The organism is Halopseudomonas oceani (genome assembly GCF_002903165.1).
Taxonomy (GTDB): Bacteria; Pseudomonadota; Gammaproteobacteria; order Pseudomonadales; family Pseudomonadaceae; genus Halopseudomonas; species Halopseudomonas oceani.
In genome coordinates, this window is the sequence record NZ_PPSK01000010.1 from 109,261 (window position 1) to 152,801 (window position 43,541).

Annotated in this window: 36 protein-coding genes, 1 tRNA gene, 1 pseudogene and 1 riboswitch (1 of these 39 running past the window's edge); of the genes and pseudogenes, 31 read left to right on the top strand and 7 right to left on the bottom strand. The window is 61.3% G+C overall.

Annotation, left to right across the window (positions count from 1 at the left end; all coding sequences use genetic code 11):
* Positions 1–150 carry the 3' portion of a Na+/H+ antiporter family protein gene (locus C1949_RS11795; protein ID WP_104738664.1) on the top strand. 1,170 nt of this gene lie to the left of the window's left edge, so the window shows 150 of its 1,320 coding nt (coding positions 1,171–1,320); its start codon lies beyond the left edge, outside the window; its stop codon occupies positions 148–150.
* A 470-nt stretch (positions 151–620) separates the two neighbouring features.
* On the opposite strand, the gene C1949_RS19430 is transcribed toward C1949_RS11795, so the two are convergent.
* Positions 621–2,255 (bottom strand): methyl-accepting chemotaxis protein, encoded by a 1,635-nt coding sequence (locus C1949_RS19430; protein WP_104738665.1) that lies wholly within the window; start codon positions 2,253–2,255, stop codon positions 621–623.
* A 269-nt stretch (positions 2,256–2,524) separates the two neighbouring features.
* Here C1949_RS19430 and rloA3 point away from each other — a divergent pair, with 269 nt between their 5' ends.
* Entirely contained in the window at positions 2,525–3,151 is a 627-nt protein-coding gene (gene rloA3 / locus C1949_RS11805) for a retropepsin-like aspartic peptidase RloA3 (RefSeq protein WP_104738666.1), read from the top strand.
* A gap of 50 nt (positions 3,152–3,201) precedes the next feature.
* Here rloA3 and C1949_RS11810 read toward each other — a convergent pair whose 3' ends face one another.
* From C1949_RS11810 to C1949_RS11820, 3 genes are all read right to left on the bottom strand, one after another.
* Positions 3,202–3,729 carry a DUF2058 domain-containing protein gene (locus C1949_RS11810; protein WP_104738667.1) on the bottom strand — a complete coding sequence of 176 codons (528 nt, stop codon included), beginning with the start codon at positions 3,727–3,729 and terminating at the stop codon, positions 3,202–3,204.
* 88 nt (positions 3,730–3,817) lie between these two features.
* Positions 3,818–4,024 (bottom strand): DUF2897 family protein, encoded by a 207-nt coding sequence (locus C1949_RS11815; protein ID WP_244908253.1) that lies wholly within the window; start codon positions 4,022–4,024, stop codon positions 3,818–3,820.
* Between the two features lie 33 nt (positions 4,025–4,057).
* A complete protein-coding gene (locus tag C1949_RS11820) occupies positions 4,058–4,690 on the bottom strand; it encodes a TetR/AcrR family transcriptional regulator (RefSeq protein ID WP_104738669.1) in 633 nt (210 codons plus the stop codon).
* Between the two features lie 103 nt (positions 4,691–4,793).
* On the opposite strand from C1949_RS11820, the gene C1949_RS11825 reads away from it, so the two are divergent.
* From C1949_RS11825 to C1949_RS11835, 3 genes are all read left to right on the top strand, one after another.
* Positions 4,794–5,885: an efflux RND transporter periplasmic adaptor subunit gene (locus tag C1949_RS11825; protein ID WP_104738713.1), complete on the top strand. Its 1,092-nt coding sequence runs from the start codon at positions 4,794–4,796 to the stop codon at positions 5,883–5,885.
* Positions 5,882–8,917 (top strand): efflux RND transporter permease subunit, encoded by a 3,036-nt coding sequence (locus tag C1949_RS11830; RefSeq protein ID WP_104738670.1) that lies wholly within the window; start codon positions 5,882–5,884, stop codon positions 8,915–8,917. The genes C1949_RS11825 and C1949_RS11830 overlap by 4 nt, the downstream gene beginning before the upstream one ends.
* A 145-nt stretch (positions 8,918–9,062) precedes the next feature.
* Positions 9,063–9,139, top strand: a tRNA-Asp gene (locus C1949_RS11835).
* Between the two features lie 68 nt (positions 9,140–9,207).
* On the opposite strand, the gene C1949_RS11840 is transcribed toward C1949_RS11835, so the two are convergent.
* A complete protein-coding gene (locus tag C1949_RS11840; RefSeq protein WP_104738671.1) occupies positions 9,208–9,555 on the bottom strand; it encodes a DUF5064 family protein in 348 nt (115 codons plus the stop codon).
* Positions 9,556–9,681: 126 nt separating this feature from the next.
* On the opposite strand from C1949_RS11840, the gene C1949_RS11845 reads away from it, so the two are divergent.
* The 14 genes and pseudogenes from C1949_RS11845 to C1949_RS11910 all read left to right on the top strand — a co-directional run bounded on the left by C1949_RS11845 (position 9,682) and on the right by C1949_RS11910 (position 23,442).
* Complete coding sequence (locus C1949_RS11845; RefSeq protein ID WP_104738672.1) at positions 9,682–10,965, top strand: nitrate regulatory protein; 1,284 nt, start codon at positions 9,682–9,684, stop codon at positions 10,963–10,965.
* Positions 10,966–11,062: 97 nt separating this feature from the next.
* Positions 11,063–11,292: riboswitch (cobalamin riboswitch) on the top strand.
* Positions 11,293–11,412: 120 nt separating this feature from the next.
* Positions 11,413–13,215 carry a TonB-dependent vitamin B12 receptor gene (btuB, locus tag C1949_RS11850; RefSeq protein ID WP_104738673.1) on the top strand — a complete coding sequence of 601 codons (1,803 nt, stop codon included), beginning with the start codon at positions 11,413–11,415 and terminating at the stop codon, positions 13,213–13,215.
* A gap of 102 nt (positions 13,216–13,317) precedes the next feature.
* A complete protein-coding gene (locus C1949_RS11855; protein ID WP_104738674.1) occupies positions 13,318–13,893 on the top strand; it encodes a hypothetical protein in 576 nt (191 codons plus the stop codon).
* A complete protein-coding gene (cobO, locus tag C1949_RS11860) occupies positions 13,890–14,501 on the top strand; it encodes a cob(I)yrinic acid a,c-diamide adenosyltransferase (RefSeq protein WP_088274036.1) in 612 nt (203 codons plus the stop codon). The genes C1949_RS11855 and cobO overlap by 4 nt, the downstream gene beginning before the upstream one ends.
* Complete coding sequence (locus C1949_RS11865; protein ID WP_104738675.1) at positions 14,498–15,790, top strand: cobyrinic acid a,c-diamide synthase CobB; 1,293 nt, start codon at positions 14,498–14,500, stop codon at positions 15,788–15,790. The genes cobO and C1949_RS11865 overlap by 4 nt, the downstream gene beginning before the upstream one ends.
* Positions 15,787–16,423: pseudogene (gene bluB / locus C1949_RS11870) on the top strand (5,6-dimethylbenzimidazole synthase). Before C1949_RS11865 ends, bluB begins: the two are co-directional and overlap by 4 nt.
* Complete coding sequence (locus tag C1949_RS11875) at positions 16,423–17,220, top strand: cobalamin-binding protein (protein WP_104738676.1); 798 nt, start codon at positions 16,423–16,425, stop codon at positions 17,218–17,220. The pseudogene bluB and the gene C1949_RS11875 overlap by 1 nt, the downstream one beginning before the upstream one ends.
* A complete protein-coding gene (gene cbiB / locus C1949_RS11880; protein WP_104738677.1) occupies positions 17,217–18,131 on the top strand; it encodes an adenosylcobinamide-phosphate synthase CbiB in 915 nt (304 codons plus the stop codon). The genes C1949_RS11875 and cbiB overlap by 4 nt, the downstream gene beginning before the upstream one ends.
* Positions 18,124–19,116: a threonine-phosphate decarboxylase CobD gene (gene cobD, locus C1949_RS11885; RefSeq protein ID WP_104738678.1), complete on the top strand. Its 993-nt coding sequence runs from the start codon at positions 18,124–18,126 to the stop codon at positions 19,114–19,116. The genes cbiB and cobD overlap by 8 nt, the downstream gene beginning before the upstream one ends.
* On the top strand, positions 19,113–20,573 hold the full coding sequence (locus tag C1949_RS11890) for a cobyric acid synthase (protein WP_104738679.1): 1,461 nt from the start codon (positions 19,113–19,115) through the stop codon (positions 20,571–20,573). Before cobD ends, C1949_RS11890 begins: the two co-directional genes overlap by 4 nt.
* Positions 20,566–21,087, top strand: coding sequence for a bifunctional adenosylcobinamide kinase/adenosylcobinamide-phosphate guanylyltransferase (gene cobU, locus C1949_RS11895; RefSeq protein WP_104738680.1), 522 nt, complete (start codon positions 20,566–20,568; stop codon positions 21,085–21,087). The genes C1949_RS11890 and cobU overlap by 8 nt, the downstream gene beginning before the upstream one ends.
* A complete protein-coding gene (cobT, locus tag C1949_RS11900; RefSeq protein WP_104738681.1) occupies positions 21,084–22,139 on the top strand; it encodes a nicotinate-nucleotide--dimethylbenzimidazole phosphoribosyltransferase in 1,056 nt (351 codons plus the stop codon). The genes cobU and cobT overlap by 4 nt, the downstream gene beginning before the upstream one ends.
* Complete coding sequence (cobC, locus tag C1949_RS11905) at positions 22,136–22,711, top strand: alpha-ribazole phosphatase family protein (RefSeq protein WP_104738682.1); 576 nt, start codon at positions 22,136–22,138, stop codon at positions 22,709–22,711. Before cobT ends, cobC begins: the two co-directional genes overlap by 4 nt.
* Positions 22,708–23,442 carry an adenosylcobinamide-GDP ribazoletransferase gene (locus tag C1949_RS11910; RefSeq protein ID WP_104738683.1) on the top strand — a complete coding sequence of 245 codons (735 nt, stop codon included), beginning with the start codon at positions 22,708–22,710 and terminating at the stop codon, positions 23,440–23,442. Before cobC ends, C1949_RS11910 begins: the two co-directional genes overlap by 4 nt.
* A 241-nt stretch (positions 23,443–23,683) precedes the next feature.
* Here C1949_RS11910 and C1949_RS11915 read toward each other — a convergent pair whose 3' ends face one another.
* Positions 23,684–24,706 carry an AraC family transcriptional regulator gene (locus C1949_RS11915; protein WP_104738684.1) on the bottom strand — a complete coding sequence of 341 codons (1,023 nt, stop codon included), beginning with the start codon at positions 24,704–24,706 and terminating at the stop codon, positions 23,684–23,686.
* Between the two features lie 167 nt (positions 24,707–24,873).
* Between C1949_RS11915 and C1949_RS11920 the strand changes: the two genes are divergently transcribed.
* Complete coding sequence (locus tag C1949_RS11920) at positions 24,874–26,910, top strand: NADPH-dependent 2,4-dienoyl-CoA reductase (RefSeq protein WP_104738685.1); 2,037 nt, start codon at positions 24,874–24,876, stop codon at positions 26,908–26,910.
* A 232-nt stretch (positions 26,911–27,142) separates the two neighbouring features.
* Entirely contained in the window at positions 27,143–28,015 is an 873-nt protein-coding gene (locus tag C1949_RS11925; protein ID WP_104738686.1) for a hypothetical protein, read from the top strand.
* Positions 28,016–28,027: 12 nt separating this feature from the next.
* Here the strand turns inward: C1949_RS11925 and C1949_RS11930 are convergent, their stop codons facing one another.
* Positions 28,028–28,933: a DUF1853 family protein gene (locus C1949_RS11930; RefSeq protein WP_104738687.1), complete on the bottom strand. Its 906-nt coding sequence runs from the start codon at positions 28,931–28,933 to the stop codon at positions 28,028–28,030.
* A gap of 97 nt (positions 28,934–29,030) precedes the next feature.
* On the opposite strand from C1949_RS11930, the gene C1949_RS11935 reads away from it, so the two are divergent.
* From C1949_RS11935 to C1949_RS11980, 10 genes are all read left to right on the top strand, one after another.
* Positions 29,031–29,915 (top strand): NAD(+) kinase, encoded by an 885-nt coding sequence (locus tag C1949_RS11935; RefSeq protein WP_104738688.1) that lies wholly within the window; start codon positions 29,031–29,033, stop codon positions 29,913–29,915.
* Positions 29,916–29,922: 7 nt separating this feature from the next.
* Entirely contained in the window at positions 29,923–30,882 is a 960-nt protein-coding gene (locus tag C1949_RS11940; protein ID WP_104738689.1) for a metallophosphoesterase, read from the top strand.
* 8 nt (positions 30,883–30,890) lie between these two features.
* Positions 30,891–31,727, top strand: a complete 837-nt coding sequence (locus C1949_RS11945) for a rhomboid family intramembrane serine protease (RefSeq protein ID WP_104738690.1) — start codon at positions 30,891–30,893, stop codon at positions 31,725–31,727.
* Positions 31,728–31,770: 43 nt separating this feature from the next.
* A complete protein-coding gene (locus C1949_RS11950; protein WP_104738691.1) occupies positions 31,771–32,037 on the top strand; it encodes a YeaC family protein in 267 nt (88 codons plus the stop codon).
* Positions 32,038–32,069: 32 nt separating this feature from the next.
* Positions 32,070–32,876: a DUF2797 domain-containing protein gene (locus C1949_RS11955; RefSeq protein WP_104738714.1), complete on the top strand. Its 807-nt coding sequence runs from the start codon at positions 32,070–32,072 to the stop codon at positions 32,874–32,876.
* An 84-nt stretch (positions 32,877–32,960) separates the two neighbouring features.
* Positions 32,961–35,615 carry an aminopeptidase N gene (gene pepN / locus C1949_RS11960; RefSeq protein WP_104738692.1) on the top strand — a complete coding sequence of 885 codons (2,655 nt, stop codon included), beginning with the start codon at positions 32,961–32,963 and terminating at the stop codon, positions 35,613–35,615.
* Positions 35,616–35,926: 311 nt separating this feature from the next.
* Entirely contained in the window at positions 35,927–37,006 is a 1,080-nt protein-coding gene (locus C1949_RS11965; RefSeq protein ID WP_104738693.1) for a WD40/YVTN/BNR-like repeat-containing protein, read from the top strand.
* Between the two features lie 27 nt (positions 37,007–37,033).
* On the top strand, positions 37,034–39,409 hold the full coding sequence (locus C1949_RS11970; protein WP_104738694.1) for an efflux RND transporter permease subunit: 2,376 nt from the start codon (positions 37,034–37,036) through the stop codon (positions 39,407–39,409).
* A 293-nt stretch (positions 39,410–39,702) separates the two neighbouring features.
* Positions 39,703–40,836: a YCF48-related protein gene (locus C1949_RS11975; protein WP_104738695.1), complete on the top strand. Its 1,134-nt coding sequence runs from the start codon at positions 39,703–39,705 to the stop codon at positions 40,834–40,836.
* A 24-nt stretch (positions 40,837–40,860) separates the two neighbouring features.
* Entirely contained in the window at positions 40,861–43,215 is a 2,355-nt protein-coding gene (locus tag C1949_RS11980; protein ID WP_104738696.1) for an efflux RND transporter permease subunit, read from the top strand.
* The last annotated feature ends 326 nt before the right edge of the window (positions 43,216–43,541 follow it).

Here is a 43,541-nt window from a genome sequence, read left to right on the forward strand (position 1 = left end):
TCTCCTGCCTCCGACTCGACCCTCGGCCCGACTGCGGGTCTGAACGTGGACGGCCAGCACAACCACATCTGGGATACTGTGGTGCCGACCTTCATCCACTACAACCTGCCGCTGATTATTTTTGGCTGGATTGCGGTGATGGTGCTGTAACGCATTCAGGCACAAAAAAGCCCTGCTCGGGAAACCGGGCAGGGCTTTTTTGTGGTTCTTTGCGAAGTTTGGGCCAGTGCGACAAGGGGGCGAGGCAGTTAACCGAATGCGCGAATGGTTGGGTGTGCACCGGGGTTGGCCCCGTTTACGCGGGCGAGTAGCGCAGGGCTGGCGGGAAAAAGGACGGCAGCCTGTTTGAGGAGCGCAGCGACGAGTTCTGCCGGCCCCCGCTAGACCGAGCAACGCAGCGAACCCGAAGGGCCGCGTAGCCGGGTGCCCGGGGGGATCGCCAAGGGGGGCCGGGCAAGCGGTCCCCTTTGGCTCGCCGTGAAGGCGAAAGACTGACACAACAACCGCGCATGCATTAAACGGTAAGCTGCAAGTGGAGGCTCGCACTGACCCTCCGCGATGAATCACAAAAAAACCGAGCCCGGGAATCCGGGCTGGGCTTTTTTGCTGTGGCAGGCCGATCAGACTTTGAAGCGGCGTACCAGTTCGTCGATCTGACGACCCAGGCCAGCCAGGTGCTGACCTGCCTGCGCTGTTTCGCGGGCACCATCGGTAGTTTCGCGAGCCAGCTCGGCCGCTTCGGTGACGTTGCGGTTTACGTCTTCAACCACGGTTGATTGCTGGGTAGTGGCGCTGGCAATCGAGGCGTTGAGCGCAACTAGTTGCTCCATCGATTGAGCAATCTGTTCCAATGCGGTGCCGGCCTCATTGACCTGATCCACGCTGGCCTGGGAGTGGCGGCTACTTTCATTGATCACACCGACAACCGTTTGGGTGTTGGTCTGCAGCTTGCTGATCATGTTGTGGATTTCTTCGGTCGACTGCTGGGTGCGCTGAGCCAGATTGCGTACCTCGTCGGCAACCACTGCAAAACCACGTCCCATCTCACCGGCACGCGCTGCCTCAATGGCGGCGTTCAGCGCCAGCAGGTTGGTCTGCTCGGCGATGTTGCGGATGACGTCCAGCACGGAGGTGATTTCGTTCGCATCGGTGGACAGGGTTTCCATGTGCTGAACAGCGGTGTTAACGCTGTCGGACAGCAGACGTATCTCGTGGATGGTCTGCTCGACCTGCTGGCGACCGTTGGCGGCACCCTGGTTGGCGTTCTCGACCTCTTGAGCGGCGGCGTTGGCGTTCTGAGCCACGTCCTGCACACCGTAGGTGATCTCGTTGATAGCGGTGGCCATCAATTCCATGCGCTCAGACTGGCGGCTCATGTCGCGCAGACTGTTGTTGCTGATCTGATCCAGTTGCTGGCTGGAGCTGATCAACTGACGGGCGCTGTCACCCAATTGACCTATGATGTCGGCCAGGTTGCGATTGAAACGGTTAAAGTAGCTGGCGATCTGGGACAGCTCGTCACGGGCATCGTCATCCAGGCGACGGGTCAGGTCGGCTTCGCCACTCGCGATGCCGCGCATGGCGTTGACCACCTTGTCCAGCGGTTGCGAAATGCTGCGCCCGATGATGAAGAGCAGGGCGAACATTACCAGCGTGATGATCAGGGCCGTGATCAGCGAGGTGTACAGTGCTTGCTGGAATTTGGCTTGCAGGGCATCGATGTAGATGCCGGTACCGATCATGTAACCCCAGGGTTTGAACAGCTTGAACGCGGCGATCTTTTGCGATGGTTCCTTCTCACCCGGCTTTGGCCAGTTGTACTGGAAGCTGGCGGTGCCTTTGTCTCTGGCCAGTGCTACCATTTCGCGGATAACGCTCACGCCGTCGGTGTTCTTGGCTTCGGACAGGTCCGTGCCGACGGTCTGTGGCGCCAGCGGATGCATGATCATGATGTTGTCGAGGTCGTTGACCCAGAAGTATTCGTTGCCGTCGTAGCGCAACGCCGAGAGTGCTTCCAGGGCCTGTTGGCGAGCCTGCTCACCGGTGAGTTCTCCACTGACTTCCTTCTTGTGGTAGTACTCCATCAAGTCGTGCGCAACCTCGACGAGATGTGTTGCCTTGGTGACCTCGTCCTGCTTCATTTCGGTATGGAGGTGGGAGAGGGAGAGCCCCTCGGAAATGATAGTACTGCCCAGGGCAATAATCAGGATCAGCCAGATCCTCTGACTGATTCGAATGTTGCGCAACAGCTTCATGTAACCTCCACACGCCTAGTGGTGATGTCTATTATTTTTTTATGCCTGCAACGAATCCTGTTCGCAGTGGCGTTGTATCTCAGTGTCGGCCGAATCCGTCAAAACCTGAGCGGTATTTTCCCGTCATCCGTGCTGGCGATTTGACTGCATGCGCGCCGGGGTTGCAAGAGGTTATCTGTTTTTGTGATCTTTACTCATAAGGCGCGTGGCACTGCGCGCTCTGTCTCGCCGGCAAAAAGGCCGGTGGTTAATCAATGTAAGGGTGTCTCATGCGGTCAGTATTGAAGTTGGCGGGTCTGTCGGTTGGTCTGTTGTGTGCTGCGTTGGGCGCAGGCGTCGCGCATGCGGCGGATGAGGCTGTGCAGTTCGGTCCGCGGGTGGTCGGCTGGATCGAGAAAGGGTTGATTCTGCCGGAGTACACGGCGGTCAAGATCAAGGTGGACTCAGGTGCTCTGACCTCGTCCATGCATGCAGTCAACCTGGAAGAATTTGAGCATCACGGCAAGGAGTGGGTTCGCTACGATGTGCCGGTACGCGATGCCGATACTGACGAGATGGTCACCATGCACTTTGAGCGGCCGGTCTTTCGGCGGATTCTGGTACGCGGTGCTGGGGGGGCGGATCGCCGGCCGGTGGTGAAGATGTCGATCTGTATGGGAGATCGGGTCTACGAGGAGCAGTTCTCGCTGCGCGATCGCGGCGACATGAACTATCCGGTATTGATCGGTCGTCGCACGATTGAACACGTCGGCCTGATCGACGTATCCAGAACGTTCATGCATAAGCCGAACTGCTCCGAGGATGACTATGATCAGGAGCGCCAGCGTCAGCATGATCGCGAGGAAAATGGCGCGGGCAACCAACCGGTTGAATCCGCTACTGAAGCAGACGCCTGATGAACGAATCGGTCGCGCCAGGACGGGGTGCCTGGCGCGGCCGATTCGCCTTACCACATGAGATCGTCAGGAATCTCGTAGCCGGCGTAGGGATCATCCTCGGCGGCGCTTTCTTTCTTGACCTCGGCCACATGCACCGGCCAGTGCGGTACGCGCTCGCGGACCTTTTCGGCGATGTCGAGCGGAATCAGTACAAATCCGCCTGACAGGCGGGTAATTCCGAGCCGGCCTCGGCTGAGCAGAGCAAACTGCTCTTCGGTGACATGGATCTTCTTGATCTTGTTCTTGCTGACGAACTGATAGGGTGTTTCGCCGCCAGCGCGATCGACCACGTTCTGCTCGATCATCTGCTTGGCCTGCGCTTCGGCTGCCTTGCGCGCGGCCTCTGCCTGGCGCTGTTGATTCAGTTCGCGGTCACGTTCGGCCTTTTGTTCGCGGGCTTTCTGCGCGGCGCTTGGGGTTTTCTCGCCGGCTGGTTGAGCCTTGGCTTCTTTCTTTTTGGCGCGCTGCGCCTGCTTGAGTTTCTTCTCGTCGACCAGTCCGGCCTTGAGCAGTTGAGCTTGCAGTGAATTGACCATGGTTTGTCAGCGTCGTAATGATGACGGCATCGCGAAAGCGACGCCTGGTTGAAGTCTGGCGTTACAGGCGCCTAGTCTACCGCGTTGTTCAGCGCTTTTCTTCCTCGGCTTCCTCTGCCTTGAGCTGTGCTTCGCGTGCCTTGACCTTGGCCAGGGTTTCCGGGCTGACGCGGTTGCTGCCGGCGTTGTCACGCAACAGCAGCAGGCTGCCCAGCACGCTGCCGAAGGCCAGTGCCATGAATAGCCATCCATACCAGGGCATGGGGTACTCCTCAAGTGTATGAGTAGTCATCATGGGCGCTGATCCCGGGGATGGCAAGCAACTGCCTCAGGCGCGCAGTGACTGGTTTAGCATCTGCAGGGTGAAGTCGATCATCTGCTCCGGTGACGGCTGATTGTCTTGGCAGGGATCGTGCTGGCGGGTCTGCAGGATGACCCCGTGCAGCGCGCCGCGCAGAAAGTTGGCTGTCAGCAGGGGCTCTGCGGCCAGCTCAGGGTTGAGGCTGCCATCGGTAATGCCATCGTGGATCGATTGCAGCATGCAGGCCATTGACTGCTCGTAGCAGTGCGCCAGTTCGGCGCTTTGCTCGTCGCTGTCGACCAGGTGTGCAAAGGTGCTGGCGTCGGTCAATACATCAAAATAATCCGGGCACTCGATGCTGAATTGATAGTAGCTCCGGCCGATCCGCTTGAGTTGCTCCAGGCCGCTACCGCCCGCTGCCTGTGCGCTGTGGAAGCGCTCCAGCAGGCGTTGCCCGGCGCGCAGCATCAGGCCGCGCATGATTGCCGCTTTGTCCTTGAAGTACACGTAAAGCAGCGCCCGGCTGAGTGTGGCTCCGTGCGCTATCTCGTTCATTGAGGTGCGCTCGTACCCTTTGCTGAAGAAGCACTGTTCGGCACTGTCCAGGATGCTGTCCCGGCGTTCCTGTTTTTCCCGTTCTCTGCGTTCGATAGCGCTCATCGGTTTTCTCGATTGCGGTGATGAAAAACATTCTGCCAGTTGTTGACAATATGTCAATGTCTGACAAAGTGTTAATGAGATTTATCTTTCCGGGAGCAGGATGATGGTCAGAGCATCGGGTTGGCAAGGGCGGCGCTGCCGCTTGTGGGTCCTGGCGGCAGTCGCTGGCTTGGCGGTTGTCGGTTGTCGTGGCGAGGGCGGGGAATCTCCGGGTGCTGCTGCACCGGTGGCTGTTCCGGTCAGGGTGGCAGAGGTTGCGGCCGGTGCAGGGCAGCAAGCATTACGCTTTGCCGGTAGCGCGCGGGCTCGGCAACGCGCGAGCCTGACCTTTCAGGTCGGAGGGACCTTGGCAACGCGGCCTGTAGAGATCGGTCAGGCGGTCAAAGCAGGGGACGTGCTGGCAACGCTCTACAACCCGCAGCTCGGACCGGCACGTGATGCGGCGCGTGCCCGGCTGGCCGAATTGCAGGCCCAGGCCGCACAGGCACGTCGGGATTTGCGAAGAGCCGAGCAACTGTTCCAGCGCGGCGTGCTTTCGCAGGCTGATCAGGAGCAGCAACAGGCGCGTCTTGCTGCCCTGGAGGCCGGTGTGCGCAGCGCCCGCGCCAGCCTGCAGCAGAGTGAGCAACTGAACGGTGAGACCCGTCTGCGAGCACCCTTTGACGGCAGTATCGAGACCTTGATGGTCGAGCCGGGTGAGTTTGTTGCTGCCGGTCAACCGGTCTTGCAGATGGCTGCTGGCGACGGCATGGAGGTTGAGGTGCTGGTGCCCGCAGCGCTGCTGAACGGTTTGGTAGTTGGATCTCCGGTGCCGGTCTGGTCGGTGCTGGCAGATCAGCCGCTATCGGGGCGGGTGGCCGAGCTTGGGCGCGGCGCCTCGCTGGGGTCGGTGCTGTATCCGCTGGTTGTCGGTCTGGACGGGCCGGTACAGGCTGGCGATGCGCTTGAGGTCGGTCTGCAGCCGGCTGATGCGGAAGCCCTGAGCGTGCCGTTGGCCGCTGTGATGCGCTCTGCAGCCGGTTTGTCAGTATTTCGCCTGACTGATCAGCGTGTGGAGCGGGTCGCCATTGATGTCGACGGCTTTGAGGGTGAGCGTGCCCTGCTGCGAGACGGGCCCCTCAGCGCTGGTGATCAGGTGGTGTATGCCGGTATCAGTCGGTTGGCTGACGGTGACACCGTGGAGCTGCTGCCATGAACCTGCAACGGCTGATGCGCCCACGGCTGCTGGGCATGGTGGTCGTCATGCTGGCGGTGCTCGGGATTGCGTCCTACCTGACGATGGCGCGGCAGGAAGACCCCAGCTTTCCATACCGCGCAGGCCTGATCACAGTGGTCTATCCGGGAGCCGTGGCAGAGTCGGTGGAGCGGCTGCTGCTGGAGCCGCTGTCGGATGAGTTGTCGCAAGTCTCCGAGGTCGATTTCATCCGCGCTACTGCGCGCACCGGCGTGGCACTGGTCTCGGTCATGCTGGATGACACGATCTACGACACCGATGCGGCCTGGGATCGCGTGCGCCAGGCCATGACCCGGGCGCAGCTCTCGTTCCCTGACGGGGTGCGGAGTATGGAGCTGGATGACCGACTGCTGGACATTCCGGCGGTTGTGCTGGCGGTGCGTGGCGATGCCTCGGTGGTGCGCCTGAGTGATGAGGCCGAGCGCCTCAAGCGGCAGTTGATGGATCTCCCCGGGTTGGCGCGGGTCGAGCTGTATGGTGACACCGATGAGCAGATCACCATCGCGCTCCGCGATGCGGAGTTGAGCAGGTTGGGTCTGTCGCCGCAGATGCTGTCAGGCCTGCTGGCTCAGCGCAATCAGGTCATTCCAGGTGGTTTCGTGGTGGTTGGCTCCCAGCGCCTGGGCGTGCTGCCGAACAGTGAGTTCGTTGATCTGGCCGCGCTGAAGGCAACCCAGATCCCGTTGCCGCAGGGTGGCAGCGTGCCCTTGGCCGCGATTGCTGATATCTGGCGCGGTCCGGTCGAGCCGATTGGTGAACGGGCCTGGTTTGACGGCGATCAGAGTGTTCTGGTCGGACTGATTCTGGAGCGGGGCCAGGTGGACGCGATTCGTTTTGGCGAACAGCTGCGTACGCGGCTGGATACGCTGCGCCCCGAGTTCGCACCGCTGCGGATCGATGAAATGTTCTTTCAGCCCGATCAGGTCAAGGAGCGGCTGGATGGCCTGGAGCAGAACCTGCTCAGCAGTGTGTTGATCATTGTCGCTGTGGTGTTGCTGGGGATGGGCTGGCGGATGGGGGTTCTGGTGGCGGCGATGCTGCCATTGGTCGCGCTGATCAGTCTCGGTCTGTACGACCTTGGCGGTGGCATTCTGCACCAGATCGCGGTGATCGGTATGGTGATTTCGCTGGGTATTCTGATCGACAACGCCATTGTGATGGTCGAGAACATCCAGGACCGCCTGAACGCTGGCGAATCCCGCTGGCAGGCTGCGTTCAATGCTGTGCGCGAGTTGGCGGGGCCGCTGGGCGCCTCTACTGCGACGACACTGGCGGCTTTCACTCCCATGCTGCTATCCAAGGGGGGCACGGCAGACTTCACGCGTGGTATCCCGGTCATGATCATGTTGACGCTCTTGGTGAGTTATCTACTCGCGATCAGCGTGGCGCCGATGCTGGCCGGGTACTTTCTGCGGCCTGCGCCAGTACGCATGAATACCCGAATGGAAAGTTTTTCAGCGGGATTGGCAAGGCTCAGTGAGCGTGCACCGAAGGGGATGCTGCTGCTTGGCGCCGCAGTGGTTGCGGTTAGTCTGGCGCTGGTTCCGCTGGTCAAACTGCAGTTCTTCCCCAATGCTGATCGTGCGCAGGTCGTGGTCGAGCTGTTCATGCCGGAAGGAACCGACCAGCATTACACCACCGAGGTCGCCGCAGCGCTGGAGGCTCAGCTCATGAGGCAAGCCGGAGTGCTCTCGGTGCACCGTTTCACTGGCGCCACCGGCCCCAGTTTTTACTACAACCTCAACCGGTATCCGAAGGCCCCCAATCGGGCACGCCTGGTGGTCAATACCCGATCACTCGCTGACACCAGGCCGCTGATCCATTGGGTGCGCGATAGGGTAGCAGAGCAATGGCCCGAGCTGGATGTAGTGGCGACAACCCTGGGGCAGGGGCCGCCGCGCGAGGCACCGGTCGAGTTACGGGTTTACCATCCGGACGACCGTCAGCGTATTGCCGCTGCGGAGCAGTTGTTCGCGCTGCTCAAGCAGGTGCCGGGCGCGGTGGATGTGCGCCACGATATCGACCTCGGGGTGCCGACCGTCAGGATCGAGGTGGACGATGCGCAGGCGCAGCGCTTCGGGTTGAACCGGGCCGATGTGGCGCAGGCGCTGTTCCGCCAGAGTCTCGGAACGACGGTTGAGCAATATCGCCAGGAGCTGGACCCGATTCCGATCTTGTTACGCACCCACGAGGGCAGTCAGCAATCCCTGCAGCGACTGCTGTCTGCCAACGTGTTTAATGCACAGGGGCAGGCCGTGCCGCTGACTGCCGTGGCGAGAGTGGTGCCCGCCTGGCAGCCAGCGAGTATCCGCCAGCGTGATGGCGTGCGCGTGCTGACGGTGACTGCCGGCCTGGAGCAGGGCTACAGCTTCAGTCAGGTTCTGCAGGCGCTGCAGGAAAGGCTCACCCAGGCGGCATTGCCGGTCGGTACACGGCTGGAAATAGGCGGCGACAGTGAGGGCTCTGGCGATGCCAACCGTGCGCTGTTTACCACGGCACCCATCGGTATTCTGTTGTTGCTGTTCTTCCTGCTGCTGCAGTTCAATTCGTTCAAGCGCCTCGGCATCGTGCTGCTGACGGTGCCGCTTGCCAGCGCGGGCGTGCTGCCCGGATTGGTGTTTTCCGGTGTGCCGTTTGGCTTCCAGTCGCTGCTTGGGGTTATCGCGCTTGTTGGTATCGTGGTCAATAACGCGATTGTGCTGATCGACGTGGTGGATCAGGGCTTGGCGCAGGGCAGAACGATTGATCAGTCGGTGTCTGATGCGGTGGTGCGTCGAACCCGGCCGATTCTGTTGACGACGGCCACTACCATCGCCGGACTGCTGCCGCTGGCATTTTCCAGTTCGACACTATGGCCGCCAATGGCCTGGGCGATTATTTCCGGCCTGCTGGCATCCACGGTACTCACCTTGTTGGTGGTGCCAGCGGTCTGTCGGCTGTGGTTACGGCCGACCGTGTCAGCGACCGAAAGGGAGGCGGTGCAGATGAACTGAGGGCTGCACGGGAGTGCTGAAGATATTTTCAATAAATCTTCTGCAAGTGCTTGACTCGGTTGATGGAATCTATAAAATGCGCGCCAGTTCAGACGGACAAGGTGAGCGACTTGAGGTCGATTTCCAGCAGCCGGAAGAACGATGCGCAGCGGTAGTTCAGTTGGTTAGAATACCGGCCTGTCACGCCGGGGGTCGCGGGTTCGAGTCCCGTCCGCTGCGCCATTATTCAAGAAGCCCCAGTTCGCAAGAACTGGGGTTTTTTTGTGTCTTTTTTTCGGGTTGACTCGGCGCTACTTCAGATGGCTCGGGTCAATCGGCTCGCCGTTCCAAGCGTGCAGTCGACCGCGAATGTCCTCAAACATGGCGTCGTATTCATGATGCGCTGTCAGCGACATGAATTCCGGCGTCAATACGCCGTGGCGACGCAGAATATGGTCGACATTGCTGGCGAAGTTGAAAGCGGTATCACGCGGCAGCGAAAAGCGCTCGTGAATTTCGTTGTCGTTTACTGTGCCATCGACGGTGAAGTCCACGCCTTTGCGCTGATCTTCGATGCTGTAGCGGATGTCGAGGCTGAACCCGGTGTCGGATGGCAGCAGGCGGATACGGCTGATATGCAGATGGCCCGGTTCGAACATGTATCCCTCCGGTAAAAGGTTCGAGCAGTGTTCGTGGTTATAGAACGATTTCTCTGTGATGTGAACCGCCCGGCTGGCATAGGTCTTGCTCAATGTGGGTAGATCAACCGTGGCGGGGAAACATTCATGTCATCAGCGCTGGACTTCATGCTGGCAGCGCGGCGCAGCGAAATGCAAGGTTTGCAGGCCCTGTCGCTGACCTGTGCGCTGGTTACCGAGGTAAGCCGCCTGGTGCATGCGCTGCAGCGTGAACGAGGTTACTCCAATTTCTGCCTGGGCGGTGAGGCTGATAGCCATCGCGAGTCCCTTGATGCACTCAGTGAGGCGGCCGCCGAGCAGGAAATTGTTGTGCGCAGGGCCTTCGAGCAGATCCACCCGGAAAGCAGCGTCGGCGCCGACAAGGCCCGTCTGTTCACGCGTATTGCTTATGTATTGCATAGTCTGGACGGTCTGCCCAGGCTGCGTGAGCGCGTGCGCGCCGAGTCGCTGTCGGCCGCTGAAGCCACGCGGCTGTTTTCCCGGCAGATCGCGGGATTGCTGGCCGTGGTGTTCGATGCGGCTGATACGGCGGTCGATCCGCGGGTAACGCGTGCTTTGGTTGCGCTGTTCAATTTCATGCAGGGCAAGGAGCTGGCCGGGCAGGAGCGGGCGACAGGGGTCGCGGGGTTTATGGCCGGTTACTTCGATCCGGCGGTGCAGGGCAAGCTGCGTTTTCTGCAGGATGGTCAGGCGCGCTGCTTTGAGAGCTTTCAGCAGGCGGCAGACGCGCCGTCACTGGCATTGTGGCAGACGCTCTGTGCTGACGAGTTGCTTGAGCAGATTGCGCGCCTGCGGCAGATGGCCGAGCGCACCAGTACCGAACAACGGGTGCAGGGCTCATTGGGCGATGTCTGGTTTGAGCTGACCACCCAGCGCATTGATGCGATGAAGCAGATCGAGGATCAGTTGGCTGTCCATCTGCAGAAGTTGTGTGCAGAGAAGATCGCGCAGGCGCAGGCCGATCTGGATAACCAGCGAAGATTGATGCGCCAGTTGGACAAGCTGGATCACGGCAGTGCCGATCCGGCGGTCAAACTCTATAACGTGCAGGCGACCGACTTTCAGAGTCTGCCCAGCGAGGCGCCTGGCGGGCAGGTCAATGGTTCGCTGCTGGATCTGCTGCACGAGCAGACGGCGCGCCTGCAGCAGTTGCAGGATGAACTGGAGGACGCCCGCCAGACGCTTAACGAGCGCAAGGTGATTGAGCGTGCCAAGGGGCTGCTGATGAAGCAGCATGGCCTCAATGAGCAAGACGCCTACCGCGCCCTGCAGAATGCAGCGATGGAGCGCAATCAGCGTCTGGCCGAGGTTGCCCGTACGGTGCTGAGCTACAACGACATGCTCAAGGGCACCAGCAGCACGGCCGGTTGAATCAGTGTGACCTGCACCGCGGTAGTGCGAGTTGCGTGCCATGGTGGTGCAATCTGATTCGGCAGTAAGGCAGTTGACATGGCCTAGGCCGGTCACTACTCTCTGCCTCGCTTCAGGTTCCCTCCAATTCGAGGAGGGTGAAACTGGGAAGCCGGTGCGTCTGCCAGAGCAGACAATTCCGGCGCTGCCCCCGCAACGGTAAGCGACGTCCGCCAGCAAGGCGAGGCACCTGAAATACGCCACTGTGCTGAATGCATGGGAAGGCTCAGGTAGTCGGACTCACGTCCAGTCGCAAGCCCGGAGACCGGCCTGATGCCTTTCACGACAGTGCGGTGGGCGCTGTAGGTGTACGGCGTCCTCCCCGTGTTCATGCCGTGTTCCTGCCGCTCCAGCCTGTCCCGATCAGACAATGTCGTACGGGTCGGTACGACGGAGCAGCCAAGCAGCATGACAATCCTTGCACGCGCCCCTCTGGCGCTGGGCCTTATTGGCCTGTCCTCCCTTTCTTTCGCCAGCACTGTGGATCTCGGTCGCGATGTCGTGACCGCCACCCGGACCAGTCACGCCAGCAATATTGCCGCCACTACGGTTTTCGAGCGGACCGATATCGAGCGCCTGCAGGTCAATACGGCCGAAGAGCTGCTGCGCCGTGCAACCGGGGTTAACCTCATCAACAATGGCGGCCCGGGCAAGAGCACCTCGCTGCAGATTCGCGGTAGCAGCGACAAGCACGTGTTGGTGATGATCGACGGCGTGCGTGTCGGCTCGGCGACTTCGGGCGTTGCTGCACTGCAGAACCTGCCAGTTGAGCAGATCGAACGGATCGAGATCGTCCGCGGCCCACGCTCAAGCCTGTATGGCTCCGAGGCCCTTGGCGGTGTAGTGCAGATCTTTACCCGCAAAGGCGGTGATGGTCTGACGCCGTATTTCTCGACCACTGTTGGCAGTCGCCAGCATCGCGCCGGTACCGCCGGTGTCTCCGGTGGCGATGACAATGCCTGGTTCAACCTGGGTATCAGCAGTCTGGATACCGAGGGCTACGATGCGCGGCCATCCCGCGAGAAGGACCACGACGGCTACCGTGAACTGTCGGCCAGCCTGTCCGGCGGCTACCGTTTCGCCAACGGCTTGCTGCTGGATGCCAATCTGCTGCAGGTTGAGTCGCACAACGATTACGACTCCGGCAACAAGGCCAACGCCGACAGTGTGCTGAGGGCCTATGGCGCGCGCGCACGATTTGCGCCGTCGTCGTTCTGGGATGTCACTCTGCAGGTTGGCCGCAGCGAGGACAAGAACGAAAACTACAAGGGTAGTATTTTCGATACCCGCTACGACACGCGCCGTGACAGTGCAAGCTGGCAGAACGACCTGGCGCTGAGCGCCAATCAGCTGCTGACCGTCGGTTATGACTGGCAGCAGGACAGCATCAGCAGCAGCGTCGATTACCCGGAAGACAGCCGTTACAACCACGGTCTGTTTGCCCAATACCTGTTGCAGGCAGGTCGCCATGAGTGGCAGCTGGGGCTGCGTCATGACGATAACGAAGCATACGGTGAGCACACCACCGGCAGTGTCGGTTACGGCTATGCGCTAACCGACAGCATCAGCCTGACCACCAGCTACGGTACGGCCTTCAGGGCACCGACCTTCAACGAGCTGTATTACCCCGGATATGGCAACCCGGCTATCGAGGCGGAGACCTCACGTAACCTGGAAGTCGGGCTGCGTGGCCAGCACCGTTGGGGCAGTTGGTCGGCCAACGCCTTCCGCAATGACATCGACGACATGATTGCCAGCGTCCGTGTAGGCGGAGTGTCGATGGCCGAGAACGTCGATAAGGCGCGTATCACCGGTCTGGAACTGGAAGTGCTGACTCAGCAACTGGGCTGGAGCTGGCAGGCGAACCTGACCCTGCAGGACCCGGAGAACCGCTCCAGCAGCGCTGATGACGACCTGCTGCTGCGTCGGGTGCCGGAGCAGATCTTCAACCTGGATGTCGACCGCCGCTTTGGCCGTATCGGTCTGGGTGCGAGCGTCCACGCCGAGGGCCGCCGCTGGGATAACGCCACCAACACCAGCGACCTGCATGGCTACAACACCGTTGAGCTGCGGGCCGAGTACTGGCTGAGTGATGCCTGGCGGGTGCAGGCACGGGTCAGCAACCTGTTCGACAACGAGTATGAAACCGCCGCGACCTATACGCAGCCGGGCCGTGCAGGGTATCTGACCCTGCGTTACCAGCCGCTGTAATCGCGTCGTTTGACTGGCGCCGCCGTTCGCGGTGGCGCCCTGAATAAAAAGCCGGGCAATGCCCGGCACTGACGTTTGGAAAAACCGCAAAGGAGAAAGGCTGTGCTGAAGACCTCGAAACATACCCAACTGGTGGTTGGCGCGCTGCTGCTGGCGCTGATGATCATGACGCGCGGTAGCCACTTCCCGCAGCTCAACCTGCCAAGCGCCTCCTGGGCGGTGTTCTTCCTGGTCGGCGTGCTGCTGCGCCCGGTCTGGGCGTATCCGCTGTTTTTTGCCGCTGCTGTGGCGGTGGACGTGCTGACCGTTGGCTGGGCCAATGTGGGGCACCATTGCATGACCATCGCCTACTGGGCGCTGCTGCCCGGCTACGCGGCGCTGTGGTTCGGCGGTCGTCTGTACGCTGGCTGGCACCGTGAACAGGCCTCGTCGCTGCTGGTTCTGGTACCGACCATGATGGTCAGCGCGCTGGTCTGTCAGGTGTTTACCAGTGGTGGCTTTTACTGGTTCTCCGGCCGCTACGCCGAGCCGACTTTTGTTGGCATGATCGAGCGTCTGGCTCATTACTACCCGTCCTATCTGAGCACCATGGCGGCCTACGTTGCCGTGGCGGTCGTGCTGTACGTGGGTGCGCGCAGTGCGGCAGCGCTGTTCGGTAACGCGAGCCAGCGCGCATGAGCGAGTCTGCCGAGCGCGATCAGCGCCACCGCGAGCGCATGCAGCGCAAGAAGCAGGTGGTTGATGAGAAAATCGCCCAGGCACCTGACGAGCGCGGCGTCCTGCTGGTGCTGACCGGCAATGGCAAGGGCAAGAGCAGCTCCGGTTTCGGCATGGCCGCCCGCGCGCTGGGGCATGGACTGCGCGTGGGCATCGTGCAGTTCATCAAGGGCGCGCGCAGTACCGGTGAGGAAACCTTCTTCCGGCGCTTTCCCGACGAGGTGCGCTATCACGTCATGGGCGCTGGCTTTACCTGGGAAACCCAGGACCGCCAGGACGACATTGCCAAGGCCGAAGCCGCCTGGGCCGTAGCGGTCGAGCTGATGCGCGATCCTCAGGTCGCGCTGGTGCTGCTGGATGAGCTGAATATCGCGCTGAAATACGGCTACCTGCAGCTCGATCAGGTTATCGCCGATATTCAGGCGCGGCCGGCCCATCAGCACGTGGTCGTCACCGGCCGCGGTGCGCCGCCGGCGCTGGTTGAGGCTGCGGACACCGTGACCGATATGGGCATGACCAAGCACGCGTTCAAGGCGGGCATCAAGGCGCAGAAGGGGGTGGAGTTTTGACCGCGCGTAGCTGTCCGGCGATGTTGATCGCCGCGCCGGCCTCGGGGCAGGGCAAGACCACGGTAACCGCCGCGCTTGCTCGTCTGCACAGCCGCAAGGGCCGCAAGGTGCGGGTGTTCAAATGTGGCCCGGACTTTCTTGATCCGATGATTCTGCAGGCCGCCAGTGGTGCGCCGGTGTATCAGCTGGACTTGTGGATGGTTGGCCTGGAGCAGTCCCGCCGGTTGCTCTGGGAAGCGGCGGCCGAAGCCGATCTGATTCTGATTGAGGGCGTCATGGGGTTGTTCGACGGTACGCCGTCTGCAGCTGATCTTGCCCGTGAGTTTGGCGTGCCGGTACTGGGTGTTATCGATGGCTCCGGTATGGCGCAAACCTTTGCGGCGGTGGCCTGGGGGCTGGCGAACTTCCAGCCGGATCTGGGCTTTGCCGGGGTGCTGGGCAACAAGCTTGGCAGTGTTCGTCACGGCGAGATTCTGCGCGACAGTCTGCCGGACAGCCTGCACTGGTATGGCGGCCTGCCCAGAGCCGCTGACCTCGAACTGCCGAGCCGACACCTTGGGTTGGTACAGGCCGCCGAGCTGGCGGATCTGCTGGCGCGGCTGGATGCCGCGGCCGATGCCTTGGAGCAGAGCAGCGGTGCCCCTTTGCCGGAACCGGTAAGCTTCCCGGCACCGAGTGCCGAGGCGCTGCAGCCGTTGTTGGCGGGTGTGCGTATCGGTGTGGCGCGAGATCAGGCCTTTGCCTTTGTCTATCAGGCCAATCTGGCGCTGCTGCAGGCGATGGGCGCTGAACTCAGCTTCTTCTCGCCGCTTGCCGACGAGGCGCTGCCGGAAGTCGACAGTGTGTATCTGCCCGGCGGCTATCCCGAGTTGCACGGCGAGACCCTGGCCGCGAATGCGGCGATGGCGCAGGCGCTGCAAGCCCATCACGCCGCTGGCAAGCCACTGGTCGCCGAGTGCGGCGGGATGCTGTATCTGCTGGATACCCTGACCGACCGTGATGGCGTGCAGCACCGCATGGCCGGATTGCTGCCGGGCAAGGCGGTGATGCAGTTACGCCTGGCGGCACTGGCGCTGCAGGAGGTGCGCTTGCCCGAGGGCACGCTGCGCGGTCACACCTTCCATCACTCGTTGCTGGATACCCGACTGGAAGCGCTGGCACAGGGCGAATGTCCGAACTACCGGCGCACCAGCGAAGCGGTGTTTCGTGACGGCCGGCTGACGGCGTCCTACATCCATTTCTACCTGCCGAGCAATCCGCAGGCTGCGGCGGCGCTGTTCCGGCCATGACCCGGCACGCCTTTGACCCGCAGGAGCGTGACGCGGTGTACCGCGCCATTCGTGAGCGCCGCGACATGCGCCACTTTGCTGCGGGCAAGGTGCCGCAAGAGCAGTTGCAACGGTTGCTGCAGGCCGCGCATCAGGCCCCGAGTGTCGGCCTGATGCAGCCGTGGCGCTTTGTGCGTATTACCCGTCAGACGCTGCGCGAGTCGATCCATCAGTTGGTCGAGCAGGAACGGCTGGAGACGGCGCGTGCCCTGGGCGAGCGGGAGGACGAGTTCATGCGGCTCAAGGTCGAAGGGGTGCTGAGCTGCGCTGAACTGCTGGTCGCAGCCTTGCCACCGGGGCGCGAGGCCCACGTGTTTGATGCCAGATATGGATCTGGCCTCGGTTGCCTGCGCCATCCAGAACTTATGGCTGGCGGCGCGGGCAGAGGGGCTGGGGCTGGGCTGGGTCTCGCTGTTTGATCCGCAGGCGCTGGCCGACCTGCTGGCGTTGCCAGCGGGTGCGCGCCCGGTCGCGGTGCTCTGTCTGGGCCCGGTCGACGCGTTCTACAGCCGGCCGATGCTGGAGCAGGAGCACTGGACCGAGGCCCGACCGCTGGATGACATGCTGTTTACCGATCAATGGGAGGAGCGCTGATGAGCGCGTTCGGACCGCAACGTATTATTTGCCTGTCGACTGAAACCTGCGAAGTGCTCTATGCGCTCGGTGAACAGCAGCGCATTGTCGGCATTTCCGGATTTACCGTGCGCCCGCCGCAGGCGCGCAAGGAAAAACCCAAGATCGGCGCGTTCACCAGCGCAAAGCACGACGAGGTTCTCGCTCTGCAGCCGGATCTGGTGCTGGGTTACTGCGACCTGCAGGCAGACATAGTTGCCGACCTGGCGCGGGCAGGGCTGGAAGTTCACCTGTTCAACCAGCGCAGTATTGCCGGCATTTTGGCAATGATCAGCACGCTCGGGGCGCTGGTGGGCGCGGCAGATCGCGCCGCGGCGCTGGTTCAGGAACTGGAAGGGCGCATGGCGGCGGTCGCCGCGCAGGCAGCGGCACTGCCACGCCGCCCGCGTATCTATTTCGAGGAGTGGAATGAGCCGCTGATCAGTGGCATCGGCTGGGTCAGCGAGTTGATCACCCTGGCTGGCGGCGACGATTGCTTCAGTGATCTGGCCGCACTGCCGCGGGCGAAGCAGCGCATCATCACCGACCCGCTTGAAGTGGTGCGGCGCGCGCCCGATATCATCATCGGCTCCTGGTGCGGCAAGCGCTTTCGCCCGGAACAGGTGGTCGAGCGTGACGGCTGGAATCAGGTTCCGGCGGTGGCGCAGGCGCAGCTGTTCGAGATCAAGTCGGCCGACATTCTGCAGCCGGGGATCGGCGCACTGACCGACGGGCTGGATCAGCTCGCTGCGCTGATTCGCCAGTGGGCGCTTTCATGAGTCTGCTCGGGCCGCTGGTGGTGGCTGGGGTGACGCTGGATGCGCTGCTGGGTGAACCGCGTCGGCATCATCCGCTGGTGGGCTTTGGCAATCTCGCCGCCGGGCTGGAGCAGCGTCTGAATACCGCGGCTGGCGGCAGCATCGCCCGCGGCGCGCTGGCCTGGGTGCTGGCAGTAGTGCCGCCGGTGGCACTGGTCTGGTGGCTGGCGGCGCAGCCAGTGATCGGCTGGCTGGTATCACTGCTGTGTCTGTACGCGGCCATCGGCTGGGAAAGCCTTGGCGCCCATGCCCGGCCCGTTGCACAGGCGCTGGAGCGCGGGGATCTGCCCCGTGCACGCGAGCTGGTCGGACGCATGGTCAGCCGCGACACCCGTGCGCTGGACGAGGAGGGCGTCGCCCGCGCCACCGTCGAATCGGTGCTGGAGAATGGCAGTGACGCGGTGTTTGCGGCGCTGTTCTGGTTTGCTGTGGCCGGCGCCCCCGGTGTTGTTCTGTACCGACTGGCCAACACGCTGGATGCGATGTGGGGTTACCGCTCGCCGCGTTTTCTGCTGTTCGGCCGCGTCGCGGCGCGGCTGGACGATGTGCTCAATTTTATTCCTGCCCGGCTGGTGGCGGTGAGCTACGCACTGTGCGGCAACGCGCGGCTGGCCTGGCGTTGCTGGCGCAGTCAGGCTCGGCTGTGGGACAGCCCCAACGCCGGACCGGTGATGGCCGCAGGTGCCGGTGCGCTGGAGCGCGCGCTGGGTGGCCCGGCGATGTATCACGGCCGAGTCGAACAGCGCCCGCTGCTTGGCGAAGGGCCGCGTGCGGTGGCCGCCGATATTGACCGTGCGCTGCTGCTGGTGCGTCGCAGCGTGCTGCTGTGGGTGCTGGTGATCGTACTGATCTGGGGAGTTAGCCATGCTTGAACACGGAGGGCGTTTGCGTGAAGCCGCCCGGCGCTTCAACCGGCCGGTAGAGCAGTGGCTTGACCTGTCGACCGGCATCTCGCCCTTTGCCTGGCCGATACCGGCGCTGCCGCAATCCATCTGGCAGCGCCTGCCCGAAACCGACGATAACCTGTCAGGCGTGGCCGGTGACTATTACGGCGCCCCTGCCGCGCTGCCGGTGGCCGGCTCGCAGGCGGCCATTCAGGCGTTGCCGCTGTTGCGCGCCCCAAGTCGGGTCGGGGTACTGGAGCCGACCTACGCCGAGCATGCCGACGCGTGGCGCCGGGCCGGGCACGCGGTGCGCAGCGTGCAGCTGGATGACGTTGCCGACGTGCTGCCGCAGCTGGATGTGCTGCTCGCAGTGAATCCGAACAACCCCACCGCTCAACTGCTTACAACCGAGCAACTGCTGAAGTGGCACGCCGAGCTGGCGAGCCGGGGTGGCTGGCTGCTGGTTGATGAAGCCTTTATGGATGTTACACCCGAGCACAGCCTTGCCAGCTTCACCGACCGGGAAGGGCTAATCGTGCTGCGCTCGCTGGGTAAGTTCTTTGGTCTGGCCGGTCTGCGTTTGGGATTTGTGCTGGCGGCTCCTGCCTTGCTGGGCCAGCTGGAGAAGGCTCTGGGCCCCTGGGCCGTGAGCGGTCCGGCCCGGGCGGTCGGCCTTGCCGCGCTGCTGGATGCCAGCACCCAGCAGCTCTGGCGCTATCGGCTGAAGACCGCCAGTGAGCGGCTCGATGCGCTGCTGATACAGGCGGGTCTGAGCGGCGGGGCGGGTTGTGGCTTGTTCCAGTGGCGTGAGTCGGAACGCGCCGAGCGGCTGTACCTCAATCTGGCTGGGCAGGGCGTACTCGTGCGCCTGTTCCCGGCCCTCAACGGACTGCGTTTTGGTCTGCCCCATCACCAGCGCGACTGGGAACGGGTTGAGCAGGCCCTGAACACGAGTATGAGAGCACCACAATGACAACGCTGATGGTGCAGGGCACCACCTCTGATGCCGGCAAGAGTACGCTGGTCAGCGCCTTGTGCCGCTGGCTGGTCCGTCAGAACGTCGTGGTGGCGCCGTTCAAGCCGCAGAACATGGCGCTGAACGCGGCGGTCACCGCCAATGGCGGCGAGATCGGCCGGGCGCAGGCGGTGCAGGCGCAGGCCGCGCGCGTGCCGACCCACACCGACCTCAATCCGATTCTGCTTAAGCCCAATACCGACGTGGGGGCGCAGGTAATCATCAACGGCCACCCGATCGGCACCATGGATGCGGTGAGCTACCACGCCTACAAGCCGACCGCGATGCAGGCGGTGCTGGCGGCTCATGGTCGTCTTTGCGAGTGGGCGCAGGTCGTGATGGTGGAAGGCGCCGGTTCGCCCGCCGAGATCAATCTGCGCGAAGGTGATATTGCCAATATGGGCTTTGCCGAGGCGGTCGATTGTCCGGTGATCATCATTGCCGATATCGACAAGGGTGGCGTATTCGCGCATCTGGCCGGGACGCTGGCGCTGCTGTCGGCGTCCGAGCAGGCGCGGGTGAAGGGCTTTGTCATCAACCGTTTCCGTGGCGACATCGCGCTGCTGGAGCCGGGGTTGCGGTGGCTGGAGGAGTACACCGGCAAGCCGGTGCTAGGCGTTCTGCCGTATCTGCAGGATCTGCATCTGGAGGCGGAAGATGCGGTCGAGACGCGGCAGGTCGGCGGCGCTGCCGACGCGCTGCGGGTCGTGGTGCCGGTGTTGCCGCGGATCAGCAATCACACCGACTTTGATCCGTTGCGCCTGCATCCGCAGGTTGACCTGCAGTTCATTCCGGCCGGGCAGGCGTTGCCGCCGGCTGACCTCATTATTCTGCCCGGCTCCAAGAGCGTACGGGCGGATCTGGAGCATCTGCGCGCACAGGGCTGGGATCAGGATATCGCTCGTCATCTGCGCTACGGCGGCCGGCTGCTGGGCATTTGCGGCGGCTTTCAGATGCTGGGTAACTGTGTTGATGATCCGCTCGGACTTGAAGGGCCGGCTGGTACAGAGCGGGGCCTGGGATTGTTGGACATGGTCACCGAGTTGCGTGTCGATAAGCAGCTGCGCAATGTTCGCGGACGGCTGAGCCTCGGCCACGCGGAGGTCAGCGGCTATGAAATTCACGCCGGCACCAGCGAGGGGGACGCGCTCGAGAACCCCTTGGTGTTGCTCGATGACGACCGCGCCGATGGTGTTCTGAGTGATGACGGGCAGGTAGCCGGTACCTACCTGCACGGCCTGTTCGAGTCGCCTGCAGCGCAGCAGGCACTGCTTGGCTGGGCCGGTTTGCAGCAGGCGCAGGGCGTCGACTACGCCGCCTTGCGCGAGCGCGATCTGGATCGGCTCGCCGACCTGGTTGAGCAACATTTGGATACCGCAGCGTTGCGCGAGCTGTGCGGGGTGGCTCATGGCTGAGTTGATTCTCGGTGGTGCGCGTTCCGGTAAGAGTCGATACGCCGAGCAGCGGGCAACTGAAAGCGGGTTGGACGTGGTGTATATCGCGACCTGCCAGCCACGCGATGAGGAGATGCGCGAGCGGGTTGAACGCCACCGTCATCAGCGACCGGCAGATTGGGCGCTGGTCGAGGAGCCGTTGGCACTGGCGCGGGCACTTGCTGAGCAGGCGCGGGCTGACCGCTGCCTGCTGGTCGATTGCCTGACGCTGTGGCTGAGCAACCTGCTGCTGACTGACGACCCGCAAGCATGGGCGCGCGAGCGCAGCGCGTTGCTGGACGTGCTTACCACCTTGCCCGGGCGCATTCTGCTGGTCAGCAACGAAACCGGCCTGGGCGTCGTGCCGATGGGCGAGTTGACCCGCCGTTTTGTCGATGAGGCCGGCTGGCTGCATCAGGCGCTGGCGGCAACTTGTGAACGTGTGGTGTTCTGCGTTGCCGGTCTGCCGCAAGTGTTGAAAGGAGAAAAGCTGTGACAACACCGTGGTGGCAACAGCCGGTCGTACCTTTGGATGCGGGCCGCCTGGCTCAGGCGTTGGCGCGAGAGGCACAACTCACCAAGCCTGCCGGTTCCCTGGGGCGCCTGGAACAGGTCGCGGTAACCCTGGCCAGCCTGCAGCGCCGCGGCGCGCCCAGCCTGGAGCGCATCTGGATCAGCGTTTTTGCCGCCGATCACGGTATCGCGGTTGAAGGGGTGTCGGCCTTTCCGCAGGAAGTCACCGGACAGATGCTGGCCAATTTTGCCCAGGGTGGCGCTGCGATCAGTGTACTGGCGCGGCATCTTGGCGCACCGCTGGAACTGATCGACCTGGGGTTGGCGCACGAGATTGCGCCGCTACCGGGGGTGCGCCATCTCAATATTGCCGCGGGTACAGCGAGTTTCCTGCACGGTGCGGCAATGACCGCAGCACAATGCGATGCCGCGCTGCGCGTCGGTCAGGAGGCTGTTCAGCGGGCTGTCGAGGATGGTGCCGAGCTATTTATCGGTGGTGAGATGGGGATCGGCAATACCAGCAGCGCCTGTGCGCTGTCGGCCTTGCTGCTGGACCAGCCAGTGAGCGAGCTGGTGGGCCTTGGCACCGGACTCACGGCGCTTGGATTACGGCACAAGAGCAGGATCATCGAGCGGGCTGTGGCCCATCATCGCCCGCATGCCAATGACGCGTTTGAGACGCTGCGTCGGGTTGGTGGGCTGGAGGTGGCGGCGCTTGCCGGGGCCTACGTCGCAGCTGCGCAGAACGGCCTGCCGGTGCTGGTGGACGGTTACATCAGTACGGCCGCCGCGTTATGCGCCGTACGTATGAACTCAGACGTTCGTCGCTGGTTGCTCTACAGCCACCGTGGCGCTGAGCCGGGGCATCGTTTTCTGCTACAGGAGCTGGATGCTGAACCTTTGCTGTCTCTGGATCTGCGCCTGGGGGAGGCGAGCGGCGCGGCCCTGGCGGTACCGCTGCTGCAGGCCGCCTGCAGGCTACACAATGAAATGGCGACCTTCGCAGAGGCGGCAGTCTCGGGGAGCCTGGTATGAGTCTGCGGTTGCTGCTGCTGCGCCATGGCGAGACACAGCAAGGCGGTGGTCTGCGTGGCAGTATCGATGATGATCTCACCGACCTGGGATGGCAGCAGATGTGGGGGGCACTGCCGGCATTACCTGACTGGCAGCGTATTGTCAGTTCCCCGCTACGCAGGTGCGGTCTGTTTGCGCTACAGCTGAGCCTGCGCGACGGGCTCCCTTTGAGTTACGCCGACGGCCTGCGCGAACTGCATTTCGGCCAATGGGAAGGCCGGCACCCCAGCGATCTTATGCACGACCAGGCTGACGCGCTGGGCGCCTTCTGGTCTGACCCTTATGGTTTCACGCCGCCGGATGGTGAACCTGTGGCCCGGTTTGCCGAGCGAGTCTGGGCGGCGCTGGCGCAGCTGGAGCGCGAGCACCCTGACCAGACGTTGCTGCTGGTCACTCACGGCGGCGTGATGCGCTTGTTGCTTGCCGCAGCACGGGGTTTGCCCGCCGCGCAGTTACTGCAGGTTGAGGTGGCCCACGGCGCGCTGTATCGCCTGACCTACCGGAACGGTCGCGTTGAGGGGCTCCCGGCATGATTCCCTTTGGCCTCGCCCTGCAACTGCTGAGCCGCATACCTGTGCGACTGTGGCGTGAGCCGACCGGTCAGGAGCTCGGCCGCTCACTGTTGTGGTATCCGGCTGTTGGGCTGTTGCTCGGCTTTGCGCTGCTGCTTCTGAGCTGGCTGCTTGGCGGTGTTGCTACGCCGCTGGCTGCCGCGCTGTTGCTGGTGTTCTGGGTCTGGTTTAGCGGCGGCCTGCACCTCGACGGGCTGGCCGATACGGCGGATGCCTGGGTCGGCGGCATGGGGAGTGCCGAACGGACTTTGAAGATCATGAAGGATCCGGCCTGCGGACCGGTCGGGGTGACCGTGCTGGTCTTGCTGCTGCTGGTGAAGTGGGCGGCACTGGTCAGCCTGCTTGAAACTGCGGCTTGGCCGGCATTGCTGCTGGCGCCCTGGCTGGCGCGCGGCGCGCTGGCCGGGCTGCTGCTGAGTACGCCCTATGTTCGGCCTCAAGGGATGGGCTCGCTGCTGGTGGCGCAGATGCCCCGTGAGCGTCTGAAGCTAACGTTGCTACTGCACACCGGTCTGACCTTGTGCCTTGGCTGGGTTGGCCTGTTGGCGCTGGTCGTGACCATCAGCCTGCTGGCGTTGTGGCGACGTTCGCTGCTCGATCGGCTGGGCGGTACAACGGGTGATACCGCCGGGGCCCTGGTTGAAGTGATCGAGGCGGCGGTGCTGGCAGTGGTTGCCGTGCAGCTGGTCTGATCTGGATCAAACGCGGGCGGAACCTATGTGGGTTATTTTCATCTCAGTGTCATCTGATGTGACTAAGGTCAGGTCGAGACCAGAACATTGAAACGAAGAAGGAACCTCACATGAGTGACTACATTGAAGAATTGATCGAACTGCAATCCCAACAGTGGGATGACGAAGTGGAAGACGCCGAAGAGCTATGATGCTCTTCGCGCAATTTCTTTATTTTATTTTTAACTGCCTGTTTTAAATACTATTCTTTTATTCCCTCCGCAATAACTGTCTTTCTGTAGCTACCGGGGGCTGTGCCGGTCCAGCGTTTGAATGCGCGCTGAAATGCCTCAGGTGCCGAGAAGCCCAGCAGGAACGCAATCTCCCCCAATGCCATTTCTGTGTCGCGGATATAGGTGATCGCGAGGTTTCTCCGCATCTCGTCAATAATCTGCTGATAGCTCGTACCCGCCTCATGGTACAAGCGGCGACGCAGGGTCCAGGCAGGTAACCCCAGTTCATAAGCCGCCTGCGCCAGAGACGGCGGCTGACTGTCCAGTTGCGGAGCAATCAGCGCTTCTACCCGTTCACGCAGGCCCCGGTGACGAGTCAGCTCGTTCAACCGCTGTGCACACAGCTCGCGCAGGTGTGCGTGGGTCGGCGCGGCGCTTTGCGCCAGCGGCAGGTCAAGGCTGCGCGGCTCCCAGACCAGCTGGTTGTGTGGCTGCTCGAAATGCACCGGGCAGCCGAAGAACGGTTCATAGCGCGCTGCATAGGGCGGTGCCGGAAATTCGATGTGTACTTCACGCAGCTGGGCTTTGCCGCCGGTCAGGTCCCGGCCTACCTGGGCACGTGCAGCCAACGCGGAATCGACCACAAACAGGTTGAACATGTTGTATGGGCTGATCGAATAGAAGCGCAGGGCGGGTGGCTCAAAGCTTGAGTGGCCGCGATAGTTCTGGCTGCCGAGCAGCTCGAACTCGATCATGGTGCTGAACGCTGCGCCGAGGTTCGGCGCGCACTGCGCCGCCATGCCACTCAGGCCAAGATGGCTGATGCGACTGCACTGACCCATCAGCAGGCCGATGGCGGGCTCGCGAGTGTAGCGAATCGCCGCGTTACCCAGACGCATGAATCGCGGAATGCTGATACGGGCGTGGGGCTGCGCCAACAGGGCGTCGGTGATACGAAACCGGCCAAATAACGGCGCCGGGTCCAGTCCCATGCGCAGGATGGCGTCGCGCAGGCTGAGCAGGTAGCCGACGGACAGGTCACCGAGTTTCATTGTGGACGTTGCTCCGGGGCTGGTAGGTACCGAAGGAGTGTAATTCAAGGTTATTAAAGTGTCATTTAAGGTTATTGAGTAAGCCGGTTACCGGGCCTATTGTTGGGGCCATAACGAGGCGCCGGACAGGTATCCGCTGCGCCATCCTGATGATGCTGGAGTATCCGATGAGCGAACAATCTTTGTATCCGCACCTGCTGGCCCCGCTGGACCTGGGCTTTACCACGCTGCGCAACCGTACCCTGATGGGCTCGATGCATACCGGTCTGGAAGAACGCCCGAACGGTTTCAACCGCCAGGCGGCCTACTTTGCCGAGCGTGCCCGCGGTGGTGCGGGGCTTATTGTCACCGGTGGTATCGGACCGAACGAGGAAGGCTGTGTTGCCCAGGGCGCGGCCAAGATGACCACGCCTGAAGAGGCTGCCCAGCACAAGGTGATCACCGACGCGGTACATGCCGAGGGCGGCAAAATCTGCATGCAAATCCTGCACGCAGGCCGTTACGCCTACAGCCCCAAACAGGTTTCCGCCAGTGCGGTTCAGGCGCCGATCAATCCGTTCACCCCCAAGGAACTGGACGAGGAAGGGATAGAAAAGCAGATCTCTGACTTTGCCCGTTGCGCCACATTGGCCAAGGAGGCGGGTTACGACGGTGTTGAAGTCATGGGCTCGGAAGGGTACTTCATCAACCAGTTTCTGGTTTCCCACGTCAACAAGCGGACCGACCGCTGGGGCGGTAGCTACGAGAATCGCATGCGCCTGCCGGTTGAGATTGTCCGCCGGGTCCGTGAAGCGGTCGGCCCTGAGTTCATCATCATCTATCGGCTGTCGATGCTCGACCTGGTCGAAGGTGGCAGCACCTGGGATGAAGTGGTCATGCTGGCCAAGGCCATCGAGCAGGCTGGTGCGACCATCATCAATACCGGTATCGGCTGGCACGAAGCGCGGATTCCGACCATCGCCACCAAAGTGCCGCGTGGCGCTTTCGCCAAGGTGACCGCCAAGCTCAAGGGCGAGGTGTCGATCCCGCTGGTGACTACCAACCGCATCAATACCCCGGAACTGGCCGACCAACTGCTGGCCGACAGCGCGGCGGACATGATTTCCATGGCGCGTCCGTTCCTCGCCGATCCCGAGTTCGTCAACAAGGCGGCCGCCGGTCGCGCCGATGAGATCAACACCTGCATCGGCTGTAACCAGGCCTGCCTGGATCACACCTTTGGCGGCAAGCTGACCAGCTGTCTGGTCAACCCGCGTGCCTGTCACGAAACCGAGCTGAACTTCATTCCGACCACCCAGGTGAAGAACATCGCTGTGGTCGGTGCCGGTCCGGCCGGTCTGGCAGCTGCTACGGTTGCCGCCGAGCGCGGTCATCAGGTCACCCTGTTTGATGCGGCCGAGCAGATCGGCGGTCAGTTCAACATCGCCAAACTGGTGCCGGGCAAGGAAGAGTTCTATGAGACGCTGCGCTACTTCGCCAAGCGTATCGAGAAGACCGGGGTCAAGCTGGAGCTCAACCGCCGTGTCGATGCGAGCGATCTGACCGAGTTTGACGAGGTGATTCTGGCGACCGGCATCGTGCCGCGCACACCGGCGATTCCAGGTATCGAGCACCCGAAGGTCATCAGCTATCTGGATGCCATTTTGCAGCGCAAGCCGGTCGGGCAGAAGGTCGCCGTGATCGGCGCCGGCGGCATCGGCTTTGACGTATCGGAACTGATCACTCACCAGGGCACCAGCCCGAGCCAGGATATCGACTTGTTCTGGAAGGAGTGGGGGATCGACCCGCAGCTGGAAGCGCGTGGCGGTATTGCCGGTATCAAACCGCAGCCGCACCCGCCGGCCCGTGAGGTCTACCTGCTGCAGCGCAAGACCAGCAAGGTAGGTAACGGTTTGGGCAAGACCACCGGCTGGATTCATCGCGCGGGTCTGAAGAGCAAGCAAGTGCAGATGCTCAACTCGGTCAATTACCTCAAAGTGGATGACCAGGGCCTGCATATCAGCATTGGCGAGAACGGTGAGCCCAAGGTACTGCCGGTCGACACCATCATTCTCTGCGCCGGTCAGGAGCCGCTGCGCGAACTGCAGGATGGCTTGGTTGCTGCGGGCAAGAGCGTACATCTGATCGGTGGTGCTGACGTCGCTGCCGAGCTGGACGCCAAACGGGCAATTGATCAGGGTTCGCGCCTGGCTGCAGAGATTTGATTCGGCGCTAGTAACCTACAGGCGGCGCCCGTTTTTCGGGCGTCGCCGTTTACCGAAAATCTGCGACAGATTCCCGCTTTTCCCAACTATTCTTTCGGTCCGGCGAACCGCGTGCCAAATCGGTCACACACCAAAATGAACCTTTTGCCTACACTCACTGCCTGATAGAGGCGCGGGGTGCAATTGCCCGAGAATTGGCGCACAGTGTTGCTCGGGGCAAGGAGAAAGGGTCATGAATACGCCAACAAAGCCGCTGCTGACCGAGGCGGTCATGTTCTTTTCGGAGCGAGGTATCTCGAAGGAGATGCTGTTTCCCGAATTTGAGGCCCTGTTGGACGGCATGGTCGCGGCTCCCGAATACGCCGACGAAACTGTGGAGGCCGTCTTTCTGCAGATCAACACCCGGCTGCAGGTGCGCTCTGCCGTATTCTTCAATCTTGATTTTGACCTTGATGGCTACGTCAACCGACTGTGGAACCTGCCTTTGCGGCAGATTGCCGAACGTGGTGACCGTGGTCCTGACATGGGCGGTGGCCCGATCCGGCTGGTTTGTCTGGGGTTCAACAAGCAGCCGCAGTACCGGCCGATGTTGTGGAAGCCCGGTGCCCGCGGCAACAGCAACGATCTGGCGCTGGTCAAGGAAGCCGTCGCCCACAACGCGCTGGGTATTCTTGGCGAAGACGAAGAAGCCATTCGCTACATCGCTCCCGAACGTTTGCATATGGCTGCCGAGGACACCTGGTACGGTGGCGGGCAGGTCAACGACGTTGACGACCTCATTCCGCTGACCAGTACGCCGCCTGCCGCAGCGTCCGCTACGGCAGCGGCCAGTGGTGAGCTGCAACGCTTGCGCGAACAGCATGCGCAGGAGGTGCGCGAATTGCGCAAGCAGGTTGAGGCACTGGGTACCCGGATCAAGGCGATGGCGCTAGAGAAGGAACAGGCGCTGGTCGAACTCAAGGGGATTCACGCTGACCATCTGGAGATCGTTCAGGGCGAGCTGCTTGATATCAAGCAGGAGCTGGCTGAGCAGCAGCGGATCAACGCCGCGCTCAAGCGTGAGCTGAGCAAATTTCAGAATCGTACCGCCAGTGACTTTGAATAGCGTGGTTTCGGTCTAGTCATGCGGCCAGACATCATCCACACACAGCAGCCGTTCACTTTCCAGTAGCGCCTGTCCTGCTCGGCAGAACATCACCGCTCGCTTGTTCCCGCTCCGATCACTTCGTGCCCGCATTTCGCTCGGTCCAAGTACGGGCGCTTCCGACGCGGCAGGTGGCATCAGCCAGGCCTTGTGCGCCATTGGCAACCAACGCTCTTCAACATCCAGCGACACGAGTTCGTGCCGGTGGCACCAATGATAAGGTGCTGCCGTGATTATCTGTCCAAGCACCGGGGGCACCGGGTTGTGCAGCGGCTGAAACAGGCCGCCTTGCAGCCAGGCCGCAGAACAGTCGGGCAGCGGCAGCGCCCGGTGTGTAGTCGCCAGCTCGGCCAGTCGTCCGCCCAAAGGCAACTGATGCTCACGCAGGCGCTTGAGCTTGTTGGCTAGGTTGTCTCGTGGGTCCACTCCCCACCAACTGGCCGGATCGCTGGTCTGGCCGCTGGCGAGCGGCAGCTCCGGTCGGGCCAGATAGAACTTGATTGCCAGCTCAAGGTGGACGATTGCGCTGTCTGCGGCCTGGATGATCAGATCCAATTCACCGTAGGTGTGGGCACCGTCGCGCAGGGCCAGATTGTGGGCGAGGATGCGGGTGTCGGGGGCAAGGGTGAGCAGGGCATGCCAGAGACGCTCATAATAGTTGCCCAGGCGGCGGTCCGGGGAGTCACCGAGCAGCGCCTCGAGCGTCGCAGGGTCTTCGTCCAGCAGCGCCAAGGCGTGCAGTAGTTGCTCGGGATCGTCCCTCCATACGCTGCCTCTCAGCGGGTCGCGCATGGGGAGCAGTTGGTCGTCGAGCAGGGCCGGGCTGAAGGCAATCCAGGCCATATCACGGACGCTGGCGTGTGCAAAGACGGGCAGCATGAAACCTCTCGTATTTGCCAGCCCAGGCTGGCTGCGGAATAATCGGCGCTCGTCCGCCCAGTCTCGGGCATCTCTGACACGAACGCAAAGAGGTGGTATGGATCAGTTCCGCAATATCGGTCTCATCGGACGCCTTGGCAGCGGGCGGGTGGTCGATACCCTCAAACGCCTCAAGCGCTTTCTGCTCGATACCGGGCATACGGTGATCCTTGAGGATGCGGTGGCGGATCTGCTTCCCGGCCATCAGCAGCAGGTTTGTTCGCGCAAGATGATGGGTGAGATCTGCGATCTGGTCATCGTGGTGGGCGGCGACGGCAGCCTGCTCGGCGCGGCCCGTGCGCTATGTCGCTACAACATTCCGGTGCTGGGGGTTAACCGCGGCGGCCTCGGCTTCTTGACCGATATTCCGCCGGATGAACTGGAACAGAAGGTTGGCGATGTGCTGGCCGGTCATTACATGGTCGAAACCCGCTTTCTGCTTGACGCCTTCGTGCGCCGCGGCGAGGAGCAGCTGGGTACCAGCGAGGCGTTGAATGATGTGCTGCTGCATCCGGGCAAGTCGGCGCGGATGATCGAGTTTGAGCTGTATGTGGACGGCCAGTTTGTCTACAGCCAGAAATCCGATGGCCTGATTGTCGCCACCCCCACCGGATCGACCGCCTACGCGTTGTCGGCCGGTGGCCCGATCATGCATCCGAAACTGGATGCCGTGGTGCTGGTGCCGATGTTCCCGCATACCCTGTCGAGCCGACCGATCGTGGTCGATGGCAACAGCGAGCTGAAGATCATTATCTCCAAGCAAAGCGGTATCTATCCGCAGGTCAGCTGTGACGGCCAGGTGCACATCTCCTGCGCGCCCGGCGACAGCATTACCATCCGCAAGAAGCCGCAGAAGCTGCGCCTGCTGCATCCGCTGGATCACAATTTCTACGCGATCTGTCGCAGCAAGCTCGGCTGGTCCAGCCGGCTGACGGATCAGTAGGTAACGGATGGAAGAGCATCAGGGTTACGACATCATCGGAGACGTGCACGGATGTGCGCACACGCTGGAGCGCTTGCTCGAGTTGATGGGGTATCGGGTTCAGGCGGGGGTATGGCGCCACCCGCAGCGCAAGGCACTGTTTCTTGGCGACATCATTGACCGTGGCCCGCGTATTCGCGAGGCGCTGCACATTGTGCATGGCATGGTCGAAGCGGGCGAGGCGCAGTGCATCATGGGCAACCATGAGTTCAACGCCCTGGGCTGGGAAACCCGCGCGCCTGCGGGCAGTGGCCGCGAGTACCTGCGTGACCACAACGAGCGCCATTTGCGCCTGATTGGCGATACCCTCGAACAGTTTGCCCCGTGGCCACAGGAGTGGAGTGAGTTCGTCGAGTGGTTCGCTCAGTTGCCTCTGTTTCTCGATTTCGGCCTGTTCCGCATGGTTCACGCCTGCTGGGATGCGCGACTGATTCAGCCGTTGCGCGAGCAATATCCCGACGGCCGTATCGATCGTGAGTTCATTGAGGCCTCGGTGGAGCGGGGCAGCTTTGCCGCTCAGACCTTTGACCGACTGCTGCGTGGCACTGACATGCGCCTGCCGCACGGCATGACGATGACCGGCAAGGACGGGTTTACCCGCGCTTTTTTTCGCACCAAGTTTTGGGAAGAGGCGCCACTGACCTATGGCGATGTGGTGTTTCAGCCCGATGCGCTGCCAACCGAGATCGCGGCCAGGCCGCTCAGCGATGATCAGCGCGCCGAGCTGCTGATCTATGGACCGGAACAGCCGATGCTGTTTGTAGGTCATTACTGGCAACAGGGGCGACCGCATCCGATTCGCCCCAATCTGGCCTGCCTGGATTACAGCGCGGTCAAGTACGGCAAGTTGGTAGCCTACCGCTGGAGCGGTGAGCGTCACCTGGATCGCGACCATTTTGTCTGGGTCGATGTACCCAAACTGGATTGAGGAGTCACATGCTCAAGGCGTTGAACTGTCAGCTCGATGAAGATTTGTCACCGCTGGTGCGCTTTCTGCGCAGTCGTGGCGTGGTGCATCGGGTGGTGGAAGAGGGCGGCATGCAGGTGGTCTGGGTGGTTGATGAAGCCGCCGCGCAGATCGTTCGCGACGCCTACGCGCAAGGGCCACAGGCGCTGGCGGATAGTCCGGCACCGCAGCGCCCACCGAGCGAGGCTGCGCAGTTCTGGCGGCAGGCGCACCGGTTGATCCCGGTGACTCTCGCGGTACTGGCGATTACTGCGGTCGTGGCGCTGCTGACCGGGCTGGGCAGTGATGCCGGCGGCATCGTCATGTTTACCTTTACGCCGCTGGAGGCGTCTGGGCATCTGGCGGCTCAGCCTGACATGACCCAGTGGTGGCGGTTGATTACGCCGATCTTCCTGCACTTTGGCATCATGCATCTGGCGTTTAATGCACTCTGGTACTGGGAATTGGGGCGGCGCATCGAGATGCGCTCCGGTGGGCTCTGGCTGCTGGGGCTGACCCTGCTGATCGGCGTGGTATCGAACACGGCACAGTGGTTGTGGAGCGGAAGCAGTCTGTTTGGCGGGCTATCCGGCGTGCTCTATGGCTTGTTGGGTTATTGCTGGGTTTACCAGAAACTCGCGCCCAACGTGTTCTTTGATTTGCCACGTGGCGTGATCATCATGATGCTGGCGTGGCTGGTGCTGTGCATGACCGGACTGATCACTCTGCTGGGTTTTGGCGCCATTGCCAACGCGGCGCATGTCAGCGGTTTTGTTGCCGGGTGCGCCATCGGCGCGGTCGCCGGAACACTGCAGCGGCTGCGGTGAGCGAGTACAATATCGGCTTTTCAATATTCCAGCGGGAGGCGCGATGACCACTTTCATCGATATGCTGCGCAACATCACCCCTGATATCTACCAAAGCCTCAAGCTGGCTGTGGAGATTGGCAAGTGGCCTGATGGCCGCAAGCTGACGCGCGAGCAGAAGGAGCTGTGCCTGCAGGCGATGATCGCCTGGGAACAGGACAACCTGCCGGAAGAGGAACGCACCGGTTACATGGGGCCACAGGCCTGCAAGTCGCAGCAAAAGGACGTGCCGAATATCCTGTTTTCGACGGGTTCGGAGACGCTGCATTGAGTCTCCTGCAGTTCGAAGGCAACGTCAGAAAGATGATCGGTCGGCTCGATGCGGCCGACGCTCCGGTTGATTACAGTCTGCCTATCGGTGAGGAACGGGTGCCGCTGAACGGCTTGCTGGGCAAGACCATTCGGCTGGAGGCCATGGGTCCAATCCATTGTGTGCACTGTGGGCGCAAGACCAAGAAGAGTTTTAGTCAGGGCTATTGCTACCCCTGTTTCACCAAGCTGGCGCAGTGCGACAGCTGCATCATGAGCCCGGAAAAGTGCCATTACGACCAGGGCACTTGTCGTGAGCCGGCCTGGGGTGAGCAGTTCTGCATGACCGATCACATTGTCTACCTAGCCAACTCCTCGGGCCTCAAGGTGGGTATTACCCGCGCCACGCAGGTGCCGACGCGCTGGGTTGATCAGGGCGCCAGTCAGGCGCTGCCTATCTTGCGCGTAGCGACTCGCCAACAGTCTGGACTGGTTGAAGACCTGCTGCGTCAGCAGGTGGCAGACAAGACCAACTGGCGTGCATTGCTCAAAGGCAATCCCGCCCCTCTGGATCTATACGCCGAACGTGATCGATTGCTCGACAATGCCGAGGCCGGCATAGCCGAGCTGCAGGCGCGGTTCGGGCTGCAGGCGGTGCAGTTGCTGCCGCAAGCCGAGGCGCTGGAGATTCGTTACCCGGTCGAGCAGTACGTCGCCAAGCCGCAATCGGCCAACCTCGACAAGGAGCCGGTGCTGGAAGGCACCCTGCTCGGCATCAAGGGGCAGTATCTGCTGCTCGACACTGCGGTCATCAATATTCGCAAGTACACAGCCTATCAACTGGCATTCAGCGCCAGTTGAGCCATTTCGGCAGGGCCGCTCTGCAGCGGGGCGGCCGAACATGATTCATCGGCCGGCTTACCCCGGCTGCAGCGGAGCTCAGACATGCGTACCGAACAACCGAAGACGATTTACCTCAAGGACTACCAAGCCCCGGATTACTGGATCGACGAGACCCAACTGACCTTTGAGCTGTTTGAAGACCACGCGCTGGTACACAGTCGTTTGGCCTTGCGCCTTAACGCTGACCGCCACAGTGAAAACGCGCTGCCGCCGCTGGTTCTGGATGGCCAGCAGCTGGAGCTACAGAAAGTGGTGCTGGATGAGCAGGAGCTGACGGCCGACGCCTACCAAGTCGACAGTGACAGCCTGACGCTGCAGCCGACCAGCGCGCAATTCGAACTGGCCCTGACTACCCGTATCGAGCCGCAGAACAATACCGCGCTAGAAGGGCTGTATAAGTCTGGCAGCATGTTCTGCACCCAGTGCGAGGCCGAGGGTTTCCGCAAGATCACCTATTATCTCGACCGCCCGGATGTGATGAGCCGCTTCACCACCACGGTGATCGCCGAGCGTGAGCGCTATCCGGTGCTGCTGTCCAACGGCAACCCGATTGCCTCGGGTGAGCACGAAGGCGGTCGCCACTGGGTCAGTTGGGAAGACCCGTTCCCCAAGCCGGCCTATCTGTTTGCCCTGGTCGCCGGAGATCTGTGCCTGTTGCAGGACAGCTTCACCACCATGAGCGGGCGCACCATCGATCTGCGCATCTACGTCGAGCCGGAAAACCGCACCCAGTGCGACCACGCCATGGACAGCCTCAAGCGCTCGATGCGCTGGGACGAGGAGGTCTATGGCCGCGAGTACGATCTGGATATCTTTATGATCGTTGCGGTTAACGACTTCAACATGGGCGCGATGGAGAACAAGGGCCTCAATATCTTCAACTCCAGTTGCGTGCTGGCCCACCAGGACACCGCCACCGATATGGCCTTCCAGCGGGTCGAAGCCGTGGTAGCGCACGAGTATTTCCACAACTGGTCCGGCAACCGGGTGACCTGCCGCGACTGGTTTCAGCTATCGCTGAAGGAAGGCTTTACTGTCTTCCGCGACTCGGAATTTTCTGCAGACATGAACTCGCGCACGGTCAAGCGTATCGAGGATGTCACTTTCCTGCGCGCGAACCAGTTCGCCGAAGACGCCGGCCCGATGGCGCACCCGGTACGCCCGGACTCCTTTATCGAAATATCCAACTTCTACACCCTGACCGTCTACGAGAAGGGCGCCGAAGTCGTGCGCATGCTGCATACCCTGTTGGGTGAAGAGGGCTTCCGCAAGGGCACCGACCTGTATTTCGAGCGCCACGATGGTCAGGCGGTCACCTGTGATGACTTCATCAAGGCGCTGGAAGACGCCAACGGTGCCGACTTTACCCAGTTTAAACGCTGGTACAGCCAGGCTGGCACGCCGCGCCTGAACGTGCGCAGCGAATACGACGCGGCCAGCCGCGAGTATCGCTTGCACTTCAGCCAGATCTGCCCACCAACGCCGGGTCAGCCCGAGAAGCAACCGCAGGTAATCCCGGTGCGCATGGCGCTGCTGGATCGTGACGGCAACGAAATTCCGTTGCAGCTCGAGGGCAAGACCCTTGGCAACGAGGCGGTGGTATCCATTACCGAGGCCGAGCAAACGCTGGTGTTCGAGAATGTACCGAATTGCCCGCTACCGTCGCTGCTGCGCGGCTTCTCCGCGCCGGTCAAGCTCAGCTATCCCTACAGCCGTGATGATCGGGTGTTCCTTGCCAAGCACGACCCGGATGGCTTCAACCGCTGGGAAGCGGCGCAGGGCCTGGCGGTTGACGTGTTGCAGGGACTGGTCGAAATTCACCGTGCCGGTAGGCCGCTCAACCTGGATCAGCGCCTGGTTGAGGTTATGCGCAGCGTGATTACCGACGCAGAGCTGGACGCTGCCATGGTCGCGGAAATCATCCGTCTGCCCTCCGAGGCCTATCTGATCGAACTGGCTGATGTGGCGGATGTTGACGCTATCCATTACGCCCGTGAGTGGCTGCGCCGTGCGCTGGCCGAGGCCCTGCGCGACGAGATGTCGGCGCGTTATCAGCTTCTGTCTGCCGCCGGGGCGGGGGCGTTTAGCGCCAAGGCCGATGCCATGGCCGCGCGCAGCCTGAAAAACAGCCTGCTGGCCTACTTGATGCTGACCGGTGAGCAGCAAGTGGTGGGCTGGTGCGTGCGCCAGTTTGTCGAGTCAACCAATATGACCGATCGTCAGGCCGCGCTGGTGGCGTTGGTCAATTCCCCGTTCGAGCAGCAGCGTGAAGCGGCGTTGGCAGAGTTTGCCGAGCGCTGGGCCGAGTATCCGCTGGTTATGGATCAGTGGTTCAGCATTCAGGCCGCCGCCAGCCAGCCCGGTGCGCTGGATCGGGTGCGCAAGCTGATGGAGCATCCTTTGTTCACCATGCGTAATCCGAACAAGGTGCGCTCGCTGATCGGCGCGTTCGCCAACCAGAACCTAGTTAACTTCCATGCGCTGGATGGCAGTGGCTATGCTTTTCTGGCCGACCGTATCATTGAGCTGGACCGCAGCAACCCGCAGATTGCCTCGCGTCTGGTGACGCCGCTGAGCCGCTGGCGCAAATTCGAGCCGGGTCGGCAGGAACTGATGAAGGCCCAGCTGGCGCGAATCCTGGGAGAGAACCCGCTCTCGCCTGATGTTTACGAGGTAGTCAGCAAATCGCTTGCCTGAGGGAGAAGACCCGCGTCTGTCTGGGACGCGGGTCTTGAAGTCAAGGGCGATAAATGAGTTACTCAGCACACGCAAGGGCGAAATTTTAATAAAAAATTACCGAGAGGTATTTGTGTAGCGCCTTGCGGGCCTCTAATATGCCTTGTCCGCTGGAGGGATAACTTATTCGGTGTTTGTGCCTGTGTGGGGTGCGCGCCGGGTTAAATTACAACGTGTTCCCGTAGCGGAGCAGAAGCACCTATAAAAACAAAGAGGGGTGGTGTATGCGTAAGCCGTCCATTTGGCGCGCTCCATTCGTGGCCCGGACAGATATGCAAGCGTCGGGCAAACATCTTAAGAAAACCTTTTCCGTCAGTGCTGTTGCGCAAGCCGTGATGCTGTCCGGCATGGTGGCACTGGGTGCCGCATCTGCGCAGGCCGCTGATGGCATAGCGGAAAGCGTGCAGCCTGCTATCAAGTCCGAGCTGGCGTCACACACCTTGCTGGTCGATGCAGCTGTTGCCGGCGATCGTCTGGTTGCCGTTGGCAGCCGTGGCCACATCGTTTATTCCGATGATCAGGGGAAATCCTGGACTCAGGCGAATGTACCGGTTCGCCAGCTGCTGACTGCCGTCTACTTTGCTGACGACAAGAACGGCTGGGCTGTCGGTCATGACTCGCTGATCCTGCACACCAGCGATGCCGGTGCCAATTGGGAGATGCAGTACCGCGATCCCGAGCTCGACCAGCCGGTCGACCCGGATGGCCCGAGTCTGCTGGAGCGTCCGCTGATGGACGTCTGGTTCAAGAATGCTAACACCGGCTTTGCAGTTGGCGCCTATGGCACCTTCCTGCGTACCGATGACGGGGGCAAAACCTGGGAAGACCGTTCCTACGACATCGATAACCCCGATGGCTTCCACTACAACGCGATCACCGCCGTGAAGGGCGCAGGCCTGATGCTGGCTGGCGAAATGGGCACCCTGTATCGCTCGGCTGATTACGGTGATACCTGGGAGACCCTGACCGATCTGCCTTATGACGGTTCCTGGTTTGGGGCGTCAGGCACCAACAGCGACAACGTTGTTCTGGTTTGGGGCCTGCGCGGCAACATGTTCCGCTCTGCCGACTTTGGCGACACCTGGGAGCAGGTCGAGCTGCTGACGCCGAACAACGGCCCGCTGGAAGCGACCCTGCTGGGCGGCGGCCTGTCCGCCGACGGCAAGCTGGTTGTCGTCGGCGCTGGCGGCGTTGTGCTGACCAGCGATGACGGCGGCAACAGCTTTGACGTCATGACCCGTCCTGACCGTATCGCACTGGCTTCGGCCAAGGCGTTGGGCGACGGTGAACTGCTACTGGTCGGTCAGCATGGTGTTGCCACCATGCCGGCAAGTGCCTTGAAAGCTCACTGATAATAATTACAAGCCAGGAGAATCTGGATGTCTTTTGACCAGAGTAACGCACCATTCATGGAGCGGTTGGTATTCAATAACCGCCTCGCTGTGGTGATTATTTTCTCGCTCGTTTCCCTGTTTCTGGGGTACCAGGCGCTGCAGGTGCGACCCGACACTAGCTTTGCCAAGATGATTCCGCTGGAACATCCCTATATCGTCAACATGCTCGAGCACCAGAATGATCTGGCCAACCTCGGCAACTCGATCCGCATTGCGGTCGCCATTGAAGACGGTGATATTTTCAGCACCGAGTACATGGAGACGCTCAAGCAGATCAACGACGAGGTGTTCTTTCTGCCGGGTGTAGACCGCTCCAATCTGCGCTCGCTGTGGACGCCAAACGTGCGCTGGACCGAAGTAACCGAGTACGGTTTTGACGGTGGTCCGGTAACCAACCACCCGTCCTATACCAGTCAGGCAGATCTGGAAGAGCTGCGGGCCAACGTCCTGAAATCTGGTGAAATCGGTCGTCTGGTTGCCAACAACTTCAAGTCGAGCATCATCGAGGTGCCGCTGCAGGAGTTCTATCCGAACCCGGATAACCAGAGCGAGCTGTTGCGCCTGGACTACAAGCAGTTCTCGCACCTGCTGGAAGAGAAGATTCGTGACCGCTTCCAGTCCGAAAACCCGAACATCAAGATCCACATCGTCGGCTTTGCCAAGAAGGTCGGTGACCTGATCGATGGCTTGATCGGTGTTGTCGGTTTCTTTGCCATCGCGTTCGTCATTACCTTTGTCCTGCTGTACATGTTCACCTGGTGTATCCGCAGTACCGTATCGGTGCTGGTGACCACCGTGATCGCAGTGATCTGGCAGCTGGGTCTGATCAATCTGGTTGGTTTCGGTCTGGACCCGTATTCGATGCTGGTGCCGTTCCTGATCTTCGCCATCGGTATTTCCCACGGCGTACAGAAGATCAACGGTATTGCGCTGCAGTCGGGCGGGGCAGATAACGCGCTGATCGCAGCCCGTTTGACCTTCCGCCAGCTGTTCCTGCCGGGCATGATCGCGATTCTGGCTGATGCGGTCGGTTTCATTACCCTGTTGGTCATCAAGATTGATGTGATCCACGAGCTGGCAATCGGTGCCTCGATCGGTGTGGCGGTTATCGTCTTTACCAACCTGATCATGCTGCCGGTCACCATTTCTTACCTGGGTATCAGCAAGAAAGCGGTTGAACGCTCCAAGCGTGACGCGGTGCGCGAGCATCCGTTCTGGCGCTTCCTGTCCAACGTCGCGCACCCGAATGTGGCGCCGTGGATGGTCATCGTCGCCCTGGTGGCTGGTGCCAGCTGCTTTGTGTACCAGAAGAACAACATCAAGGTCGGTGACCTGGATGCTGGTGCGCCTGAGCTGCGTCCTGACTCGCGTTACAACAAGGACAACGATTTCATCATTCAGAACTACACCACCAGCTCCGACATCCTGGTCGTCATGGTCGCTACTCCGCCGGAGAAGTGCTCTGCGTACGAAACCATGGAGGCGATCGATCAGCTGCAGTGGAAAATGCAGAATCTGGAAGGTGTACAGTCGGCTGTCTCTCTGGTGACGGTTGCCAAACAGGTGATCATGGGTTCCAACGAAGGCAACCTGAAGTGGCAGGGCCTGTCGCGCAACCAGGATGTCCTGAACAACGCCATCAGTCGTGCGCCGTCCGGCATGTTCAACTCGGCCTGCTCGCTGGCACCGGTCATGGTGTTCCTGGATGACCACAAGGCCGACACGCTCAAGCGTGCCACCGCTGCGGTCGAAGAGTTTGCTGCTGAAAACAACACCGACGACATGGTGTTCAAGCTGGCGGCCGGTAACGCCGGTATTGAGGCGGCTACCAACGAGATCATCTCCAGCTCCGAGCTGCTGATTCTGGTGCTGGTGTATATCTGGGTGGCGGTGATGTGCATGATTACCTTCCGCTCGCTGCCGGCGACTATCTGCATCGTCCTGCCTCTGATTCTGACTTCGGTCTTGGGTAACGCTCTGATGGCTTTCCTGGGCATTGGTATGAAGGTCGCGACCCTGCCGGTGATCGCGCTGGGTGTGGGTATCGGTGTTGACTACGGTATCTATATCTACAGCCGGCTGGAGAGTTTCCTGCGTCAGGGCATGCCGCTGCAGGAGGCGTACTACGAAACGCTGCGCTCCACTGGTAAGGCGGTACTGTTCACTGGTTTGTGTCTGGCAATCGGTGTGGCTACCTGGATCTTCTCTGCGATCAAGTTCCAGGCCGACATGGGTCTGATGCTGACCTTCATGTTCCTGGTCAACATGATCGGTGCGATGCTGCTGCTGCCGGCACTGGCTCGCTTCCTGATCAATCCGGAGAAAGTACGTAACTCTCGCGGTAGCAAGCTGTCGCACTGATAGCGCTGTAGTACAAAAAACCCGCCAATCGGCGGGTTTTTTGTGCCTGTTGTCACCCTGCTGAGGTGGCAGGTCGTGCGGCAGTGATCGACTGTTTCCGGTTTCGTTCTACTGCATTCGCTGTGCCTGATTAGTGTGTGTCGAAATATTGCTGCGAAAATGCCGGGTTCTGCATAGATAACGTGATTAACAAAAGATAACCGTGAGCCGTTGGCGCGCCCATGTTGCGCTCGTTACCATGGGCAGTCCCGTTTTAAAACGGAAAGATGGATAACAATAAGGGGGAATGGTGTATGCGTGAGCCCACTCGTTGGCGCACTCAAACGACTCAACTGGCCTGTGCCATCGGCCAGCGGGCGCAGTTCCGCAAGCAATCCTTTGCTGCTCGTATCTTCAAGGCTGCCGGCCTTGGCGCGGCACTGATGACCGCATCAATCACACCCGCTCTGGCTGCCGAGACCGTTGCCGAGGCGCCTAAGCCGGCAATCATGTCCGAGTTGGCTAGCCACACTTTGCTGCTGGACGTCGCGTCTGCCGGCGATCGTTTGGTTGCGGTGGGGAGCCGTGGTCATATCGTCTACTCGGATGACCAGGGAGCCAACTGGACTCAGGCTCAGTCTCCGGTACGTCAGTTGCTGACTGCAGTGTACTTTGTCGACGCCAACAACGGCTGGGCTGTTGGTCATGATGGCGTGATCCTGCATTCCAGTGATGCCGGTGCGAACTGGGAGCTGCAGTACCGCGACCCGGCTCTGGATGAAGCGGTCGATCCGGATGGCCCCGGTCTGCTCGAGCGCCCCCTTATGGATCTGTGGTTCCGTGATGCCAATACCGGTTTTGCCTTTGGTGCTTACGGTACCTATCTGCGCACCGATGATGGCGGCAAGACCTGGGAAGATCTGTCCTTCGATATCGACAACCCGGATGGCTTTCACTACAACGCCGTGACCGCTGTTGCAGATACCGGTCTGTTCCTGGTGGGCGAGATGGGCACCATGTACCGTTCGCCCGACTTTGGCGAAACCTGGGAAACCCTGCAGACCTCTCCTTATGACGGTACCTGGTTCGGTACCGCCGGTACGGGCATTGTGGGCCAGGTCCTGGCCTGGGGACTGCGCGGGAACATGTACCGTTCCACCGACTTTGGCGACAGCTGGGAGCAGGTTGAGCTGCATACCCCCAATAACGGCCCGCTGGAGGCAACCCTGCTTGGTGGCAATCTGTCCGCTGACGGTTCGCTGGCTGTTGTGGGCGCTGGTGGCGTTGTAGTGACCAGCACGGACCATGGCGAGAATTTCAGTGTGGCCGTACGTCCGGACCGTGTTGCCCTGGCAACGGCCAAGCGTCTGCCTGACGGCGAACTGGTACTGGTCGGTCAGCACGGTGTAGTCAAGGCGGCGGCCAGCGGCCTGCCCAACAACCAATAATAATCAGCTGCCAGGAGAGTCTGGATGTCCAAGCATCACCAGGAAACGAGCGCTCCCTTTGTGGAACGCTTGATCTTCAACAATCGGATTGTTGTTCTTCTGCTGTTCGCGCTGCTGACCGTGTTCTTCGGTTATCAGGCTGCGCAGGTCAAGCCCGATACCAGCTTCGAGAAGATGATTCCTCTCAAGCACCCATACATCGCCAACATGATCGCGCACGAGAACGATCTGCCGAATCTCGGCAACTCGATTCGGATCGCTGTCGAGATCAAAGATGGTGACATCTTCAGTACCGAGTACATGGAGAGCCTCAAGCGTATCAACGACGAGGTGTTCTTCCTGCCCGGTGTTGATCGCTCGAATCTGCGTTCGCTGTGGACGCCGAATGTCCGCTGGACCGAGGTAACCGAGTACGGTTTTGACGGTGGCCCGGTGGCCAATCGTCCGGCCTATCTGACCGAGGCAGACCTGGAAGAGCTGCGTGAAAACGTGCTCAAGTCTGGCGAAATCGGTCGTCTGGTAGCGAACAACTTCAAGTCAACCATCATTGACGTGCCGCTGCAGGAAGCCTACCCGAACCCGGAAAATCAGGGTGAGCTGATCCAGCTCGACTACGGCGATTTCTCCCGTCAGCTGGAAGAGAAAATTCGCAGCGAGTTCCAGGGTGAGAACCCGAACATCCAGATCCATATCGTCGGCTTTGCCAAAAAGGTTGGTGACCTGATCGACGGCATCATCAAGGTCGTGATGTTCTTTGGTGCTGCGCTGGTCATTACCTTCGTTCTGCTGATGATGTTCACGCGTTGCTTCAAGAGCTCCATCACCACGCTGGTGTGCTCGGTCATCGCGGTGGTCTGGCAGCTAGGCTTATTGCGCACGCTAGGTTTTGGCCTGGATCCGTACTCGATTCTGGTTCCGTTCCTGGTCTTCGCTATCGGTATTTCCCACGGCGTGCAGATCATCAACGGCATGGCGATCGAATACACCAATGCCGATGACAGTAGCACCGCAGCCCGTCGCGCGTTCCGCGCGCTGTACATTCCGGGCATCGTGGCGCTGATCTCTGACGCGGTTGGCTTCGTGACGCTGCTGCTGATCGAGATCGAAGTTATCCGTGAGCTGGGTATCGCCGCCTCGGTTGGCGTGGGTGTCATCATCCTGACTAACCTGATGCTGCTGCCGATTCTGATGTCCTATATCGGTATCAGCCGCAAGGCCGTTGAGCGCAATCGTAACCTCGCCAACCGTCCGCAGAAATTGTGGCTGAGCGTGGCCAAGTTTGCCCATCCGGCGGTAGCGCCAATCTCGATCCTGCTCGCAATCGTTGCCTTTGCCTTCGGTATTTACCACGGCAGGGATGTTGCCATCGGTGACCTCGATCCGGGTGCGCCGGAGCTGCGTGCGGATTCGCGGTATAACCTGGACAACCAGTTCATCATCGAGAACTACTCAACCAGTTCCGACATTCTGGTAGTCATGGTCAAGACGCCGGATGAGATGTGCTCGGCCTACGAGACCATGGAAGCCATTGATCAGCTGGAATGGCGCATGAACAACCTGGAGGGCGTGCAGTCGGCGGTATCGCTGGTGACTGTTGCCAAGCAGGTCATCATGGGCAACAACGAAGGCAACCTCAAGTGGCAGACGCTGTCGCGCAACCAGGACAACCTGAACAACGCCATCAGCCGTGCGCCGTCTGGTATGTTCAACTCGTCCTGTTCGCTGGCACCGGTGATGATCTTCCTTGATGATCACAAGGCGGAGACCCTCAAGCGCGCTACTGCTGCGGTCGAGGAATTTGCCGCCGAGCACAACACCGACAACCTGCAGTTCCTGCTGGCGGCCGGTAATGCTGGTATTGAAGCAGCCACCAACGTGGTGATCGAGGCGTCCCAGACCAAGATGCTGCTCACTGTGTACGCGGTGGTCATCCTGATGTGTCTGATCACCTTCCGCTCGATCCGCGCTGTGCTCTGCATCATCATCCCGCTGGCCCTGACCTCGGTTCTGGCCAACGCGCTGATGGCCTTCCTGGGCATTGGTGTGAAGGTGGCAACGCTGCCGGTAATTGCGCTGGGTGTGGGTATCGGTGTCGACTACGGCATTTATATCTACAGTCGTCTGGAAACCTACCTGCGTCAGGGCCTGCCGCTGCAGGAAGCCTACTATGAAACCCTGAAGACCACGGGTAAGGCCGTGACCTTCACCGGCTTCACCTTGGCTATCGGTGTCGCCACCTGGATCTTCTCCGCGATCAAGTTCCAGGCCGACATGGGTATCCTGTTGACCTTCATGTTCCTGTGGAACATGTTCGGCGCACTCTGGCTGTTGCCGGCGCTGGCTCGCTTCTTGATCCGTCCGGACAAGCTGCGTAGCTGAGTGGTTTGAGCTGCACAAAAAAACCGCCTTCGGGCGGTTTTTTTGTGGGGGACATTTTGAGTTCTGTACGGAATGTCAGCGCGCACGTCAGGCATTGTGCCGGCGATGCCTGACGCTTCAATTTATGGCGGAGTGTGCACGTGAGGTTCGTCCCGTTTACGCGGGCGAGTAGCGCAGGGTTGGCAGGAAAAAGGGCGGCAGCCTGTTTGAGGCTCGAAGAGCCGAGTTCTGCCGGCCCCTGCCAAACCGAGCAACGCAGCGAACCCGAAGGGCCGCGTAGTCGGGTGCCCAGGGGGATCGCCAAGGGGGGCTGGGCAAGCTGCCCC

Coding starts and splice junctions, on each gene's coding strand:
- C1949_RS11965 (WP_104738693.1), top strand. CDS start 35,927: ATGCAAGCGTCGGGCAAACATCTTAAGAAAACCTTTTCCGTCAGTGCT.
- cobO (WP_088274036.1), top strand. CDS start 13,890: ATGAGCGAGTCTGCCGAGCGCGATCAGCGCCACCGCGAGCGCATGCAG.
- rloA3 (WP_104738666.1), top strand. CDS start 2,525: ATGCGGTCAGTATTGAAGTTGGCGGGTCTGTCGGTTGGTCTGTTGTGT.
- C1949_RS11820 (WP_104738669.1), bottom strand. CDS start 4,690: ATGAGCGCTATCGAACGCAGAGAACGGGAAAAACAGGAACGCCGGGAC.
- C1949_RS19430 (WP_104738665.1), bottom strand. CDS start 2,255: ATGAAGCTGTTGCGCAACATTCGAATCAGTCAGAGGATCTGGCTGATC.
- C1949_RS11840 (WP_104738671.1), bottom strand. CDS start 9,555: ATGTTCGAACCGGGCCATCTGCATATCAGCCGTATCCGCCTGCTGCCA.
- C1949_RS11975 (WP_104738695.1), top strand. CDS start 39,703: ATGCGTGAGCCCACTCGTTGGCGCACTCAAACGACTCAACTGGCCTGT.
- C1949_RS11830 (WP_104738670.1), top strand. CDS start 5,882: ATGAACCTGCAACGGCTGATGCGCCCACGGCTGCTGGGCATGGTGGTC.
- C1949_RS11815 (WP_244908253.1), bottom strand. CDS start 4,024: ATGATGACTACTCATACACTTGAGGAGTACCCCATGCCCTGGTATGGA.
- C1949_RS11940 (WP_104738689.1), top strand. CDS start 29,923: ATGGAAGAGCATCAGGGTTACGACATCATCGGAGACGTGCACGGATGT.
- C1949_RS11930 (WP_104738687.1), bottom strand. CDS start 28,933: ATGCTGCCCGTCTTTGCACACGCCAGCGTCCGTGATATGGCCTGGATT.
- C1949_RS11890 (WP_104738679.1), top strand. CDS start 19,113: ATGACAACGCTGATGGTGCAGGGCACCACCTCTGATGCCGGCAAGAGT.
- C1949_RS11920 (WP_104738685.1), top strand. CDS start 24,874: ATGAGCGAACAATCTTTGTATCCGCACCTGCTGGCCCCGCTGGACCTG.
- cobU (WP_104738680.1), top strand. CDS start 20,566: ATGGCTGAGTTGATTCTCGGTGGTGCGCGTTCCGGTAAGAGTCGATAC.
- C1949_RS11810 (WP_104738667.1), bottom strand. CDS start 3,729: ATGGTCAATTCACTGCAAGCTCAACTGCTCAAGGCCGGACTGGTCGAC.
- cbiB (WP_104738677.1), top strand. CDS start 17,217: ATGAGTCTGCTCGGGCCGCTGGTGGTGGCTGGGGTGACGCTGGATGCG.
- C1949_RS11845 (WP_104738672.1), top strand. CDS start 9,682: ATGTCATCAGCGCTGGACTTCATGCTGGCAGCGCGGCGCAGCGAAATG.
- pepN (WP_104738692.1), top strand. CDS start 32,961: ATGCGTACCGAACAACCGAAGACGATTTACCTCAAGGACTACCAAGCC.
- cobD (WP_104738678.1), top strand. CDS start 18,124: ATGCTTGAACACGGAGGGCGTTTGCGTGAAGCCGCCCGGCGCTTCAAC.
- C1949_RS11935 (WP_104738688.1), top strand. CDS start 29,031: ATGGATCAGTTCCGCAATATCGGTCTCATCGGACGCCTTGGCAGCGGG.
- C1949_RS11955 (WP_104738714.1), top strand. CDS start 32,070: ATGATCGGTCGGCTCGATGCGGCCGACGCTCCGGTTGATTACAGTCTG.
- C1949_RS11925 (WP_104738686.1), top strand. CDS start 27,143: ATGAATACGCCAACAAAGCCGCTGCTGACCGAGGCGGTCATGTTCTTT.
- C1949_RS11950 (WP_104738691.1), top strand. CDS start 31,771: ATGACCACTTTCATCGATATGCTGCGCAACATCACCCCTGATATCTAC.
- cobC (WP_104738682.1), top strand. CDS start 22,136: ATGAGTCTGCGGTTGCTGCTGCTGCGCCATGGCGAGACACAGCAAGGC.
- btuB (WP_104738673.1), top strand. CDS start 11,413: ATGACAATCCTTGCACGCGCCCCTCTGGCGCTGGGCCTTATTGGCCTG.
- C1949_RS11825 (WP_104738713.1), top strand. CDS start 4,794: ATGGTCAGAGCATCGGGTTGGCAAGGGCGGCGCTGCCGCTTGTGGGTC.
- C1949_RS11915 (WP_104738684.1), bottom strand. CDS start 24,706: ATGAAACTCGGTGACCTGTCCGTCGGCTACCTGCTCAGCCTGCGCGAC.
- C1949_RS11945 (WP_104738690.1), top strand. CDS start 30,891: ATGCTCAAGGCGTTGAACTGTCAGCTCGATGAAGATTTGTCACCGCTG.
- C1949_RS11970 (WP_104738694.1), top strand. CDS start 37,034: ATGTCTTTTGACCAGAGTAACGCACCATTCATGGAGCGGTTGGTATTC.
- C1949_RS11910 (WP_104738683.1), top strand. CDS start 22,708: ATGATTCCCTTTGGCCTCGCCCTGCAACTGCTGAGCCGCATACCTGTG.
- C1949_RS11875 (WP_104738676.1), top strand. CDS start 16,423: ATGAGCGCGTTCGGACCGCAACGTATTATTTGCCTGTCGACTGAAACC.
- C1949_RS11980 (WP_104738696.1), top strand. CDS start 40,861: ATGTCCAAGCATCACCAGGAAACGAGCGCTCCCTTTGTGGAACGCTTG.